The 57671-nt window shown below is 71.7% G+C and carries 47 protein-coding genes and 1 pseudogene (1 of these 48 only partly in view); 19 read left to right on the top strand and 29 right to left on the bottom strand.

The features are described 5' to 3' along the window. Positions 1-664: acyl-CoA carboxylase biotin carboxyl carrier protein subunit (locus tag ACZ6S8_RS10520; protein WP_469454366.1), on the top strand; the 664-nt coding region annotated here is incomplete at its 5' end. A gap of 97 nt (positions 665-761) precedes the next feature. On the opposite strand, the gene ACZ6S8_RS10525 is transcribed toward ACZ6S8_RS10520, so the two are convergent. Further along, the gene (locus ACZ6S8_RS10525; protein ID WP_469454367.1) at positions 762-5681 is read right to left on the bottom strand and encodes an FG-GAP-like repeat-containing protein; all 4920 of its coding nucleotides are present in this window, start codon (positions 5679-5681) and stop codon (positions 762-764) included. Between the two features lie 475 nt (positions 5682-6156). On the opposite strand from ACZ6S8_RS10525, the gene ACZ6S8_RS10530 reads away from it, so the two are divergent. Beyond that, positions 6157-13323 (top strand): RHS repeat-associated core domain-containing protein, encoded by a 7167-nt coding sequence (locus tag ACZ6S8_RS10530; RefSeq protein WP_469454369.1) that lies wholly within the window; start codon positions 6157-6159, stop codon positions 13321-13323. After that, entirely contained in the window at positions 13316-13978 is a 663-nt protein-coding gene (locus ACZ6S8_RS10535; RefSeq protein WP_469454371.1) for an SUKH-4 family immunity protein, read from the top strand. Before ACZ6S8_RS10530 ends, ACZ6S8_RS10535 begins: the two co-directional genes overlap by 8 nt. A 65-nt stretch (positions 13979-14043) precedes the next feature. Here ACZ6S8_RS10535 and ACZ6S8_RS10540 read toward each other — a convergent pair whose 3' ends face one another. Both ACZ6S8_RS10540 and ACZ6S8_RS10545 read right to left on the bottom strand, forming a co-directional pair. Continuing rightward, complete coding sequence (locus ACZ6S8_RS10540; RefSeq protein WP_469454894.1) at positions 14044-14964, bottom strand: DeoR/GlpR family DNA-binding transcription regulator; 921 nt, start codon at positions 14962-14964, stop codon at positions 14044-14046. A gap of 211 nt (positions 14965-15175) precedes the next feature. Further along, positions 15176-16615 carry an NAD(P)H-quinone dehydrogenase gene (locus ACZ6S8_RS10545; protein WP_469454372.1) on the bottom strand — a complete coding sequence of 480 codons (1440 nt, stop codon included), beginning with the start codon at positions 16613-16615 and terminating at the stop codon, positions 15176-15178. 173 nt (positions 16616-16788) lie between these two features. Here ACZ6S8_RS10545 and ACZ6S8_RS10550 point away from each other — a divergent pair, with 173 nt between their 5' ends. From ACZ6S8_RS10550 to ACZ6S8_RS10560, 3 genes are all read left to right on the top strand, one after another. After that, on the top strand, positions 16789-17226 hold the full coding sequence (locus ACZ6S8_RS10550) for a gamma-glutamylcyclotransferase family protein (RefSeq protein WP_469454373.1): 438 nt from the start codon (positions 16789-16791) through the stop codon (positions 17224-17226). 221 nt (positions 17227-17447) lie between these two features. Further along, positions 17448-18254, top strand: coding sequence for a purine-nucleoside phosphorylase (locus ACZ6S8_RS10555; protein ID WP_469454375.1), 807 nt, complete (start codon positions 17448-17450; stop codon positions 18252-18254). Positions 18255-18308: 54 nt separating this feature from the next. Continuing rightward, positions 18309-19964: a phospho-sugar mutase gene (locus ACZ6S8_RS10560; protein ID WP_469454376.1), complete on the top strand. Its 1656-nt coding sequence runs from the start codon at positions 18309-18311 to the stop codon at positions 19962-19964. A gap of 64 nt (positions 19965-20028) precedes the next feature. Here ACZ6S8_RS10560 and ACZ6S8_RS10565 read toward each other — a convergent pair whose 3' ends face one another. Genes ACZ6S8_RS10565 through afsQ1 form a run of 3 tightly spaced genes read right to left on the bottom strand, consistent with a single transcriptional unit; the run spans position 20029 to position 22851 of the window. Beyond that, complete coding sequence (locus ACZ6S8_RS10565) at positions 20029-20706, bottom strand: hypothetical protein (RefSeq protein WP_469454378.1); 678 nt, start codon at positions 20704-20706, stop codon at positions 20029-20031. Beyond that, the gene (locus ACZ6S8_RS10570; RefSeq protein ID WP_469454896.1) at positions 20693-22120 is read right to left on the bottom strand and encodes a sensor histidine kinase; all 1428 of its coding nucleotides are present in this window, start codon (positions 22118-22120) and stop codon (positions 20693-20695) included. Before ACZ6S8_RS10570 ends, ACZ6S8_RS10565 begins: the two co-directional genes overlap by 14 nt. Before the next feature lie 53 nt (positions 22121-22173). Further along, a complete protein-coding gene (gene afsQ1 / locus ACZ6S8_RS10575; protein WP_267723259.1) occupies positions 22174-22851 on the bottom strand; it encodes a two-component system response regulator AfsQ1 in 678 nt (225 codons plus the stop codon). 177 nt (positions 22852-23028) lie between these two features. Between afsQ1 and ACZ6S8_RS10580 the strand changes: the two genes are divergently transcribed. After that, positions 23029-23736 carry a SigE family RNA polymerase sigma factor gene (locus ACZ6S8_RS10580; RefSeq protein ID WP_469454379.1) on the top strand — a complete coding sequence of 236 codons (708 nt, stop codon included), beginning with the start codon at positions 23029-23031 and terminating at the stop codon, positions 23734-23736. A gap of 188 nt (positions 23737-23924) precedes the next feature. Here the strand turns inward: ACZ6S8_RS10580 and ACZ6S8_RS10585 are convergent, their stop codons facing one another. Further along, a complete protein-coding gene (locus tag ACZ6S8_RS10585) occupies positions 23925-24635 on the bottom strand; it encodes a uridine kinase family protein (protein WP_469454897.1) in 711 nt (236 codons plus the stop codon). A gap of 54 nt (positions 24636-24689) precedes the next feature. Here ACZ6S8_RS10585 and ACZ6S8_RS10590 point away from each other — a divergent pair, with 54 nt between their 5' ends. Continuing rightward, a complete protein-coding gene (locus ACZ6S8_RS10590) occupies positions 24690-25040 on the top strand; it encodes a hypothetical protein (RefSeq protein ID WP_469454380.1) in 351 nt (116 codons plus the stop codon). Between the two features lie 98 nt (positions 25041-25138). Here the strand turns inward: ACZ6S8_RS10590 and ACZ6S8_RS10595 are convergent, their stop codons facing one another. Genes ACZ6S8_RS10595 through deoC form a run of 3 tightly spaced genes read right to left on the bottom strand, consistent with a single transcriptional unit; the run spans position 25139 to position 28441 of the window. Continuing rightward, a complete protein-coding gene (locus ACZ6S8_RS10595; RefSeq protein WP_469454382.1) occupies positions 25139-26038 on the bottom strand; it encodes an aldehyde dehydrogenase family protein in 900 nt (299 codons plus the stop codon). Then, positions 26031-27467: an aldehyde dehydrogenase family protein gene (locus tag ACZ6S8_RS10600; RefSeq protein ID WP_469454384.1), complete on the bottom strand. Its 1437-nt coding sequence runs from the start codon at positions 27465-27467 to the stop codon at positions 26031-26033. The genes ACZ6S8_RS10595 and ACZ6S8_RS10600 overlap by 8 nt, the downstream gene beginning before the upstream one ends. Before the next feature lie 5 nt (positions 27468-27472). Then, the gene (gene deoC / locus ACZ6S8_RS10605) at positions 27473-28441 is read right to left on the bottom strand and encodes a deoxyribose-phosphate aldolase (protein WP_469454386.1); all 969 of its coding nucleotides are present in this window, start codon (positions 28439-28441) and stop codon (positions 27473-27475) included. 152 nt (positions 28442-28593) lie between these two features. On the opposite strand from deoC, the gene ACZ6S8_RS10610 reads away from it, so the two are divergent. The 3 genes from ACZ6S8_RS10610 (at position 28594) to ACZ6S8_RS10620 (ending at position 30128) form a co-directional block, all read left to right on the top strand. Next, positions 28594-29241 (top strand): PH domain-containing protein, encoded by a 648-nt coding sequence (locus ACZ6S8_RS10610; protein WP_469454388.1) that lies wholly within the window; start codon positions 28594-28596, stop codon positions 29239-29241. A gap of 76 nt (positions 29242-29317) precedes the next feature. After that, on the top strand, positions 29318-29890 hold the full coding sequence (locus tag ACZ6S8_RS10615; RefSeq protein WP_469454390.1) for a VanZ family protein: 573 nt from the start codon (positions 29318-29320) through the stop codon (positions 29888-29890). Positions 29891-29927: 37 nt separating this feature from the next. After that, positions 29928-30128: a PspC domain-containing protein gene (locus tag ACZ6S8_RS10620; protein WP_386533763.1), complete on the top strand. Its 201-nt coding sequence runs from the start codon at positions 29928-29930 to the stop codon at positions 30126-30128. Positions 30129-30181: 53 nt separating this feature from the next. Here the strand turns inward: ACZ6S8_RS10620 and ACZ6S8_RS10625 are convergent, their stop codons facing one another. The 3 genes from ACZ6S8_RS10625 to ACZ6S8_RS10635 all read right to left on the bottom strand — a co-directional run bounded on the left by ACZ6S8_RS10625 (position 30182) and on the right by ACZ6S8_RS10635 (position 32634). Beyond that, positions 30182-30946: a hypothetical protein gene (locus ACZ6S8_RS10625; protein ID WP_469454391.1), complete on the bottom strand. Its 765-nt coding sequence runs from the start codon at positions 30944-30946 to the stop codon at positions 30182-30184. Between the two features lie 133 nt (positions 30947-31079). Next, positions 31080-31346, bottom strand: a complete 267-nt coding sequence (locus tag ACZ6S8_RS10630) for a hypothetical protein (RefSeq protein WP_383924311.1) — start codon at positions 31344-31346, stop codon at positions 31080-31082. Positions 31347-31485: 139 nt separating this feature from the next. Next, the gene (locus ACZ6S8_RS10635; RefSeq protein WP_469454393.1) at positions 31486-32634 is read right to left on the bottom strand and encodes an adenosine deaminase; all 1149 of its coding nucleotides are present in this window, start codon (positions 32632-32634) and stop codon (positions 31486-31488) included. 113 nt (positions 32635-32747) lie between these two features. Here ACZ6S8_RS10635 and ACZ6S8_RS10640 point away from each other — a divergent pair, with 113 nt between their 5' ends. After that, entirely contained in the window at positions 32748-33473 is a 726-nt protein-coding gene (locus ACZ6S8_RS10640) for an alpha/beta hydrolase (RefSeq protein WP_469454394.1), read from the top strand. A gap of 124 nt (positions 33474-33597) precedes the next feature. Continuing rightward, entirely contained in the window at positions 33598-33969 is a 372-nt protein-coding gene (locus ACZ6S8_RS10645) for a cupin domain-containing protein (RefSeq protein ID WP_469454395.1), read from the top strand. Here the strand turns inward: ACZ6S8_RS10645 and ACZ6S8_RS10650 are convergent. Further along, a complete protein-coding gene (locus ACZ6S8_RS10650; protein WP_469454397.1) occupies positions 33945-35189 on the bottom strand; it encodes an ATP-grasp domain-containing protein in 1245 nt (414 codons plus the stop codon). The genes ACZ6S8_RS10645 and ACZ6S8_RS10650 overlap by 25 nt on opposite strands. A gap of 137 nt (positions 35190-35326) precedes the next feature. Here ACZ6S8_RS10650 and ACZ6S8_RS10655 point away from each other — a divergent pair, with 137 nt between their 5' ends. Continuing rightward, positions 35327-36358 (top strand): helix-turn-helix transcriptional regulator, encoded by a 1032-nt coding sequence (locus ACZ6S8_RS10655; protein WP_469454398.1) that lies wholly within the window; start codon positions 35327-35329, stop codon positions 36356-36358. A gap of 22 nt (positions 36359-36380) precedes the next feature. Here the strand turns inward: ACZ6S8_RS10655 and ACZ6S8_RS10660 are convergent, their stop codons facing one another. Then, on the bottom strand, positions 36381-37319 hold the full coding sequence (locus ACZ6S8_RS10660; protein WP_469454899.1) for a LysR family transcriptional regulator: 939 nt from the start codon (positions 37317-37319) through the stop codon (positions 36381-36383). Between the two features lie 98 nt (positions 37320-37417). On the opposite strand from ACZ6S8_RS10660, the gene ACZ6S8_RS10665 reads away from it, so the two are divergent. The 3 genes from ACZ6S8_RS10665 to ACZ6S8_RS10675 all read left to right on the top strand — a co-directional run bounded on the left by ACZ6S8_RS10665 (position 37418) and on the right by ACZ6S8_RS10675 (position 40689). Further along, positions 37418-38800, top strand: a complete 1383-nt coding sequence (locus ACZ6S8_RS10665) for an MFS transporter (RefSeq protein WP_469454399.1) — start codon at positions 37418-37420, stop codon at positions 38798-38800. Positions 38801-38906: 106 nt separating this feature from the next. Then, positions 38907-39614: a L,D-transpeptidase family protein gene (locus ACZ6S8_RS10670; protein WP_469454401.1), complete on the top strand. Its 708-nt coding sequence runs from the start codon at positions 38907-38909 to the stop codon at positions 39612-39614. 91 nt (positions 39615-39705) lie between these two features. Further along, a complete protein-coding gene (locus ACZ6S8_RS10675) occupies positions 39706-40689 on the top strand; it encodes a sigma-70 family RNA polymerase sigma factor (RefSeq protein ID WP_469454403.1) in 984 nt (327 codons plus the stop codon). Here ACZ6S8_RS10675 and ACZ6S8_RS10680 read toward each other — a convergent pair. The 13 genes and pseudogenes from ACZ6S8_RS10680 to ACZ6S8_RS10740 all read right to left on the bottom strand — a co-directional run bounded on the left by ACZ6S8_RS10680 (position 40603) and on the right by ACZ6S8_RS10740 (position 54938). Beyond that, positions 40603-40932, bottom strand: a complete 330-nt coding sequence (locus ACZ6S8_RS10680; RefSeq protein WP_469454404.1) for an STAS domain-containing protein — start codon at positions 40930-40932, stop codon at positions 40603-40605. The genes ACZ6S8_RS10675 and ACZ6S8_RS10680 overlap by 87 nt on opposite strands. 53 nt (positions 40933-40985) lie before the next feature. Next, the gene (locus tag ACZ6S8_RS10685; RefSeq protein WP_469454406.1) at positions 40986-41576 is read right to left on the bottom strand and encodes a Uma2 family endonuclease; all 591 of its coding nucleotides are present in this window, start codon (positions 41574-41576) and stop codon (positions 40986-40988) included. A gap of 96 nt (positions 41577-41672) precedes the next feature. Then, positions 41673-42950 (bottom strand): thymidine phosphorylase, encoded by a 1278-nt coding sequence (locus tag ACZ6S8_RS10690; RefSeq protein WP_469454407.1) that lies wholly within the window; start codon positions 42948-42950, stop codon positions 41673-41675. A gap of 103 nt (positions 42951-43053) precedes the next feature. Continuing rightward, a complete protein-coding gene (locus ACZ6S8_RS10695) occupies positions 43054-43461 on the bottom strand; it encodes a cytidine deaminase (RefSeq protein ID WP_383924342.1) in 408 nt (135 codons plus the stop codon). Then, positions 43458-44720 carry an ABC transporter permease gene (locus ACZ6S8_RS10700; protein ID WP_469454408.1) on the bottom strand — a complete coding sequence of 421 codons (1263 nt, stop codon included), beginning with the start codon at positions 44718-44720 and terminating at the stop codon, positions 43458-43460. Before ACZ6S8_RS10700 ends, ACZ6S8_RS10695 begins: the two co-directional genes overlap by 4 nt. Further along, positions 44717-45832 (bottom strand): ABC transporter permease, encoded by a 1116-nt coding sequence (locus ACZ6S8_RS10705; protein WP_469454410.1) that lies wholly within the window; start codon positions 45830-45832, stop codon positions 44717-44719. Before ACZ6S8_RS10705 ends, ACZ6S8_RS10700 begins: the two co-directional genes overlap by 4 nt. Then, positions 45829-47469 carry an ABC transporter ATP-binding protein gene (locus tag ACZ6S8_RS10710; RefSeq protein ID WP_469454411.1) on the bottom strand — a complete coding sequence of 547 codons (1641 nt, stop codon included), beginning with the start codon at positions 47467-47469 and terminating at the stop codon, positions 45829-45831. Before ACZ6S8_RS10710 ends, ACZ6S8_RS10705 begins: the two co-directional genes overlap by 4 nt. 284 nt (positions 47470-47753) lie before the next feature. After that, entirely contained in the window at positions 47754-48824 is a 1071-nt protein-coding gene (locus ACZ6S8_RS10715; RefSeq protein WP_469454412.1) for a BMP family lipoprotein, read from the bottom strand. 229 nt (positions 48825-49053) lie between these two features. Then, positions 49054-50298, bottom strand: coding sequence for an amidohydrolase (locus ACZ6S8_RS10720; RefSeq protein WP_469454901.1), 1245 nt, complete (start codon positions 50296-50298; stop codon positions 49054-49056). A gap of 137 nt (positions 50299-50435) precedes the next feature. Then, complete coding sequence (locus ACZ6S8_RS10725; RefSeq protein WP_469454903.1) at positions 50436-51665, bottom strand: hypothetical protein; 1230 nt, start codon at positions 51663-51665, stop codon at positions 50436-50438. A 73-nt stretch (positions 51666-51738) separates the two neighbouring features. Beyond that, positions 51739-52653 carry an N-acetylneuraminate synthase family protein gene (locus ACZ6S8_RS10730; RefSeq protein WP_469454905.1) on the bottom strand — a complete coding sequence of 305 codons (915 nt, stop codon included), beginning with the start codon at positions 52651-52653 and terminating at the stop codon, positions 51739-51741. A gap of 534 nt (positions 52654-53187) precedes the next feature. Beyond that, positions 53188-53589 (bottom strand): annotated as a pseudogene (locus ACZ6S8_RS10735) (acylneuraminate cytidylyltransferase family protein); the annotation flags it as partial. Next, positions 53586-54938 carry a DUF6716 putative glycosyltransferase gene (locus ACZ6S8_RS10740; RefSeq protein ID WP_469454414.1) on the bottom strand — a complete coding sequence of 451 codons (1353 nt, stop codon included), beginning with the start codon at positions 54936-54938 and terminating at the stop codon, positions 53586-53588. The gene ACZ6S8_RS10740 and the pseudogene ACZ6S8_RS10735, both read right to left, overlap by 4 nt. 176 nt (positions 54939-55114) lie before the next feature. Here ACZ6S8_RS10740 and ACZ6S8_RS10745 point away from each other — a divergent pair, with 176 nt between their 5' ends. Together ACZ6S8_RS10745 and ACZ6S8_RS10750 are read left to right on the top strand one after the other, a co-directional pair. Continuing rightward, entirely contained in the window at positions 55115-56110 is a 996-nt protein-coding gene (locus ACZ6S8_RS10745) for a glycosyltransferase family 2 protein (protein ID WP_469454416.1), read from the top strand. Next, the gene (locus ACZ6S8_RS10750) at positions 56110-57549 is read left to right on the top strand and encodes a polysialyltransferase family glycosyltransferase (protein WP_469454418.1); all 1440 of its coding nucleotides are present in this window, start codon (positions 56110-56112) and stop codon (positions 57547-57549) included. The genes ACZ6S8_RS10745 and ACZ6S8_RS10750 overlap by 1 nt, the downstream gene beginning before the upstream one ends. On the opposite strand, the gene leuE is transcribed toward ACZ6S8_RS10750, so the two are convergent. Next, positions 57542-57671 carry the end of a leucine efflux protein LeuE gene (gene leuE / locus ACZ6S8_RS10755; protein WP_469454419.1) on the bottom strand. It continues 521 nt past the right edge of the window, so 130 of the gene's 651 nt are visible here — the last part of the coding sequence; its start codon lies beyond the right edge, outside the window; it ends in the stop codon at positions 57542-57544. The two genes, ACZ6S8_RS10750 and leuE, sit on opposite strands and share 8 nt — an antisense overlap.

Consider the following 57671-nt stretch of genomic DNA (forward strand, 5'->3'; position numbering starts at 1 on the left):
CGCCGGCGTCGAATCCGGCTCCGTCATCGGACCCGCCTGGGACTCCCTCCTCGCCAAACTCATCGTCACCGGCGCCACCCGCGAACAGGCCCTCCAGCGCGCCGCCCGCGCCCTGGCCGAGTTCCAGATCGAAGGCATGGCCACCGCCGTCCCCTTCCACCGCGCCGTCGTCACCGACCCCGCCTTCAACCCCGCGGAAGGGCCTTTCACGGTCCACACCCGCTGGATCGAAACCGAGTTCACCAACAACATCCCCGCCTTCGTCGCTCCCGCCGTCGACGACACCGAGGACGAGCCCGGCCGCGAGACCGTCGTCGTCGAGGTCGGCGGCAAACGCCTCGAAGTGTCCCTGCCGTCCTCCCTGGGCATGACCCTCGCCCGCACCGCCGCCGCCGGCGGAGCCAAGCCCAAACGACGCGCCACGAAGAAGACCGGCCCCGCAGCCTCCGGCGACACCCTCGCCTCCCCCATGCAGGGCACCATCGTCAAGGTCGCCGTCGAAGAAGGCCAGAAAGTCGAGGAAGGCGAACTCATCGTCGTCCTCGAAGCCATGAAAATGGAGCAGCCCCTCAACGCCCACCGCTCCGGCACCATCACCGGCCTCACCGCCGAAATCGGCGCCTCCCTCACCTCCGGCGCCACCATCTGCGAAATCAAGGACTGATCCGCAGCACCCCATGAAGGAGCCCCCGCCCGGACGATCCGGGCGGGGGCTCCTTCGTGTGGTGCCGGCGCGATGCGGTACTACCGGACCGGCCGGACTAGAAGGTGCCGGCCGATGCCGCCCAGCTCTTCAGCGGGTTGGCGAACCCGCCGTTGACCAGCGCCTTGAAGGTCTGGGCGGAGGTCCCGCCGTCCCCTTCGGTGTACATGAGGCCGACGTCATCGCGGCCGTCGTTGTCGACGTCCCCGGACACCGGCGGACCGGCCTTCTCCGCGGACCAGCCGTTCTCCATGTTCCAGCTCATGAAGTCCTCGGCGACTCCGCCGTCGGGCTTCCCGAGCAGGGTGAACAGGGCGCTGCGTTCGGCGGAGTAGTCGAACATGATCGCGAGGTCGGCGCGGCCGTCCCCGTTGTAGTCACCGGACGTCGGCCTGCTCCTGTTGAAGTCCCACTGACCCGGGGAGCGGGTCCACGACGCCTTGGGTTCGGCGAAGCCGCCGTCGGCCTTGCCCAGCAGCGTGTAGGCGGTGACGGTGCCGTTGCCGAAGCCGTAGACGGCCAGGATGTCGTCGCGGCCGTCGCCGTTGAAGTCGCCGGCCACCTGCTTGGACTCGTTCCAGTACCAGCCGCCCTGGGCGGAGCGCCAGCTGCCGAAGGAGTAGTTGAAGGTGCCGTCCGCCTTCGACAGGAAGGTGTGGGCGCCGGTCGAGCCGCCGTGGTCGTAGAAGAACGCCACGTCGTCGCGCTTGTCGCCGTTGAAGTCGCCGGCGACGAGCTTGGCCTTCCGTGCGTCCCAGTTGCCCGGACCCGTGTGGGCGCTGCGCGACAGCGGCTTGAACGTGCCGTCCTTCCCGCCGAGGAAGGTGAACATCCCGTTCGAGCCGTCGTCGTAGCCGTACAGCGCGGCCAGGTCGTCGATCTTGTCGCCGTTGAAGTCGCCCGCCACCCACTGGGACTGGCTGTACCGCCAGTTGCCCCAGCCGCTGTTGAAGCCGAGCACGGGCGCGCCGAAGCCGCCGTCCTCCTTGCCGGGCATGGTGTAGAGCGCCGTGTCGTCCGAACCGAAGTCGTAGACGGTGGCCAGGTCGGCGCGACCGTCTCCGTTGAAGTCACCCGCCAGTTCGGTGCGCAGCTGGTCCGTGCGGTCGTCGGGCCGGTGCTCGACGCTGACGCCGGTCCAGTGGTTGTGCCGGATGTAACCGTTGTCGAAGTCCTCGCGCGGGCCGCCGTAGACGTCGTACTCGTCCGACCTCGGGTAGCCCAGGAAGCTCTTCTCCGCGCCGAGCGAGATCCACTTCTGGCGGACGGTGCCGCGCACCGACCAGGCGGCTGAGGTGTTCGGGTTCCAGTAGACGGAGGCCGTGTCCGAGGTTTGGCCTCGGTGCCGGAAGTGGTTGTAGCGGCCGCGGTTGTCGGGGGTCGCGGTCTCGTCGGTGGTCGGGTATCCGAGCCAGCCGCCGGGGCCGCCGGTCTCCAGGTACTTCTTGTAGATGGCGCCGTGGATGGACCAGGAGCCGAAGGCGGGTGCCCAGTAGATGGCGCCGTCACCGCCGGGTCCGGTGAAGGTCGAGAACCAGCCCTCCTGGTCGAAGGCCAGGTTCTCGTCGGAGGTCGGGTAGCCCAGGATGCCCTTCTCCGCGCCGAGGCTCATCCACTTCGTGCGGATGCCGTTCATGGTCAGCCAGGCACCGCTGCTCGGGTGCCAGTAGATCGAGGCGTTGTCGCTGGTGGACCCGTTCGTGCGCAGGTGCACGAACTTGCCGCCGTCGGCCGTATCCGTGACGTTGCCCGAGGGCTTGCCGAAGTGGACGGCGCCGCCCTTGGCACGGAACTTGGCCAGGATCGGACCGCAAAGCGAGTGGGTGCCCGAGACGGCCGAGGGAACACTCTCGCACTCGGTCCAGGACGTACCGCTGACCGCGACCTGGCGGGCTGCGCCGAAGGCCGAGCCGCCGGCCGGCTGGCGACCCGGGAACTCGTTGATCACGCCGTTGTTGTTGCGCGACCACAGGTCGGCGAAGCCGTCCTTCTCGAAGTCTCCGGAGGTGGTCAGGTGCGGGTATGCGGCGCCGGTGAATCCGGTACCGATGGAGCCGGACCGGACGGCGGGGTCGGCGTACACGGTCAGGTCGAGGGCCGCCGGCGCCGCGGTGTCGGCGGTCTTGCGGCTGGAGTACTGGTGGACCTGACCGGTGGTCTTGTTCCGGGCCCAGATCTCCGGCAGCGTGTCGCCGTTGAGGTCTCCGGGGGCGATCAGGGTCATGTCCTGCCAGTCGGCGTTGCCGAGCAGGATGGGCATGAGGCGCAGGGCGATGTTGCCCGAGGGAGTACCGAAGTACAGCCAGAGTTTGGCGTCCTCCTTGACCAGGAGGTCGGGGTAGTCGTCCTCGCCGATCTTGCCGTCCTTGTTGTCGTCGTTGACGCTGCCGATGGCGAGGGCCTGCTGGGCCTGCGCCCAGTGCCTGTTCTCGGCGGCCGCCCTCAGCTCGATCTGGGTGAGTTTCGGGTCCTCGAGGGTTCCGTCGCCCGAGCCGCGGTAGACGAACAGCTGCCTGTCGTTGGCGTTTTCAGCCGAGGGCCGCAGGACGACGAGGTCCTCGTAGTAGTCCCCGCTGTTCCAGCTTGCCGTCTGGCTCAGGGAGACGACGTTGCCGAAGGTGCCGTGCTGGACCTGCCGGGGTGTGGCGAAGGTGCCGTTGCCCTTGCCCGGTACCATCCACAGCTTGCCGGAGCCCTGGTCCGCGCTCCAGATGTCGATGATGCCGTCACCGTTGAGGTCACCGCGCTTGTCGCGCTCCGGCGGACGCTTGGCATAGAAGTGGTACGACTTCACGTCGGACCGGTTCCCCGCCGCGTCGAGGCTCCGGACATAGAGGGAGTGCGGACCGGCAGCCGTCGGGGTGTACTTGATCTGTGCGGTCTTGCCGTTGACGGTGCGGACGGTCGGGTCGTCGGCCGTGTACCACTGGTACTGGGTGACGTCGCCCACCCCGTTGTCACTCAGGACGAACGTGCCTTCGGTGCGTGCGTACGCGGTGTTGAGGTCGTCGTTCTCGGGGAACTGCGCCGATGTGATCTTGGGCAGCTCACCGGGCCGGCTGCGGTCGATGGAGAACACGCACTGACCGGCCCAGGGGCCGGCTCCCGCCCCGTCGAGACCGCGTACGTCCCACCGGTAGGTGGAGCCGGTGAGATCCGAGAGCGGAATCCTCAGGAGGGCGACACCGCCGTTGGCGACGGCGACCTTGGGCGCCTTCAGGGTGCCGTAGTCGTCCGCGTTCCAGTAGTGGAACTCGGCCTGCAGACCGTTGTCCTCGGCGTCACTGATGCGGGCCCGCAGCACGATCTGGTCCGTCGTGCCGATCACGCCGCCCTGGCAGGCCACGGAGGGGTCCATCTCGCGCTCGGCCGGCGGGTTCGGCAAGGTGTTGAAGTGGGTCGAGATCCGGGCGCTGTCCGGGTTCATCCTGCGCCAGGAGACGTCGACCGTGTCGTTGGAGGACTTCAGGCCCATGGTCCAGGCGGGCCAGTTCCAGCGGGCTGCGTCGGAGACCGCCGAGGTCACGTCCAGCTCCAGGAAGGAGCCGTCGCTGGAGCAGTTGCGACCGCCGTAGGACCGGCTGGAGGAGTCGACCAGTCGCTTCCAGGCGGGCTGGTTGTTCCAGCTGGTGCTGCCGTTGATGCCGTTGGTGTCCCAGATCTGGATGTCACCGGACTGGCAGTTCCAGGAGCCGGAATGCCGCTGCTGGATCCTGAAGGTGGCGTCGAGGATCTGCTTGCCGCCCAGGTCTCCCATCCCGATCTGGAAGAACGTCTTGGCGCAGACGACGGCGTTGCCGTAGGCCGGGTCCTTGGCGCAGCCGACGCGGGCGTCCTTGCTGAGGGTGCCGCCGTTCCAGTAGGACTGGCCCGCCGAGCCGGCGATGCCGTTGTGCTTGTAGGCGAGCGCCCAGGCCGACTTCCAGTCGTCCCGCCACACCGGGTCGATGACGACCGGGAACCTGGTGTCGGGCGCGGTGAGCAGCCCGCGGTCGGTGGTGAGGGTGAGTTTGTCACCCTTCAGTTCGACGCCGAGATCGGCTTGCCTGCTGCGCAGGGACATGCCGTCGACGGCCGGCACCCGTTCCGCGACCTGGTGCACGGCCGGGTCCGCCGCGGGGGTCCGGCCGGCTGCGGATTCGACGGCGGATTCGGCGAACGACTTGGCCGCGGCGACGGGCGGCGTGGCGGGCGCGGGCTGGTCGGCGCCGGAGTCCCACATCTGTGGCTTGGCCGAGGTGAACAGGGGCTGGCCCGCGGGGTCGAGGGCCTTCAGCTCGCCGTTCGGCTCCTTGCGCAGCGTGAGGCCGTTGCCCTTGAGGCCGAAGTCGAGGGAGGCGAGCGCCGGATCGGTCGCGGCCTCGCGGGTCTTGACGATGAGCTGGTGCGAGAAGCCCGTCGCGTCCGCGGCGACCCGCAGGTCCACGCCCTTGAGGACTTCGGCATAGGTGGCGCTGTTCCCCTCCACCTTCGGGGCGGGCAGCGGCTTGGGCCAGGTGAGGGTGACGTCCCGGCCGTTCTTGCGCATGGTGACCAGCGGGGCGCTGCCGCCGCCGGAGAAGGTCATCTCGGTGCGGATCGCCTTGGGGGCGATCCGCCCGTCCTTGAGCTTCTGAAGGCCGGTGTCCACCGGTACCAGCTTGCCGTCGCGGTAGACGCGCGTCGGCACGACGGACTGCTCGGAGGTGAAGGTGCCGTCCGGATTGGCCCAGATCTCTTCGCTCTCCGTGCGCTGCGCGGGGATCTCGACCCGCTTGCCGCTGCGCCGGGCCTCGGCGGTCGCCTTGGCAGTCGCCTCCGCCTCGGTGGGCGTCGCGCCCTTCGGGTTGTCGGCCGCGGGGGTGACCGCGGACGCGGCGACCGCCGCAGGTATCGCGCTGCCGAGCAGCGCGGCGACCAGAGCGGTCGCCAGGGTGACTACCGGCGCCCTGCGGGAGGGCGGGCCGGCGACGCGCGGGCGCGTCGGGAAGGGTCTCACTGACAGAGTCCTCGGGGTCGGTTTCAGCCACTCCGCGACAGGGGCGACCGAAAACAATCGATGCGGCCCCACGTGGGCCAAATTTTTGGCCCTTTCTTGACGGTGGGTCGCCGGTGTTCGATTGATTTGTAGCAGCCCGGCCACCGAAAGGACGAAGGGGAATCACCCTCGACGCCATTCCCGTGCGCGCTAATACCAGACATTCCTGCGGAATAACAAATTCCGAATGAATCATTCCACATACCCCACCCACCTGCAGAGATGCCCGACCCCTTGGCCATCTGGAGCCTCGGCAAATTTTCGGCGACCCACCCGTTCCGCTGTTAGGTTCAGCCCGATTGCCCATAGCGCAGGAACCTGTGGACCCGCGCTCCCAGACTGGAGTGTTCGAATTTTGAAGAGATCCCAGGCGCACGTCATGCGTGCGCCTTTGAGGCGTGTCTGGCGGTGGCCGATACCTGTTATCGCCCTCGCCATGCTCACCACGGGGCTGACCGCGATCGACGCGGCGGCCGCCGGGCCCGCGCTGCCCGGCAAGCAGAAGCTGACCAAGGTCACGGGCGAACCCGTCAAGGGCAAGCCCGCGCCGGGCCCCGCCGAGTCGCAGGCCAAGGCCTGGAAGGGTGCCCCGAAGATCGCGTGGCCCGCGGCGGGTTCCGCCGAGGTCACGCTGCCCAACACCCTCTCGGCTCCGGCCCCGGCGCTGAAGTCCTCCTCCGCCGGGGCGTTCGCCCTCCCGGCGCGCGAGGCGGGCGTGGCGGGTCGGGCGGTCAAGGCGGGCAAGCTCCCCGTCTCGGTGGCCTCCGCAGACCTCACGAAGTTGTCGGCCGTCGCCCAGCGTTCGGCAGCGGGGGCTCCGGCCGCCGATGCCCCGGCGGACGACGTCAAGGTGAAGGTCGCCCTGCACGACCAGGCCGCCGCCGAGCGCGCCGGCCTGACGAGCAGCCTGCTCCTCTCCGTCGAGCGCACCGACACGGGAAGCTCCGCCGCTCCCGTCTCGGTGGAGCTCGACTACGCCGCCTTCAAGAACGCCTACGGCGGCAGCTGGGGCTCCCGCCTCCGCTTCACCGCGATCCCGACCTGCGCGCTGACCACCCCGCAGAAGCCCGAATGCCAGGGCAGCACGCCGGTCACCACCAGGAACGACGCGGAGACCGGCAAGCTCGTCGCCACCTTCGACGCTCCGGCCAAGCCCGCCGCGGCACCGAAGCCCGCGGGCAAGGCGTTCCTGAACGCCCCGGCCGTCTCGGGCCTGGCCTCCGTGGCCGCCGCCCCCGCCTCCGGCGGGATGACCCTGGCCGCCTCACCGGGCGCCGACGGCGCGAACGGCACGTACAAGGCCACCTCACTGAACCCGTCCGGTTCCTGGCAGGCCGGCGGCTCGGCGGGTGACTTCTCCTGGTCCTACCCGCTGGAGATCCCCGCCTCCCTCGGCGGCCCGAGCCCGTCGCTGTCGCTGGGCTACTCCAGCTCCCAGATCGACGGCCGCACCAGCGCCGCGGCCCAGCAGACCTCGTGGGTCGGCGACGGCTGGGACCTGGCCTCGAACTACATCGAGCGGGGCTACGTCCCCTGCAGCCAGGACAAGCGCAAGGACTCCGGGTACAACAACCCGAAGGACGACACGGGCGACCTCTGTCACGGCGCCCCCATGGTCACGATGTCCCTGAACGGCGGCTCCACGCCGCTCGTCCTGGACGACGCCACCAAGATGTGGCGCCCGGCCAAGGACGACGGCTCGAAGATCGAGCTGCTCCAGGGCGCGCAGAACGGTGACAAGGAAGGCGACCACTGGCGGTTCACCAACCCCCAGGGCATCCAGTTCTACTTCGGTCTGAACAGGGTCCCGGGCTGGACCGCGGGCAAGCCCGTCACCAAGTCCGCCTGGAACGTGCCCGTTTACGGCAACCACCCGGGCGAGCCCTGCTACAAGACGACGTTCGCCGATGCGGTCTGCGACCAGACGTACCGCTGGAACCTCGACTACGTCGTGGACCCGCGCGGCAACGCGATGACGTACTGGTACGAGAAGGAGGTCAACCACTACGGCTCCAACTACAAGATCGCGGGTGGCTCGACCGCCCGTGCGTACGACCGCTCCGGCTGGCTGGACCACATCTCCTACGGCCTGCGCAGCGACAACCTGTTCGCCGGCGCCCCGGCGCAGGTGAACTTCAAGGTCGAAGAGCGCTGCATCAAGACGGACACCTTCGACTGCGCGGAAGCGAAGCTGAAGCCGGAGGTCGCCTGGGAGATCGCCAAGGAGTGGCCCGACACCCCGGGCGACCAGCTCTGCGCCAGCGGCGAGGAGTGCAAGGGCCGGTTCACCCCGACCTTCTTCTCCCGCAAGCGGCTGACCGAGGTCACCACCTCGGTCTGGAACGGAACGGCGCACAAGGCGGTCGACACCTGGACGCTGAAGCAGAGCTTCCCCGCGACCGGTGACGGCACCGACTACCCGCTGTGGCTCGCCGAGATCAAGCACTACGGCAAGAACGGCGCACCGCTCGACCTGCCCGCGGTCAAGTTCCGCGGCAAGCAGCTCGACAACCGCGTGGACGGCCTGGGCGACGGCAAGCCGCCCTACCGCCGCTACCGGATCGAGGCGATCGACACCGAGACCGGCTCGACGATCCTCGCCCACTACGCGGACACCCAGTGCCGGGCGGCCGACCCGCGCGTGATGCCGGCCTCTCCGGAGTCCAACACGCTGCGCTGCTACCCGGTGGTCTCCGAGCTGCCCGATCCCACCGATCCCGCGCACGAGCGGAAGATCTACTCCACCGACTGGTTCCACAAGCACGTCGTGGACTGGGTCCAGGAGGACGACCGCAACGGCAACTCGCCGTCTCGGCGCACCGCGTACGAGTTCGTCGGCAACCCTGCGTGGGCGTTCGACGACGAGACCGAGATGATGCGTCCCAAGACGCGCACCTGGTCCCAGTGGCGCGGCTACGAGCGGGTCAAGACCTTCATCGGCCAGGCCCCGGACAAGCGCTCCCAGACGGAGACGCTGTTCTTCCGCGGCCTCGACGGTGACCGGGCGACCCCCGCGGGCGCCAAGCGGTCCGTGAAGGTCAAGGACTCCGAGGGCAACGAGATCGCGGACCACCGGCTCTACGCCGGCCAGACCCGCGAGGTCCTGGCGTACAACGGCGAGGGCGGCGCCCTGGAGGCGGCGACCACGTACACCCCGTGGCTCCACGGACCCACCGCGACCCGGTTGCGCAAGGGCGAGACGGCGGCGGAGGACATCGAACCGCAGCAGTCGTTCGTCCAGCAGGCGACGGGCGTCAACTCCCGCATTCTGCTGTCGGACGGCCGCGGCTGGCGCCGTACGGCGATGACGACGAAGTACGACACCCGCGGCTTCGCCGAATGGGTCTCGAACCGCGGCGATGTCGCCGACCCGTCGGACGACAGCTGCACGCGCTACGAGTACGACGCGGACGAGACCCGCTGGATCATCGCCCGCCAGAAGCGGGTGGAGACGGTCGCGAAGGCGTGTGACGCCACTGGCGTCCAGCGCCCGGCTGACGTCACCTCCGACATCAAGATGTCGTACGACGCGCCGGGCAACGTGAAGTCGACGGAGTCCCTGACGGGCTACTCCGGCAGCACCCCCACCTACCAGGTGGACGGCAGCGCGACCTTCGACGCGTACGGCCGTCCGAAGACCAGCACGGACGTCTTCGGCAAGACCACGAAGCTGGACTACACGCCGGCGTCGGGCCAGATCGTCACCAAGGTCGTCACCACCAACTCCGAGGGCCACACCCAGACCACGGAGACCGACCAGGGGCGCGGGTCGATCCTGGCCAAGCAGGACACCAACGGCCGCCGGCAGGTGATGGAGTACGACTCCCTCGGCCGTCTGGCCAAGGTGTGGTCGCCGTCCCGCAACCCGCAGAACAAGTCGCCGAACGGCATGTTCTCGTACGACGTCCGCACCGACGGTCCGGTCGTCATCACGAACAAGGCCCTGCTGGACGACGGCACCTACCGCACCAGCTACGACATCTACGACAGCAGCCTGCGGATCCGCCAGACCCAGATGGAGGCACTGAGCGGTGGCCGGGTCATCTCGGACACCTTCTACAACAGCCTCGGCCAGGTCTGGAAGAGCAACGGCGCTTACTACACGGCCGGCACGGCCTCCGGGGTGCAGTTCGCCCCGAAGGACAACGAGGTCCCGTCCTCGACGATGACCCAGTACGACGGCTCCGGCCGCTCGGTCGCCCAGATCTCGCGCAAGTTCGGCGAGGAGACGTCGCGCACGACGACGGCGTACGGCGGCGACAACATCACCGTCGACCCCCCGAAGGGCGAAACCCCGACCCGGGCCTTCCTGGACGGCGCGGGCCGCAAGACGGAGCTGCGCTTCTTCAAGTCGGACTCCCCGACGGGCGCGTTCGACAAGACGACGTACGCGTACAACCAGCGCGGCGCACTGGAGTCGGTCGTCAGCCAGGCGGGCGACAAGTGGGGCTTCGAGTACGACATCCGCGGCCGCCAGACGAAGCAGACGGACCCCGACAAGGGCACGTCGACGATGACGTACGGCCAGGGTGACCGGCTGGCCACGCTGACGGACGCCCGTGGCAAGGTCACTGCCCCCGAATACGACGCTCTCGGCCGCACCGTCGCGACCCACGAGGGCTCGGTCACGGGTCCGAAGCTGACCTCGACCACGTACGACACCCTGCCGGGCGCCATCGGCCTGCCGGTGGCCTCGACGCGGTACGTGGACGGCAAGGCGTACACCCAGGAAGTCACCGGGTACGACACCGAATACCGCCCGACGGGCACGAAGATCACCATCCCCTCCTCGGAGGGCGCACTCGGCGGTACCTACGCGTTCACCACCGGGTACCGGGAGAACACCGGCCTGACCGAGTGGATGGAGCAGCCGGCCGTGGCCGGCCTGCCCATCGAACTCACCGAGATGAAGTACAACCACTTCGAGCTGCCCACGATGATGGGCATCGAGGGGCAGACGTTCGTCGACAAGGTCGACTACTCGCCGATGGGCGACGTACTCCGGACCTACACGGGAGCGGCCGGCTCCCAGGTCTACACGTCGAACTACTACGACGAGCAGACCCGCCGGCTGACCAGGAGCGTCAACAGCCAGGAGAAGTCTCCGGGCGCGATCAACGACACGACGTTCAAGTACGACGACGTCGGAAACATCCTCAAGATCACCGACAAGGAGGGCACCTCCCCTACTGCCGACGTGCAGTGCTTCGCGTACGACTACCTGCGCCGGATGAACGAGGCCTGGACGGCGACGGACGACTGCGCGGTCCAGCCGAACGCGTCCGGCCCGGGGTCCAAGCCCAAGGTCGGCGGCCCGAACCCGTACTGGAGCTCGTACAGCTTCGACGCGGCGGGCAACCGCACGAAGGACGTCCAGCACTCCCCCACTGGTGACCTCACCAAGGACGTCACCCGGGCCTACACCTACGGCACGCCGGGACAGGCCGCTGCCAACGGTCTGAAGAAGGTGGACACCACCGGACCGGGCGGTTCGCGCACCGAGTCGTACACCTACGACGCTGCGGGCAACACGAAGACGCGGACCATCCAGGGCGACACCCAGAACTGGGATTGGAACGCATCGGGCCAGCTGGCCAAGGTGACCAAGGGCACCGAGTCGACGGAGTTCGTCTACGACGCCGGCGGCAACCGCCTGATCAAGCGCGACAAGACCGGCACCACGCTGTACCTGCCGGGTACCGAGGTCAAGCTGACGGCAGCGGGCAAGCTGGAGGGCACGCGCTATTACGCCCACCCGGCCGGCCCGACGATGGTCAAGACGGTCAAGGACGGCGTGACCTCCACGTCGTACCTGATGGGCGACCAGAACGGTACGGCGACCACCGCGGTCGACACCAAGACCTCGGCGGTCACCCGTCGGAAGTTCACCCCGTACGGCGAGACCCGCGGCGCGGCTCCGTCCGTCTGGCCGGGCAAGAAGGGCTTCGTCGGCGGCGAGGTCGACGAGACCATCGGCACCGTCCACCTCGGCGCTCGCGAGTACGACCCGGCAACGGGCCGGTTCCTGTCGGTCGACCCGGTCATCGACTTCAACGAGCCCAAACAGCAGAACCCGTACGTCTACGCGAACAACTCGCCCATCACGTTCAGCGACCCGAGCGGCCTGTCGATCGCGCCTCCCACGATGCCGATCAAGGACTTCACGGACGCAGAGGCTGCCTGGGCGAACATGATCCAGGGCAAGAGCGCTCTGGACATCGCGCTCGAAATCGCGATGGGCATCCTGAAGGACGCCTCGGGCTACAACGACATCCGCGACTGCCTCGGCGGCTCGTGGGGTGCCTGCGCGGGCCTCGCCCTGGATGCGGCACTGCCTTTCGCGGGCCGCGCCAAACGCATCATCAAGGCGCTGGACCGGGCCTGGGAGGCCTTCAACAGCTGGTCGCAGAAGCTCAGCCTGGCTCGCGACATCCTCAGGCGGGTCGAGCGCTACCAGCAGGCGATGGCCAAGTACGCCGAGGACCTCGCCGAGTGGAAGCGCCAGATAGAAGAAGCAGCCGAACGAGCGAGAAAGCTCGAAGAGGAAGCAGCGGCGGCGAGAAGGGCGGCACAAGAGGCAGCCCAGGCAGCAGCGAAGAGGGCCGACGAGGCCAAGGCGACGGCGGCGAAGCAGGGCAGGTCCTCCGCGACCAAGGCCAAGAAGGCCGACGGCGGCGGCAAAGCATCGAAGTCATCGGAGACGAAGAAGGGCGACGCCCCGAAGAAGTCAGCCTCCAAGGACAACGACAGCGGCAGCGACACGCAGGCCACCAGCTGTAACACCAATAGCTTTGTGCCGGGCACACATGTCCTCATGGCAGACGGGTCATCCAAGCCTATCGAGGACATCGCGACCGGCGACGAGGTCTTGGCCGCCAACGCAGAATCCGGCACCAGCTCGGCTCAACCGGTCGTTGCCCAGATTATCGGCGACGGCCAGAAGAACCTCGTCAAGATCACGATCGACACCGATGGTGGTAAGGGCAACGCCACCGATTCGGTGACCGCAACCGACGGACACCCGTTCTGGGCTCCGGCTCTCGGGACATGGCTGAGGGCGACCGACCTCGCGGTCGGGCAATGGCTCCAGACCTCGTCCGGCACCTGGGTCCAGGTGGCCGGGATCGAGCGCTGGACCCAGCAGAAGCAGGTACGCAACCTCACAGTCTCCAGCGAGCACACGTACTTCGTGCTGGCGGGCAGTACACCGCTTCTCACCCACAACTGCGGAGTTGTAAAGTACGGGTCAACCGACCTGAGTCAGATCGCCATCAAATACCGCCAGCAGGCAGGTGTCGCGTCAGGCCAGAACGTGGCGGTTTACCAGATCCGGATGTCCAATGGCAGCGATGTCAACCTGGCGTTCCACAACACGCCGAAGAAAACACATTCGGAAGCTCACGCCGACAGCTTCCTGGAGGAGTTGGGAATCTCCCCGGATCAAGTGAGGGCTGTGTACTCAGAGCGGGCATTCTGCACAACAGCCTCACACGAGTGTGCCGGACGTATGGGAAAATTCGGCAACGCTTCATTCTCATGGAGTTTCGACAAGGGGGAGGGATACGCGCAGTCTACGATCCGAAGGATGGCATACGGTGGATAGCAAGAGGTTCTTGACTCGAGCAGAACATGTCCTGGACACCGATCTCACTGAACTCCTCGGGGGACGGTCGGCTGGCGTCATCCCCTCGTTCGATCCTTCGCTCTGGGATCTACCGGAGCGTGACCGGCAGGCACTCTGGACCCGTGGCTTGCCTTCCGAACTGAACGAGGACTACGTGGGCATCACCTGCGGCTATGAGCAGGCGCCCATGATGCGGAAACCACTGCCGGCAGAGGGCGCCGTCGCCTGCTATCGCCTCGGCGACGCAGGCGTCGGAACCATTGTCGCCACAGCAGGCACGGGTGAAGTGTGGTACCTGCCTCGCTTCACCGATCTTCCGCCACAACTCCGGGAAGTCCATCCGGAGGGCATCCAACCGGCGGTAGTGAATTCCAGCGTCGCCTGTCTCATCGAATGCGCATGGAGATGGCACTCCCTCATCCCGATCTTGGCAGAATGCGCCGAGGATGGTGCTGCGGCACTGGATGACGCATGGAAGATCGCCAGCGAGAAAGAGCGAGCAGAGCTTCCCGACATCCATCCCGGCTTCACGGAGCTCTTCGGGTTCGCTTCAACGGCATTTAAGGCCCTCGACCCAGAAGTGATGTCGGATAGACATTCGTTCTGGCGTCAGCTCCTGGACGACATGCAGTAGGTAAGCCCCCAGCCATACAGCACACGACAGGGCCCTCTGATCGCTCAGAGGGCCCTGTTTCGATGTCACCGCCGTCGCATGTCCGCCACCCTCGCCCGTTCCCGCTCGCGGTCCCCCGGGTCCGGGAGGGCCGACGCGCTGCGCAGTTGCGATGGCGGGGCCGACCGGCGCTGGACCGGGAGGGGGGAGTCGCGGCGGGGGCGGCGGCCCTGCATCGGGTCGCCCGCGGCGCCCGGGTGGGTCGAGCCCGCCACCGTGATCTGCACGCCCTGGTCGGCCAGCGCCTGGAGCTCCGTGCCCGCACGGTCGTCGTGCGGCGGCGGCTCGTCCGTGACCAGGCGGGTCATGACGTCGGTCGGCACCGTCTGGAACATGGTGTCCGTGCCCAGCTTCGTGTGGTCCGCCAGGACGACCACCTCCGCCGCCGCCTGGACGAGGGCCCGGTCCACGCTCGCGCTGAGCATGTTGGACGTGGACAGGCCCCGCTCGGCCGTGAGGCCGCTCCCGCTCAGGAAGGCCCGCGAGACGCGCAGCCCCTGGAGGGACTGCTCCGCACCGCTGCCCACGAGGGCGTAGTTGGACCCGCGCAGCGTGCCGCCGGTCATGACGACCTCCACCCGGTTGGCGTGGGCCAGCGCCTGGGCGACCAGGAGGGAGTTGGTCACCACGGTGAGGCCGGGCACCCGGGCGAGCCGGCGGGCCAGCTCCTGGGTCGTGGTTCCCGCGCCGACGACGATGGCCTCGCCCTCTTCCACGAGGGAGGCCGCGACGTCGGCGATGGCGGTCTTCTCCGCCGTCGCGAGATGGGACTTTTGCGGAAAGCCGGACTCCCGCGTGAAACCGCCCGGCAAGACCGCACCGCCGTGCCGGCGGTCGAGGAGTCCTTCTGCCTCCAGCGCCCGCACGTCCCGCCGTACGGTCACTTCGGAGGTCTGGACGACGCGGGCGAGCTCCCGGAGCGATACCGCTCCGTTGGCCCGCACCATTTCGAGGATCAATTGGCGACGTTCTGCAGCGAACACGAAACTGACAGTAACCCCAACGACCGTCTGCTTTCAGCTCCTTGCGCCGGAATACCGAAGTTGTCCGTATGGAAGGGCAACTAGTGGTATACGCGCTCCGAGGGTTGGGTGAACCTCCGGCCACAACCGCGCATACCGCCCCAACGCCGTTGCGGCGTGGGGCGGTTGGGGCAGATCAGGCCTTGCCGTCGACCTTGCGCGTGTGGAGCTGGCGGGCCACCTCGGCGATCGAACCGGACAGCGAGGGGTACACGGTGAACGCGTTTGCGATCTGCTCGACCGTCAGGTTGTTGTCGACCGCGATCGAGATCGGGTGGATGAGCTCGCTCGCGCGCGGGGAGACGACCACGCCGCCGACCACGATGCCCGTGCCCGGGCGGCAGAACATCTTCACGAAGCCGTCCCGGATGCCCTGCATCTTCGCGCGCGGGTTGCGCAGCAGCGGCAGCTTCACCACCCGCGCGTCGATCTTCCCGGAGTCCACGTCGGCCTGGGTGTAGCCCACGGTGGCGATCTCGGGGTCGGTGAACACGTTCGAGGAGACCGTCTTCAGGTCCAGCGGGGCCACCGCGTCGCCGAGGAAGTGGTACATCGCGATGCGGCCCTGCATGGCGGCGACCGAGGCGAGGGCGAAGATGCCGGTGACGTCGCCGGCCGCGTACACGCCGGGGGACGACGTGCGGGAGACCTTGTCGGTCCAGATGTGCCCGGAGTCCTTGAGGCGGACGCCCGACTCCTCCAGGTTCATGTTCCGGGTGTTCGGGATCGCGCCGACCGCCATCAGGCAGTGCGTGCCGGTCAGCACCCGGCCGTCCGACAGCGTGACCTCGACCCGGTCGCCGACCCGCTTCGCGGACTCCGCGCGCGAGCGCCCGACGACGTTCATGCCGCGGCGCCGGAAGACGTCCTCCAGTACGGCGGCGGCGTCCGGGTCCTCGCCCGGCAGCACCCGGTCGCGGGAGGAGACCAGCGTCACCCGGGAGCCGAGGGCCTGGTACGCGCCGGCGAACTCGGCGCCCGTCACGCCGGAGCCGACCACGATGAGCTCCTCGGGGAGCTCCTCCAGGTCGTAGACCTGGGTCCAGTTCAGGATGCGCTCGCCGTCGGGCATCGCGTCCGGGATCTCGCGGGGGTGCCCGCCGGTCGCGATCAGTACGGCGTCGGCCGTGAGGATCGTCTCCGAGCCGTCGGCGGCGGTGACGATGACGTCCCGCGTGCCGTCGATGCCCTGGGGGCCGCCGAGCTTGCCGCGGCCGCGCAGCACGCGGGCGCCGGCCCGGGTGACGGAGGCGGTGATGTCGTGGGACTGGGCGAGCGCCAGGCGCTTCACGCGCCGGTTCACCTTGCCGAGGTCGACGCCGACGACGCGCGCGGCCTGCTCGATGTGCGGGGTGTCGTCCGCGACGACGATGCCGAGCTCCTCGTACGACGAGTCGAAGGTCGTCATGACCTCGGCCGTCGCGATGAGCGTCTTCGAAGGGACGCAGTCGGTCAGGACCGACGCTCCGCCCAGACCGTCGCAGTCGACGACGGTCACCTCCGCGCCGAGCTGGGCCCCCACCAGGGCTGCCTCATACCCGCCGGGTCCACCGCCGATGATCACGATCCGGGTCACGAAAAGTCCGCCTCACGTCTACCCGGTCGGCTGCCGCCCCGGCCGGTGTTCCGGGGGGTCTCCCCGGGGGATGCATTCCGTGCCCCATTGTCCCGCACGCATCAAGGTGCTTCGCGCCCGGTCCCTCCATCCGGGAACGCGGCCACCGCCGCCCCTCCCGTACCCTCGACCACATGTCGCTCTACGCCGCGTACGCCGGCAACCTCGACCCGCGGCTGATGACGCGCCGCGCTCCCCATTCGCCGCTGCGCGGCACGGGCTGGATCAACGACTGGCGGCTGACCTTCGGCGGCGAGCAGATGGGCTGGGAGGGCGCGCTCGCGACGATCGTGGAGGCCCCGCGCCACCAGATCTTCGTCGCCCTCTACGACATCGCGCCGCTGGACGAGGACTCGATGGACCGCTGGGAGGGCGTCGGGCTCGACATCTACCGCCGCATGCGCGTGCGGGTGCACACCCTCGACGGCGAGGAGGCGGCCTGGGTGTACGTCCTGAACGGCTACGAGGGCGGGCTGCCCTCCGCGCGCTACCTGGGCGAGCTGGCCGACGCCGCCGAGTCCGCCGGGGCCCCGCACGACTACGTGATGGAACTGCGCAAGCGTCCCTGCTGAGCCCCGCGCCCCACGCCTCTCCACGCCCCGCCCCTCCGCGCCCCGCGCCCCTCCACGGCCCGGCGGCCGCCCCGCACCCCTCACTCCGGCCCCGCACCCCGGCCCCCGCACCGCCCACCCGCCCGACGGGGACGATTCGGCGGAAACGACAAGGCAACGATCCGAACACCGTGAGCTGCGCCATCTACGCGCGTAGGGATTGAGCGGTTACGCTCGTCCGCGTGAACGCATCTGTTACCGACCCCTTCGCCGCCGCCGACGCCGCGGCCGCCCGTCTGCGCGAGCTGACCGGCGCCGAGACCCACGATGTCGCCCTCGTGATGGGCTCCGGCTGGGCCCCCGCCGCAGAGGCGCTCGGTGCGCCCGAGGCCGAGTTCCCGGTCACCGACCTGCCCGGCTTCCCGCCCCCCGCCGTCGAGGGCCACGGCGGCAAGATCCGCTCGTACAAGATCGGCGACAAGCGCGCGCTGCTCTTCCTCGGCCGGACCCACTACTACGAGGGCCGCGGCGTCGCCGCCGTCGCCCACGGCGTGCGCACCGCGGTCGCCGCCGGCTGCAAGACCATCGTGCTGACCAACGGCTGCGGCGGTCTGCGCGAGGGCATGAAGCCCGGCCAGCCGGTCCTGATCAGCGACCACCTGAACCTCACGGCCACCTCGCCGATCGTCGGCGCGAACTTCGTGGACCTCACCGACCTCTACTCGCCGCGCCTGCGCGCGCTGTGCAAGGAGATCGACGAGACCCTCGAAGAGGGCGTCTACGTGCAGTTCCCCGGCCCGCACTACGAGACCCCGGCCGAGATCAACATGATCCGCGTGATGGGCGCCGACCTGGTCGGCATGTCCACCGTGCTGGAGGCCATCGCCGCCCGCGAGGCCGGCGCCGAGGTGCTGGGCATCTCCCTGGTCACCAACCTGGCGGCGGGCCTGTCGGGCGAGCCGCTGAACCACGAAGAGGTGCTCCAGGCCGGCCGCGACTCGGCTTCGCGCATGGGCACGCTGCTGACCCAGGTCCTCGCGCGCATCTGAGCGGGCACACGAGGGCCGCAGGGACCCAGAGGTACGAGAGGTAAGGCGGAAGCAGTGCAGGAACAGGACGACCTGACCACCCGGGCGCGGGCCTGGCTGGCGGAGGACCCGGACCCCGAGACGGCGGCCGAGCTCGCCGCGCTCCTCGACGCGGGCGACACCGCCGCGATCGCGGACCGCTTCTCCGGCATGCTCCAGTTCGGCACCGCCGGACTGCGCGGCGAGCTGGGCGCGGGCCCGATGCGGATGAACCGCGCCGTGGTCATTCGGGCGGCGGCGGGCCTCGCGGCCTACCTGAAGGCCGAGGGCCACGCCGGCGGCCTGGTCGTCGTCGGCTACGACGCCCGCTACAAGTCCGCGGACTTCGCCCGTGACACCGCCGCGGTCATGACGGGAGCCGGTCTGCGCGCGGCCGTCCTGCCCCGCCCGCTGCCGACTCCGGTCCTGGCGTACGCCATAAGGCACCTGGGCGCCGTCGCCGGCGTCGAGGTGACCGCGAGCCACAACCCGCCCCGGGACAACGGCTACAAGGTCTACCTCGGCGACGGCTCGCAGATCGTGTCCCCGGCGGACGCCGGGATCGCGGCGGAGATCGCCCGCGTGGACACCCTCGCCTCGGTCCCCCGCCCGGAGTCCGGCTGGGAGGACCTCGGCGACGAGGTCCTGGAGGCGTACCTGGCCCGTACGGACGCCGTGCTGAGCCCCGGGTCCGCCCGGGGCGTACGGACGGTCTACACGGCCATGCACGGCGTCGGCAAGGACGTCGTCCTGGCGGCCTTCGCCCGCGCCGGGTTCCCGGAGCCGGTCCTGGTCGCCGAGCAGGCCGAGCCCGACCCGGCCTTCCCGACGGTGGCGTTCCCGAACCCGGAGGAGCCGGGCGCGATGGACCTGTCCTTCGCGACGGCCGCCCGGGTGAACCCCGACATCGTGATCGCCAACGACCCGGACGCCGACCGCTGCGCGGTGGCCGTCCCGGACCCCGCGTCGGCCGCCGGCTGGCGGATGCTGCGCGGCGACGAGGTCGGCGCGCTGCTGGCGGCGCACCTGGTGCGCAAGGGAGCGCGGGGCGTGTTCGCCGAGTCGATCGTCTCGTCCAGCCTGCTGGGCCGGATCGCCGAGGCGGCGGGCGTCGGCTACGAGGAGACCCTGACGGGCTTCAAGTGGATCGCCCGCGTCGAGGGCCTGCGCTACGGCTACGAGGAGGCGCTCGGCTACTGCGTGGACCCCGAGGGCGTCCGCGACAAGGACGGCGTCACCGCCGCCCTGCTCGTGGCGGAGCTGGCCTCGGAGCTGAAGGAGCAGGGCCGCACCCTGACCGACCTGCTGGACGACCTGGCGCTGGCCCACGGCCTGCACGCCACCGACCAGCTGTCGGTCCGCGTCTCGGACCTGTCGGTGATCGCCTCGGCGATGGCCGCGCTGCGGGCCGAGCCCCCGGCGTCCCTCGCCGGTCTGCGGGTCGTCTCGGCGGAGGACCTGTCCGTCGGTACGGCGGCGCTGCCGCCCACGGACGGCCTGCGCTACCACCTGGACGGCGACTACAAGGCCCGGGTCATCGTGCGCCCCTCCGGCACCGAGCCGAAGCTGAAGTGCTACCTGGAGGTGGTGGTCCCGGTCGCCGGGGCCTCCGGCCTCGCCGCGGCCCGCACCCGCGGCCAGGAGATCCTCGACGCGGTCAAGAAGGACCTCGCGGCAGCCGCCGGGATCTGACCCTCCGCACGCCCCGTCGGCCCCCGAGCCCAGGCTCGGGGGCCGACGGCGTGCTCGGGACCCGTCAGGAAGGCGTCGCCGACGGGCGTACGAGCTCGCCCAGCGTCGGTACCGACTCGGGCCGCGAGCGCACCGCCTCCGTGCACTCCCACTCCCGCGGCGGGTCCGCGTCGGGACCGCCCAGGACCACCGGCCCCTCGCCCGCCGACACCGCCTCGTTGCCCGCCAGCGTGCAGACGATCTGCGACAGCGCCACCGGCGGCAGGTCCTCGGGCTTGCGGCTGAGGCGTACCGTGCCCGCCGGATCGCCCGGCCTCGGCGCCCCCGCGGTCAGCCCCGCGGGCACCCCGGTGCTGAAGCCGGCGTCGCGTTCCTGGGCCGAGGGCGACTTCTCCAGCGCCTCCAGCAGCGCCTGCGCGACCAGCGCCACGGGGTCGCGCACGACCCGCTTCTCGGGCACCGGGACGATCCGCTCCACACCCACCAGCTGCGACCCGCAGACCAGTTCCACCGATGCCCGGAAGCCCTGCACCCCGCCCTGGCCCGACGCCTGGTCCGGGGTGTCGCACGAGACCCGCGAGGGCGCCGGCCCCACGTCCACCGGCACGGTCGTCGCCCGGATCCCGCACCCGGAGACCAGGCCCGCCACGACCGCCAGGCACGGCAGGACCAGCGCCGCCGGCCTCCGCACCAGCGGTCCGCGCGCCGCCGGTCTCCGTACCGCCCGCCTACGCCTCGTCATCACCGCTCACCTTTCCCACGTCCACCGGCAGCCGCAGCGTGAACAGCGCACCGCCCCCGTCCGCGTTGGCCGCGGTGATGTCACCGCCGTGGATGTGCGCGTTCTCCATGGCGATGGACAGGCCGAGCCCGCTGCCGTCCGACTTCGGCCGGGACGCGCTCGCCTTGTAGAAGCGGTCGAAGACGTGCGGCAGCACCTCCTCGGGAATGCCCGGCCCGTTGTCGCGCACCGCGATCACCAGCCACTCCCCCTCGACGGCCAGCGACACCCGCACCGGCGAGCCGCCGTGCTTGAGCGCGTTGCCGATGAGGTTGGCGAGGATGACGTCGAGACGGCGCGGGTCGAGCCGCGCCACGATGCCCCGCTCCGCGTCGAGTTCGACCGCGTCCAGCCAGGCCCGGGCGTCGATGCAGGCGGTGACCTGGTCGGCGACGTTCACGTCGTCGAGCACCAGCCGGGCCGTTCCCGCGTCGAAGCGGGTGACCTCCATCAGGTTCTCCACCAGGTCGTTGAGGCGCCGCGTCTCGCTCACGACCAGCGCCACCGCCGGCGCGATCATCGGGTCGAGGTGGTCGACCTCCTCCTCCAGCACCTCCGCGACCGCCGTCAGGGCCGTCAGCGGGGTGCGCAGCTCGTGCGACATGTCCGCGACGAAGCGCCGGCTGGACTCCTCGCGCGCGCTCATGTCGGCGACCTTCTTCTCCAGCGCCTCGGCCGTCTTGTTGAAGGTGTGGGACAGGTCCGCGAGTTCGTCCGTGCCCGACACGGCCAGCCGGTGGTCGAGTTCGCCCTCGCCGAGCCGCCGCGCCGCGTCGCCGAGGCGCTGCACGGGCTTGAGGACGGTCCGCGCCGCGGCCTGCGCGAGCAGCGCCGAGCAGAGCAGGGCCAGTCCGGTCGCGATCGTCAGCGACCAGCCCAGCGCGTTCAGGTCGTCGCGCTCCTGGGCGAGGGACTTGTACATGTAGCCGGTCGGCCCGCCGCCCACGATCCGGGTCCCGCCGACCAGGTACGGATTGCCCTGCGGCTTCGTCCGCTGCCAGTACACGTGGTACTCGGAGTCGTTGGCCGAGGTCGTCTTCTGCCGGTCGTCGACCGCGTGCCGCAGGGACTGCGGTACGTCGTCCAGCCCGAAGGAATCGGGGCCGGCCGCGCCGAACACCTCGCGGCCGCCTGTGCCCTCGTGGACCAGGAGCACGCTGTAGCCGGGGCTGCTGCCCGCCATCAGCTCGGCGGTCCGCTGCATCTCCTCGGCCGTCGGCTCCGCGGGGAGCGCGGCGGCCCGGTTCTGCATCTCCTGCCGGAAGTCGCCGAGGGCGGCGTCCTGCGTACGGGTCAGGACCGCCTCGCGGTTGAGCCAGTAGGCGATCCCGGAGGCGGAGACGGCGGCGGTCAGCGCGACCAGCGCGAAGACCATCAGGAGCCGCAGCCGCAGGCTGGTCCAGCGCCGGCCCGCGAGCAGCGCCCGGATCACTGCGGGGAGTCCAGGCGGTAACCGACGCCGCGGACGGTACGGATCAGGGTCGGCGAGGACGGCACGTCCTCGACCTTGGCGCGCAGCCGCTGCACGCAGGCGTCGACGAGCCGCGAGTCGCCGAGGTAGTCGTGCTCCCAGACGAGGCGCAGCAGCTGCTGGCGGGAGAGCGCCTGACCGGGGCGGCGGCTGAGTTCGAGGAGCAGCCGCAGTTCGGTCGGGGTGAGCTGGAGGTCCTCGCCGTTCTTCGTGACGGTCATGGCGGCGCGGTCGATGACCAGCGAGCCGAAGCTCGCGGAGTCGGTGGACTCGCGCTCGCCGCGGCGCAGCACGGCCCGGATGCGGGCGTCGAGGACCCGGCCCTGGACGGGCTTGACCACGTAGTCGTCGGCGCCGGACTCCAGGCCGACGACCACGTCGATGTCGTCGCTGCGCGCGGTGAGCAGGATGATCGGAAGCTGGTCGGTGCGGCGGATGCGCCGGCACACCTCGAAGCCGTCGATCCCGGGCAGCATCACGTCCAGCACGATGAGATCGGGCCGCTGCTCGCGCAGCAGTTTCAGGCCGTCCTCGCCCGTCGCCGCGGTGGCCACTCGGTGGCCCTGGCGTGACAGGGAGAGTTCGAGGGCCGTGCGGATGGCGTCGTCGTCCTCGATCAGCAACAGGAAAGGCACGGGCTCATTCTGTCCCATCGGCCGTCGGGAGTTCGACCGTCGGGGGCGGCGGATCTCGACGGGGCCGCTGTGACAGGCCTGTGACAGTCGACGGACACCCCGGTTAAGTCGGCCGTGCAGGCTTCAGTCATCGAACGAAGCACGGACCGGAGCAGACTCCACGACGGGGGGCGCGAGATGAACACGCTGCACAGCATCAACACCAGCGCGATTGTCACGCGGCTGCACGATGTGAACCGCCGGGCGGGTGTCCGTACGGTCGCGGTCGCCCGCCCCCGGCAGTCGCACGTGGTGGCCATCGACGCGAACACGTACCAGCCGCCCGCCGCCGTCCCGGCGCCGGCGGCGCAGCCGTCCGCCGCGGCGGAGGCCGAGTTCACGGCGTACGTCCAGGAGCGCCGGTCCGCCCTCTACGCGACGGCCTTCCACCTCACCGGCGACCGGCACGAGGCCGAGGACCTGCTGCAGAGCGCGCTGTTCTCCACGTACCGGGCCTGGGACCGCATCAGCGACAAGGCCGCCGTCGGCGGGTACCTGCGCCGCACGATGACGAACCTGCACATCAGCGCCTGGCGCCGGCGCAAGCTGAACGAGTACCCGACGGAGGAGCTGCCGGAGACGGCGTCGGACACGGACGCGATGCGCGGCACGGAGCTGCGCGCGGTGCTGTGGCAGGCGCTGGCCCGGATCCCCGAGCCGCAGCGCACGATGCTGGTGCTGCGCTACTACGAGGGCCGCACCGACCCGGAGATCGCCGAGATCCTGGGCATCAGCGTCGGCACGGTCAAGTCGAGCATCTGGCGGTCGCTGCGGCGGCTGCGGGAGGACGAGGCGCTGAGCTTCGGCCACGACGAGGCGGAGTCCTTCGAGGAGCTGGTGGCGTAACGCGCCGCCGTACGGACCAACGGGCCGGGGGCCCGTCCCGCGGGGGTGGGACGGGGAACGGGGGGTGAAGGGGCGGGAACGAGCGGCCGGGGGTCCGTTCGTTCCCGCCCTTTCGCATGCCCGGAAGCCGCCGCGGGCGCGCGGCCTCTGCCTACGGGGGCTCCGCGGGCAGCGGGGGCTCCGCGCTCCTACACCGTGGTGGCGGGCGTGCGGTGGCGGCCCGCCGCGGCGGCGGCCAGCCGGCCGAGGGCCTCGTCCCGGGCGCAGGCGTGCGCGCCCAGGGCGGTGTGCCGGGCCACGATGCCCCGCTCGGCCCGCATCAGGCGCCAGCCCCTGCGCAGCAGGAACGGCACCGACTTGCGGCCCTCGCGCAGGTCGCGGGCCAGGCGCCGCCGGAAGGTCGTCGAGGGACGCCCGCGCAGGCACAGGGCGTCCGCCAGCAGGCCCATGTCCTGGCAGCGGCTCACGATGTCGGCGGCGAAGATGCCCTCCGCGATGAACAGCGGGGTCCGCGGGGAGCGGGCGATGTCCAGGGTCTCGGTGCCCGTGCGGGAGCTGGTCGCGATGTCGTAGACCGGGACCTCGGTGCGGCCCGTCGCGCAGAGCGCGGCGATCGCGGCGACCGCCGTGTCCGCGTCCCAGGAGCCCGGGGAGTCCCAGTCGATGTCGGAGCTGCCGGCGACCAGGGGGAGGGTGGGGTCGTCACCCTCCTTGTAGAAGTCGTCGAGGCGCAGCACGGGCAGCCCCGAGCGGGCGGCCAGCGAGGATTTACCGGAGCCCGACGGACCGGTCAGCAGGACGACTCGGGTCGGCGAAGGAGAGGAGGAGCTCACGGGACACCAGTCTGAACCATTCCCCCGGGTAGGGGATCCTCCCGGTGGCCGGTTGGTATCGAGGATCACACCTCAACTACGCTGCGTGCGCACGCGACTACGACCTCAGGCGGGATTCCCATGGCACGTCACGCAGCCCCCTCCACCCCGAACCGGCTCCGCGCCGCGGGCCTGACCGTCTCCATGGCGGGCGCGGCGCTCGCCATGGCCGCCGGGGGCGCCCAGGCCGGCGAGCTGTCCGTACCGGCGGCCCTGGCCGGGGTCGCCGATCCGATCTCGAACCTCAAGGTGAACCCGCTCGCGCACACGGGCGTGGACCCGCTCGACAACGGCGTGGCCACCAAGGTCGCGGACTTCCCGTCCGTCGGCACCGGCATGGTCACCGGCATCCTGACCCAGGGGCCGTCGGTCGGCGAGCTGCCCACCGCGGCCGTGACCTCGCTGCTCGGGCCGGCCCTCCCGAAGGCGTAGCGGTCCGCGGGCACGGGAAGGCCCCGGCAGCGCGGGGGACGCTGCCGGGGCCGGTTCGTGCGGGGCCTCCCCGTACGGGGACGGCCCGGGGGCGGCCGCTAGTACGAGGAGCCGCCCGCGCCCAGGGAGCCCGTGGGGTGCCAGACCGTCTTGGTCTCCAGGAACGGCGTCATGCGCGCGGTGCCCGGGTCGGCGGTCCAGTCGTCCACAGGCTGTGGACGCAGGACGCGCTTGAGGTTGTCGGCCGCGGCGATCTCCAGCTCCTTGGCGAGCTCCGCACCGGCACCGGCCAGGTCGATCGCGTTGACGTCCTGGTGGGAGGCCAGGTGCGGGCCCATCTCGGCGGCCTTGCCGGACAGGATGTTGACCACGCCGCCCGGCAGGTCGGAGGTGGCCAGCACCTCGCCCAGGGAGAGGGCCGGGAGCGGGGACTTCTCGCTGGCGATGACGACGGCCGTGTTGCCCGTCGCGATCACCGGGGCGATCACGGAGACCAGGCCCAGGAACGAGGAGTCCTGCGGGGCCACGACCGTGACCACGCCGGTCGGCTCCGGGGTGGAGAGGTTAAAGTACGGGCCCGCGACGGGGTTGGCGCCGCCGACGAGCTGGCCGATCTTGTCGGTCCAGCCCGCGTACCAGACCCAGCGGTCGATGGCCGCGTCCACGACGGCGGCCGCCTTGGACTTGGACAGGCCCTCGGCCTCGCCGACCTCGCGGACGAACTGCTCGCGGCGGCCCTCCAGCATCTCGGCGACGCGGTAGAGGATCTGCCCGCGGTTGTACGCGGTGGCGCCCGACCAGCCGCCGAAGGCCTTGCGGGCGGCGACGACCGCGTCACGGGCGTCCTTGCGGGAGGACAGCGGGGCGTTGGCCAGCCACTTGCCCTTGGAGTCGGTCACTTCGTACACCCGGCCGCTCTCGGAACGGGGGAACTTGCCCCCGACGTACAGCTTGTAGGTCTTGAAGACACTCAGACGCGTCGACGACGACTCAGACATCGAGGTACCCCTCCAGGCCGTGACGGCCGCCTTCGCGCCCGAAGCCCGACTCCTTGTAGCCGCCGAACGGCGAGGTCGGGTCGAACTTGTTGAACGTGTTGGCCCAGACGACGCCCGCGCGGAGCTTGTTCGCGACCGCGAGGATGCGCGAGCCCTTCTCCGTCCAGATGCCGGCGGACAGGCCGTACTGGCTGTTGTTGGCCTTCGCGACCGCCTCGTCGGGCGTGCGGAAGGTCAGCACGGACAGCACCGGGCCGAAGATCTCGTCGCGGGCGACGGTGTGCGCCTGGGTGACGTTCGTGAAGAGCGTCGGGGCGAACCAGTAGCCGGCGGACGGCAGCTCGCACTCCGGGGACCAGCGCTCGGCGCCCTCGGCCTCGCCGGTCTCGGCGAGCGCCGTGATCCGGGCGAGCTGCTCGGCGGAGTTGATCGCGCCGATGTCGGTGTTCTTGTCGAGCGGGTCGCCCAGGCGCAGCGAGGAGAGGCGGCGCTTGAGGGAGTCGAGCAGCTCGTCGTGGATCGACTCCTGGACCAGCAGGCGCGAACCCGCGCAGCAGACCTGGCCCTGGTTGAAGAAGATGCCGGTGACGATGCCCTCGACGGCCTGGTCGATCGGGGCGTCGTCGAAGACGATGTTGGCGCCCTTGCCGCCCAGCTCCAGGGTGACCTTCTTGTCGGTGCCGGCGACCGTGCGGGCGATGCGCTTGCCGACGGCCGTGGAGCCGGTGAAGGCGACCTTGTTGACGTCCGGGTGCTCGACGAGGGCCGCGCCGGCGTCGCCGTAGCCGGTCAGGATGTTGACGACGCCCTTGGGCAGGCCCGCCTGGCGGCAGATGTCCGCGAAGAACAGCGCCGACAGGGGCGTGGTCTCGGCGGGCTTGAGGACGACCGTGTTGCCGGTGGCGAGCGCCGGGGCGATCTTCCACGCGAGCATGAGGAGCGGGAAGTTCCACGGGATGACCTGGCCGGCCACGCCGAGCGGGCGGGGGTTGGCGCCGTAGCCCGCGTGGTCGAGCTTGTCGGCCCAGCCCGCGTAGTAGAAGAAGTGCGCGGCGACCAGCGGGAGGTCCGCGTCGCGGGTCTCCTTGATCGGCTTGCCGTTGTCCAGGGTCTCCAGGACGGCCAGCTCGCGGCTGCGCTCCTGGATGATCCGGGCGATGCGGTAGAGGTACTTGGCGCGCTCGGAGCCCGGCAGCGCGGACCACTTCTCGAAGGCCCGGCGGGCGGCCTTGACGGCGCGGTCCACGTCGGCGGCGCCCGCCTGCGCGACCTCGGCGAGGACTTCCTCGGACGACGGGGAGACCGTCTTGAAGACCTTGCCGTCGGCGGCCTCGGTGAACTCTCCGTCGATGAAGAGCCCGTAGGAGGGGGCGATGTCGACGACCGAGCGGGACTCGGGGGCCGGTGCGTACTCGAAGAGGGATGCCATGGTGATCAGTCCACCGTCACGTAGTCGGGACCGGAGTAACGCCCGGTGCTCAGCTTCTGGCGCTGCATCAACAGGTCGTTGAGCAGGCTGGAGGCGCCGAAGCGGAACCAGTGGTTGCTCAGCCAGTCCTCGCCCACGGTCTCGTTGACCAGGACCAGGAACTTGATCGCGTCCTTGGTGGTGCGGATGCCGCCGGCCGGCTTCACGCCGATCTGGATGCCGGTCTGCGCGCGGAAGTCGCGGACGGCTTCGAGCATCAGCAGGGTGTTGGCGGGGGTGGCGTTCACCCCGACCTTGCCGGTCGACGTCTTGATGAAGTCGGCGCCGGCCATCATGCCGATCCAGGAGGCGCGGCGGATGTTGTCGTACGTCGACAGCTCGCCGGTCTCGAAGATGACCTTGAGGCGGGCCGCGGTGCCGTCGGGGCGGACGCAGGCCTCCTTGACGGCCTTGATCAGCTCGTACGTGTCCAGGTAGCGGCCGGCGAGGAAGGCGCCACGGTCGATGACCATGTCGATCTCGTCGGCGCCGGCGGCCACGGCGTCCGCGGTGTCCGCCAGCTTGACGGGCAGGGCGGCCCGGCCGGCGGGGAACGCCGTGGCGACGGAGGCCACCTTGACGTCGGCGCCGTTCAGCGCCGCCTTGGCGGTGGCCACCATGTCGGGGTACACGCAGACGGCGGCCGTCGACGGGGTCGTGCGGTCGGTCGGATCGGGGATGACGGCCTTGGCGGAGAGCGCCCGGACCTTGCCCGGGGTGTCCGCGCCTTCCAGGGTCGTCAGGTCGATCATCGAGATGGCCAGGTCGATGGCGTACGCCTTGGCCGTCGTCTTGATCGAACGGGTGCCGAGGGCGGCCGCGCGGGCCTCCAGGCCGACAGCGTCGACGCCGGGCAGCCCGTGCAGGAAGCGGCGCAGCGCACTGTCGGACGTCGTCACGTCAGCGAATGCGGTGAGGGTGGTGGGCATGGTCACCACATGAGCATATCTACGCGCGTAGCGGCCTGTCACCCCCCTCCCCCGATTCCGGTGCGAAATCGACACCTCCGCTCGCCCCCGCCCGCCCGCCGGGGGCGGGAGCGGCGCCGATCTCGTCCGCCGGGACGGCGTGGGGCAGAATCGACCGCATGAGCAGCCAGCCGCAGCCGACCGACGAGCCCGTCTACGACGACCGGGTCTACCGCTCCTCCATGGCCGTCGTCACCGGGGTGCTGCTGCTCGGGCTGACCGCCTGGCTCTGCGGGGACGCCGTGGTGCGCGGCTCGGGGAACACCCCGTGGATCGCGCTGGCCCTGGCGCTGTGCGCGGTCCCGCTGATCGTGGCGTTCACCATCCGCCCGGCCGTCTTCGCCAACGACGACCGGATGCGCGTGCGCAACCCCTTCCGGGTCGTCGAGCTGCCCTGGGCGGCCGTGGACACCGTGCGCGCCGGGTACTCGGCCGAGGTACTGGCCGAGGGGTCCGCGTACCAGCTCTGGTCGGTGCCCGTCTCGCTGCGGGAGCGCAAGAAGGCGAACCGGCGCCAGCTCAGCCGCCGCGGCGGCCTGACCGGCCGCAGCCTGGCCGCCCCGGCGCAGGACGGCGCCGCCGCCGAGCCCGCCGGGCCCCAGCGGGCGGGGGCGGACCGGGTCGTGGACGAGCTGCGCGAGCTGGCCGAGCGCGGCGCCTCCCGGGCGGGCGCCCAGGGCAGCGTGCGCGTGCACTGGTCGTACGAGGTCATCGCCCCCGCCGTGGCCGGGGCTGTGCTGCTGATCGTGCTGCTCGCCGTCGGCTGACGGCCCGGCCGGCGTGGCCCGCGCCACACCCCCGCCGGTGCGGAACCGTCGCTACCGGTGACGCGTCCTCGCAGGTGTGCAGCGTCATGAGGACGGCGGAAACGCCGCCACCGCCATCCATCTCCGGCTCCGGCTCACGGCCGGCGCCCTGCTCGCCGCTCATCTCCTGGTCGTCGGCTGGCTCACCCTGCGGCCGCTGGACCTGCCCTGGGCGGCGGCCGCCAATCTGACCCCGCTGGAGGGGATCAGGGCGGACCTGGCACTGGGGCCGCTGGAGGCCGCCCGGCGCATCGGGGAGGGTCTGGCCCTACTGGCGCCGCTGGGGGTGCTGCTGCCGCTGGTCAGCGGCCGGCTCGCGCCCTCGCGGCTGTCCGCCTGGTCCTCGCTGACCCGGACCGCCGCCGCGGGCGCGCTGGTCTCGGTGTGCATCGAACTGCTCCAGACCGCCGTCCCGGGACGGGTCGTCGACGTGGACGCGGTGCTGCTGAACACGGTGGGCGTACTCCTCGCCCACGCGGCCGTCGTACCGGCGCTGCGGGCCCGGATGCGGCGTGCGCGAGCCGCGTGTCAGGGGGCGACCCCGAGAATTACCAGGGTCGGAGTCGGCCCCTGGACCGAGGTCGTATCGGCGGTGCAGCGGGAGTATTGAGGCATCGCAGAAGAGCGATCCCGACGAAGGAGAAACCATGAGCGCCCTGGCCCGCCCCCGTGACGGACGTTGGATCGGCGGCGTCTGCGCCGCGCTGGCGCGTCGCTTCGGAACGTCCGCGAACACGATGCGCGTCATCTTCGTCGTCTCGTGCCTGCTGCCCGGCCCGCAGTTCCTGGTCTACCTGGCGCTGTGGCTGCTGCTGCCGAACGACAAGACCGCCTCCACCGCCTGGTAGACCCCCCGGTGGACCGGTGGACCCCCCGGTGGACCGGTGGACCTCCCGGCGGATCAGCCGGCCAGCCGGACCTTCTCCAGCTGCTTGTCCGCCACTTCCTGCGGCACCAGCGCCTTCTGCTCGGCGGCCGCCACGTTGAGGGCCATCAGCCGTACGACGGTGTCGCCCTCGCGCACGACGACCAGGTGGACCTGGGCCGAGACGCCCTGGGCGGCCGCGGTCGTGGTCCAGCTGACGCTCTCGTCGCCGGACGTCGTGTACGCGGCGGCCCGCACGTCGCGGTAGCTGCCGGTCTGCTTCTCGACGGTGGCGGAGAAGCCCGTGGCGCAGGCGGCGACGGCGGCCTTGAGGCGGCTGATCAGGGCCTTGGCGTCGGCCTCCGGGTACGAGCTGACGGAGGCGGAGACGGCGAGGCCGATCTGCTTCTGGGAGCCGACGCCGCGGTTGACCGTCTCGCGGGCGGCCGGGTCCGGCTTGTCGCCCATGATGTCCGCCAGCGGCTGGCAGGCCTTGCGGTCGGCCTGCGGCTGGCCGTCGGGGGCGTTCGGGTTCTTGCCCTGGGCGGAGATCTGATAGCCCGGCAGGTCGCCCTGTTCCAGCGCGGCCCGCTCCGCCTTCGTGCCGCCGGTCTTCGGCGCGGCGGCCCCGGTGGGGGTGGACGCGGACGGGGCCGGAGCGCCGGGTGCGCCGGAGGCCGGGCGGGAGGAGCCCTTGGGATCCGGTACCTCGCCCTTGGCGGGAGTGTCCGTACTGCTGCATCCGACCGCTGCGACGAGCAGGGCGGGGACCAGCGCGACCAGGGTCGCTCGTGCCTTCATTCGCATGACCAAAGACCTCATACCGATTGCTTCGGCGGGCAGTTGGTGGTGATCGTGGCACACGGCACGGCGGGGCACACACCTCGTCGAAGAGGCGTGCGCCCACCGCGCGCGCGTTCGGGTCGCGGCAGCGTCAGCCGCCGAGGCCGTTCAGGGCGCCGGTGGCCGGGGCCAGCCCGCCGAGGAGGCCGGTGATCGGCGCGGCGGGGTCGGAGGACTCGCCCTGCTGACCTCCGACGCTCTGCTGGCTGGTGGCTCCCTGGAGCGCGCCGGTGGCGCTGGTCAGTGCGTCGGTGAGGCCGACGGCGGGGACGGCGGCGGAGGCGGTACCGGCGGCGACGACGGCGAAGGCGGCGCCGAGAGCGGCGACACCGAGGGTCTTGGCAGCTGACTTCTTCATCAAAGATCGTCCTTGCGACGGGGAATTGAGCGGCTCCGCAAACTAGTCACTTCAAACCCCCGCCCGCAAACATCCGTAAATACGAGAAAGCGCCCGGGAATTGCTCCTCCCGGGCGCTTTCAGTACGTCATGCCGTGGCCTAGGCCGAGACGGAACCCCTGGTGGAAGCGGTCTGCTGGAACAGCCACTCCGACTTCAGCTCCGCATATCCGGGCTTGATGACCTCGTTGATCATGGCGAGTCGTTCATCGAAAGGAATGAACGCGGACTTCATCGCATTGACGGTGAACCACTGCATGTCGTCCAGCGTGTAGCCGAAGGTGTCGACCAGGTGCTCGAACTCGCGGCTCATGCTGGTGCCGCTCATCAGCCGGTTGTCGGTGTTGACGGTCAGCCTGAAGTGCAGCTTCCGCAGCAGACCGATCGGGTGCTCGGCGTACGAGGCGGCCGCGGCCGTCTGCAGGTTCGAGGTCGGGCACATCTCCAGGGGGATGCGCTTGTCCCGTACGTACGAGGCCAGGCGGCCGAGCTTCACCGTGCCGTCGGCGGCGACCTCGATGTCGTCGATGATCTTCACACCGTGGCCGAGGCGGTCGGCGCCGCACCACTGCAGGGCCTGCCAGATCGACGGCAGGCCGAAGGCCTCGCCCGCGTGGATGGTGAAGTGGTTGTTCTCGCGCTTGAGGTACTCGAAGGCGTCGAGGTGGCGGGTGGGGGGGAACCCGGCCTCGGCGCCGGCGATGTCGAAGCCGACCACGCCGTTGTCGCGGTAGCGGTTCGCCAGCTCGGCGATCTCCAGGGCGCGGGCCGCGTGGCGCATCGCGGTCAGCAGGGCGCCGACGCGGATGCGGTGGCCGTTGGCCCTGGCGCGGCGCTCGCCCTCGCGGAAGCCGTCGTTCACTGCCTCGACGACCTCTTCGAGGGTCAGGCCGGCTTCCAGGTGCTGCTCGGGCGCGTACCGGATCTCGGCGTACACGACGCCGTCCTCGGCCAGGTCCTCGGCGCACTCGGCGGCGACCCGGAACAGGGCCCCCTTCGTCTGCATGACCGCGCAGGTGTGCGCGAACGTCTCGAGGTAGCGCGGGAGGGAGCCGGAGTCGGCGGCTTCCCGGAACCAGATGCCGAGCTTGTCGGCGTCGGTCTCGGGGAGGTTCTCGTAGCCGGCCTCGCGGGCCAGCTCGATGATGGTCCCGGGGCGCAGTCCACCGTCGAGGTGATCGTGCAGGAGCACCTTCGGGGAGCGGCGGATCTGATCCGGGGTCGGCAGGTTGAGGGTCTCGCTCGTCATCTGGGCACTCTAGCTCCTACGCGCGTAGAGCGTGCCCCGGCGACGGGGGTCGATATGTAACAGAGACCGCGCGGACGGATGGCGTACACCTCGGGGTCTGAGACTGTTCCGCCATGGCACAGCATGCGCCGCCGGCGCGCGGGGCCCGCTTGGGGCGGGCGGCCGGCGCGAACGGTTCGGTCACGACGGTCAACGGTGTGGTGCTCCTGCTTCCCGGAGCGTCCAGATTCTCCCCCGGCCCCCTGCGCCCGCTCGCGCGGGCGCTGGCCCGGGCGGGCGGAACGGAGGGGCTGGCCGCGCACGCCGTCCAGCACGGCGGGGACGCGCCCCGCGAGGAGCAGGCGCGGTGGGCGGTGGACGAGGTGGTGCGGCGCTACGGGGACGTGCCGGTGTGCCTGGCCGGCTACGGCGCGGGCGGCCTGGCCGCACTGCGGGCGGCGGGGCACGAGGCCGTCAACTCCGTGCTGGCGATGGCCCCGTGCCTTCCGGAGGCGGACGCCGCCGCGCGGTCGCCCGAGCCGGTGAAGCACCTGGCGGGGCGGCGGGTGCTGATCGTGCACGGCACGAACGACGCGCGCAGCGACCCGGAGGCCTCGTTCCTGCTGGCGGCGCGGGCGAAGAAGGCGAACCGGGCGACGTGCCGGTTCGAGGTGCATTCGGACGGGCACGGGCTGCGCGAGCACCAGGCGGAAGTCGTCGCGCTGGCGGTGGACTTCGCCCTCGGGTCGGTGTTCTCGGGCCGGTACTCGCGCCCGGTGACGGACGCCCTGGCGGCGCCCCCGCCGCTGGGCCTGCGGATGCCGCTCGCCTCCGGCTTCGGCCGGGCGTCGCGGCGCTGACGCACCGGGCCGGCCGCCGGCCGCCCTCGCGGAGCCCGCCCGGCCGGAGGCCCGGACCGGGCCGGGGGGCCGGGCGTACAGTGAGATCGAGGACTCGGGGACTTCTCCCCGGGAGGCGATGATCATGGCCGATCTGGTGTGCAGGAACTTCGACGCGGCCGACGAGACGCGGCCGTTCCTCGCCGGCAAGGGCCGGCTGGACCTGCTGGAGACGGACGGCGGACAGGTCGGGCGCGCGGTGTTCGAGCCGGGCTGGAAGTGGTCGGACCACATCAGGCCGCTGGCCGGCACCGAGAGCTGCGAGTCCGCGCACACCGGATACGTGGTGAGCGGCCGCATCAGGATCGTCATGGACTCCGGCGACGCGATCGAGGCCGGTCCGGGCGACTTCATCCAGGCGGCCGCCGGGCACGACGCCTGGGTCCTGGGCGACGAGCCCTGCGTGGTGCTGGACTGGACCGGGTACGGCGACTACGCCAGGCCGCCCTCCGGTTGAGGGACCAGGCGGGCGGGCGGTGCCTGGCCCAGCAGGCCCGTGGCGCGGTCCAGGGTGCGGGCCAGGGATCCGGGGGTCGCGGCGGTCGCCAGGACGTACGCGTGGTGCAGGGTCCCCGTCGGGGCGCGGCGGACGGTGGCGCCGGGCGGCACCTCCAGCTGGACCCGCACCACCCCCGGCACGGCGCGGGCCGCGGCGATACCCGGGCGCACCCCGTCGAGGCGGCGTCCGGGCGGGAAGTCCACGTACCGCAGCCCGGCGCAGGCGGCGCGGGGGCTGCGCACCGGGTCCGGCAGGCGCAGCCCGGAGGCGAGCGCGAGGCCGAGGACGTCGGTGCCGTGGGCGAGCCGGAGCAGCCGGGCGAACTCCTCGCCCCCGGGGCGGGCGTGGGCCTCGATCAGGCGGGGGCCGTGCCGGGTGAGGACGACCTCGGTGTGGGAGGGTCCCTCGGCGTGACCCGCGAGGTCGAGGACGCCGCGCACGAGGGCCCGTACGGCGTCGGCGGTGCCGGGGGCCAGGGGCACGGGCAGTTCGTGGCCGGTGGCGGTCAGGCCCGGACCCGTACGGCGGCGGGCCCAGCCGAGGACGCGGTGGCGGCCGTCCCGGGACAGGGCCTCGACGGCGAGTTCGGGACCGTCGAGGTACTCCTCGACGAGGAGGTCGGTGACCTCCGGGTAGGCGAGGGCGGCGGCCGACGCCTCGGCCGCGTCGCGGACCAGGCGGACGCCCTCGCCGTCGCTGCCGGCCCGCGGTTTCACCACGCACGGGTAGCCGATGAGGGTGGCGACGAAGGGGAGGGTCGCGGCGCGGCCGCAGCGGGCGAAGGAGACGGGCCGGGCGGGGTGCAGCACGTTGGAGCGGGCCCGCAGGACGGCCTTGTCCATGAGGGCGGTGACGGCGCCGGTGGGGGTGCCGGGCAGGCCCAGTTCCTCGTTGGCGCGCGCGGCCGCCAGGGCCGAGGCCGCGTCGAAGCCGAAGACGGCGGCGCGGCCGTCGCGGACCTCCTCCATGAGGCCGACGGCTCCGACGAGGCGGCGGTGGTCGCGCCAGTCCGCCCGTACCCGCCGCTCCGCCCCCTCACGGTCGGATGGCACCGATGGAACCGGCGCGACCACCACGGTGCGCGCCCCCGCACGGCGGGCGGCCGCCACCACGGCGGGTCGCGGGCTCAGCAGGACGGCAACGGGCTCCCGCCCCTCGATGGGTGTCCGCTGCCGCATACCGCGCTCCCCCCTCACGCCGTGTGACCACTGTGCCGCTTCGGCATATGCCGGAACGGGCCGGGCACGCGTCGTCTTGCCGCCTTGCGGGAACACGAGGGGTTTATAAACGGACACAGCCCGGGACGAATACGCATATGCCAGCCGACCCACCCGGAGAGCCCGAGGAGCTGAGCCCCGCGGCCCGGCGCCTCTACGCGTACGCCGTCGATCGGCACGCCTTCGGCGCCGCCGAGGCCACCGAGGCCCTCGGCGTGCGCGCGGCCGCGGCGATCACCGAGCTGGCCGCCGCGCACCTGCTCCAGCGGGCGCCCGGCGGCGCGCCCGACCGTTGGAGCGCGGTCGCGCCCCGGGCGGCCGCCGCCCGGGCGCTGGCGCCGCTGGCCCTGCTGGTACGGGAGACCCACGACGAGATGGACCGGCTGCGGGGGCGGCTGGAGACCCTGGTGCCGGCGTACGAGGCCGGGGCCGCGCACCGGGATCCGAGCGGGGGTTCGGGCCGGCTGGAGCTGGTCACCGACCTGGGCGCCGTACGGAGCCTGATCGCGGAGCTGGTCGCCTCCTGCGAGCGGGAGCTCCTGACCTCCCATCCGGGCGGCGGGCGGCCGCTGGAGACGCTGGAGGAGTCGATCGGCCGGGACGAGTCGCTGCTGGCGCGCGGGGTCCGGATGCGGACGATCTACCAGCACACGGCGCGCTACTCGCGGCCCACGGCGGCGTACGTGGAGCGGGTGACGGCGCTGGGCGCGCAGGTGCGCACGCTCGGCGACGGGCTGATGCGGATGCTGGTCTTCGACGCGCACACGGGCCTGATGGCGGTGCCGGACCGCAGCGGGGCGGCGCTGGTGGTGCGGGAGCCGGGCGTCGTGCACTTCATGACGGCGGCGTTCGAGCGGTCCTGGCTGGAGGCCCGGCCGTTCCCGGTGACGGTGAGCCCGGAGGCGGCCCGGTCGCTCTCCGACGAGCTGCGGCGGACGATCGTACGGCTGCTGTCGGAGGGGCTGGAGGACAAGGTGATCGCGCGGCGGCTGGGCATGTCCGAGCGGACGTGCCAGCGGCACATCGCGGAGATCATGCGGGCGGTGGGCGCCAAGTCCCGCTTCCAGGCGGGGTTCCTGCTGTCGGCGCACCCGGTGCAGGAGCCGGACCGGGCCCCGGACCGGGCCTGAGGACCGGGCCTGAGGACCGGGCCTAGGCAGGCGGCTCCAGCTCCGGGATCAGGCGGCCGCGGCGGGACAGCAGGAAGCGTTTGAACTCGGCCACCGGCGGGGTGTCCGGGTGGCCGTCGAGCCAGGCGACGCCGATCTCGCGGACCGCGCGCGGGGCGGTGACCGTCAGCTCCACGACCCCCGGGCGGGCCACGGCCGGGGGCGGCAGCAGGGCCACGCCGAGTCCGGCGGCGACCAGGCCGCGCAGGGTCTCGGCCTCCTCGCCCTCGAAGGCGACCCGGGGCGCGAAACCGGCCTCGGCGCACAGGTCGTCGGTGATGCGGCGCAGGCCGTAGCCGGGCTCCAGGGTGACGAAGGTTTCCTCGGCGGCCTCGGCGAGGCGGATGCGCTTGCGCCCGGCGAGGCGGTGGTCGTCGGGGACGACCAGCCGCAGCCGCTGCTCGTCGAGGCGGCGCGCGACGAGGTCGGGGGCGTCGGGGAGGGGCGAGGTCAGGCAGAGGTCGAGCTCGCCCGCGCGCAGCCGCTCCAGCATGGCCTCGCCGTAGTTCTGCACGAGGGAGAAGCGGATGCGGGGGTGGTCGGCGCGGAAGGCGCGGATCAGACCGGGCACGGTCTCGGAGCCCAGGGTGTGCAGGAAGCCGAAGGCCACCTTGCCGGCGGTGGGGTCGGCGTCCTGCTGGACGGACTCGGCGGCGCGGGCGATCCCGTCGAGGGCCCGCTCCGCGGAGGCGAGGAAGGTGTGGCCGGCGGTGGTGAGGGCGACGGTGCGGCCCTTGCGGGCGAACAGCGTGACGCCGAGGTCCTGTTCGAGCCGGACCATGGCCCGCGACAGGGTCGACTGGGGGACGCCGAGCTCGTGCGCGGCGCGGGTGACGTGCTCGTGCCGGGCCACGGCCGCGAAGTACGCGAGGCGCGGGGCCAGCAGGCGTGTCACCGCCATGTCTTCTTCGTAACGGTTCATCGACATGCGCCGCCCTGAGCTGTGCTGATGCGTGAGTGGAACGATTATCGCGAATCCGTGCATTGGACGCATGAAAAACACCGGCCTACCTTCGACGTATGCCTCCCGCTCATACCGGGGCACCCGTCATCCCGGGTGCCTCCACCTCGTCGTTCGCCGAACCCGCGCCGGAGCCGGCGCCCGCATCCGCGCCCGCGCCGAAGTCCGCGCCCGCAGCCGCACCGCGGTCGGCACCGCGGTCGGCGCCGCCCGCCGCAGCCCCCGAGGGCCGCGAGCCCGGCCGCCCCGGTTACCGCCGCATGAGCCTCGCGCTCTTCGCCGCCGGCCTCGCCACCTTCGCCCTCCTCTACTCCACGCAGGCGCTGCTGCCCGCGATCTCCGCGGGCTTCGGCGTGACGGCGGGTCAGGCCAGCTGGACGGTGTCCGCGGCCACCGGCGCGCTCGCGCTGTTCGTCCTGCCGCTGAGCGCGCTGTCCGAGCGGTTCGGGCGCACCCGGATGATGACCTGGTCGATGGTGGTGGCCGTGGCCGTGGGCCTGCTGGTGCCGTTCGCGCCGAACCTGGAGTGGCTGGTCGTCCTGCGCGCCGTCCAGGGCGCGGCGATCGCCGGGATCCCGGCCTCCGCGATGGCGTACCTCGCGGAGGAGGTGAAGCCGAAGGCCCTCGTCGGCGCGATCGGCCTGTTCGTCGCGGGCAACTCCATCGGCGGCATGAGCGGCCGCCTCGTCACGGGCTGGGGGGCGCAGCTGGGCGGCTGGCGGGTGGGCCTGCTGGCCGTGGGCCTGCTCTCGCTCGCCTGCGCCGCGGCCTTCCTGGTGCTGTTGCCCCGGGCCCGGTTCTTCCGCCCGGCGTCGCTGAACCCGCGCGCCGTGGGCCGTACGGTCTCCGGGCACCTGCGCGATCCGCTGCTCCTGCGGCTGTACGGGATCGGCGCGCTGTTCATGACCGTGTTCGGCGCCGTGTACACCGTGATCGGCTACCGCCTCGTCGACGAGCCGTTCTCGCTGGGACAGGGCGTGATCGGGTCGATCTTCCTGATCTACCTGGTCGGTACGGTCTCCTCGGCCGCCGCCGGCCGGCTCGTGGCCCGTGCGGGGCGGCGCGGCGCGCTGTACCTGGCGGTGACGACCACCGCGCTGGGGCTGCTGTTCTCCCTGGCCGACTCCCTGGCCCTGATCCTCGCCGGACTGGTACTGATCACGGCGGGCTTCTTCGCGGGCCACGCGGTGGCGTCCGCCGCCGTGAGCCGCACGGCGAAGACGGGCCGGGCGCAGGCCTCCGCGCTCTACCAGTCGGCGTACTACCTCGGCTCCAGCGCCGGCGGCACGCTGGGCGCGCTCGCCTACCACTCCGCCGGGTGGGCGGCGACGGTGGGCATCGCGCTGCTGGCCGTGCTGGGCGTCGTGTCGATCACGCTGTACGGGTCCCACTCGGCCCGCGCCGAGCGCCGGACGATGACGGCGGCCGCGGTCGCGCGCTGACGGCGGCGGTCGCACGCCGGCGAATCCACCCGCCCCGTCAGGTAACTCCCCCGCGTTTTCCGGGCATTGAACCCTCAGGACGACACGGCGACCAGGGGAGGACCTGATGGGGGCGAGGCGCGCGTACGCGAGGCGGCGGGCCGCGGTGGTGTGCGGGGCGGCGGCGGTGCTGGCCGTACCGGTGGTGGTGGCCGGGGGCGGCACGGCACAGGCCGCCGCCTGCAACGTCACGACCGGGCCGTACCAGCGGCAGGTGGAGCAGTTCCTGGGGCGGCCGGTGGACGGCCGGCAGTCGGCGGCCGACTGCGCGGCGGTCCGGTCGTTCCAGGCGGCCCACGGGATCACGCCCACGGTGGGGTACGCCGGGCCGCTGACCTGGCAGACGATGAGCACGATGCTGGAGCAGCGGGCCGCCGGGAGCACCCCGAACCGTGCGGGCTCCTGCCCGACGGACCGGGGGCGGATCGCCTGCGTCGACCTGACGCGGCAGCTCAGCTGGATCCAGGACGGCGCCGCCCTGCAGTACGGCCCCGTCCCGGTGCGCACCGGCAAGGACGGCACCGAGACGCGCACCGGACCGAAGAAGATCCACTACCGCTCCATCGACCACTGGTCGACGATCTACAACGTGGCGATGCCGTACTCCCAGTTCTTCGACGGAGGCATCGCCTTCCACTCCACGACGAAGAGCATGTGGAACCCGCCCGGCTCGGGCGGCTGCGTGAACATGCGGCCCGCCGACGCCAAGGCCTACTGGAACCTGCTGGGCAACGGGACCGCCGTCCACGTCTACGGCCGCAAGCCCGGCACGTAGCGGGGACACGGGCCCTGACCTGCTCCGGCTGCCGTTGTCGGACCCCTCCGGTAGTTTCCGGAGTATCGGATCTACCTGGGGGACGACGGCCATGAGTGACCTCGCGACGACGGCGCCATCCGACCTGGATGCCGCGATGGACCGGTACCGGGTCGAGCTGACCGGGTACTGCTACCGGATGCTCGGCTCGGCCTTCGACGCCGAGGACGCGGTGCAGGAGACGTACATCCGCGCCTGGCGCGCCCGGGAGAAGTTCGAGGGCCGCTCCTCGCTGCGCTCCTGGCTGTACCGGATCGCCACGAACGTGTGCCTGGACCTGCTGAAGGCCGGCAACAAGCGGGCCCGCCCGATGGACCTGAGCGCCCCGCAGCACCAGGCCTCCGCCGTGCTGAACGAGCGCTCGGAGGTGACCTGGCTGGAGCCGGTCCCGGACGGCCGGGTGCTGCCGCAGACCGCCGATCCCGCCGAGACGGCACTGGCCCGGGAGTCCGTACGGCTGGCGTTCGTCGCGGCGCTCCAGCACCTGCCGGCGAAGCAGCGGGCAGTGCTGATCCTGCGCGAGGTGCTGGCCTGGAAGGCGGACGAGGTCGCCACGCTCCTGGACACCACCGTGGCCTCGGTCAACAGCGCCCTCCAGCGGGCGCGGGCGACGCTCGCGGGCCACGCGCTGCGCGAGAGCGATCCGGCGGACCCGCTGGACGCGGAGCAGGCGAAGCTGCTGGAGCGCTACCTGGCGGCGTTCGAGGCGTACGACATCTCCCGGCTGACCGCGCTGCTCCACGAGGACGCGGTGCTGTCGATGCCGCCGTTCGACCTGTGGCTCCGGGGCCACGAGGACATCGCCGCCTGGCACCTGAACCAGGGCATCGGCTGCAAGGGCTCCCGACTGGTCCCTACGACGGCGAACGGCATGCCGGCCTTCGGGCAGTACCGGCCCGCGGCCTCCGGGAAGGGTCACGAGCCGTGGGCCCTCCAGGTGCTGGAGATCTCAGGCGGGAAGATCGTCGGGCTCAACGCCTTCCTGGACACCGCCCGGTGGTTCCCGCTGTTCGGCCTCCCCGAGCAGCTCCCCTAGCCCTACGAGCTCCAGCAGGCCGAGCAGACCGGGCGCGGCCCGCACCCGGAGGGGGACGCCGAGGCGCCGGGCGGTCAGTGCCGCCCGCGCGAGGGCCTGGACGGTCGCGAGCGTGGGCGCCGCGACCGCGCCCGCGTCGAGCACGATCCCGACGGGCCCGTCACGGCACAGTTCGTACACGCGCGCGCACAGCTCGGCCGTATCCGGCTCCGGTCCCTCGACCGCCAGCGTTCTGGTCTCCACACGAGGCAGACCCCCGGCCCCGCCCGAACTCATCGGCGGGGCGGGGCCTCCCTTCAGGGACAGGGGAAGAGGGCGGTGTCCAGCGTGAGGTCGAAGGGCTCGGGAAGCCGCACCGGGTCGCCGAACTTGCCCGCCGACAGCAGACGGTAGGTGCCGTTCTGCGGTTCGCCGTACAGGTAGACCGTAGGACTGCCGGACGTGTGCGGGTCGATGAGCAGGTACAGCGGGACGCCCGCGGCCGCGTAACCGGCGAGTTTGGCGATCCGGTCGTTGGAGGCGTTCCACCTCGAAGTGATCTCGACGACGAGCTCGGCGGCATCCGCAGGAACGGAGTTGCCCTTGCACTGCACCACATCGCGCGGTACGACCGCGAGGTCAGGGATGTAGAGGCCGATCCGGGACTGGACCGCGACGTTGAGCGTTTGATGGATCCCGCAGTCGGCGGGCTTCGCCGTGTACAGGGCTTCCTGGACCAGTTCAGCGATGTAGTTGTGGTGGTTGACGGGCGGTGGCGCCACGGTGACGATCCCCTCGATGATCTCCACCTTGCAGCCCTCGGGCGCGTTCGTCCCTTCCCAGAGACGGACGATGCCCTCCCAGCTGTCGCCGTTGACCGGCTCGTGCTGGACGGTGAGTGCGCTCACGGTGTGCTCCTCATTCGGTTCGTCACCGATCCCAGCATGCCGAACGGGACCGGTGGGCGTCCACCGGTCCCGTTCGCCCGAAAGGGAAGCCGCAGGTCAGGCGATGCGGTCCAGCACGATCGGCGTGGCGGAGAAGGACGTGCCCGCCGGGGCCACGTCGTAGGAGCCGTCCAGCGCGGAGAGGGCGTACTCGAACTTCTCCGGGGTGTCCGTGTGCAGCGTCATCAGCGGCTGGCCGGCCGTGACCGTGTCGCCCGGCTTGGCGTGCAGCTCGATGCCCGCGCCCGCCTGCACCGGGTCCTCCTTGCGCGCGCGGCCGGCGCCCAGGCGCCAGGCGCCGACGCCGACGCCGTACGCGTCGAGGCGGGTCAGGACGCCCGAGGAGGGGGCGGTGACGACGTGCTGCTCGCGGGCGACCGGGAGGGCCGCGTCCGGGTCGCCGCCCTGGGCCGCGATCATCCGGCGCCACACGTCCATCGCGGAGCCGTCGGCCAGCGCCTTCTCCGGGTCGGCGTTCTTGATGCCCGCCGCGTCGAGCATCTCGCGGGCCAGGGCCAGGGTCAGCTCCACGACGTCGGAGGGGCCGCCGCCGGCCAGGACCTCGACGGACTCGCGGATCTCCAGCGCGTTGCCGGCGGTGAGGCCGAGCGGCGTGGACATGTCGGTGAGCAGGGCGATCGTCTTGACGCCGCTGTCGGTGCCGAGGGCGACCATGGTCGAGGCGAGCTCGCGCGCGTCCTCGATGTTCTTCATGAAGGCGCCGGAGCCGACCTTCACGTCGAGGACGAGCGAGCCCGTGCCCTCGGCGATCTTCTTCGACATGATCGAGGAGGCGATCAGCGGGATGGCCTCGACGGTGCCGGTGACGTCGCGCAGGGCGTAGAGCTTCTTGTCGGCGGGGGCCAGGCCGTCGCCCGCCGCGCAGATGACGGCGCCGGTGGTGTCCAGGACGTGCAGCATCTCCTCGTTGGAGAGCAGCGCGCGCCAGCCCGGGATGGACTCCAGCTTGTCGAGCGTGCCGCCGGTGTGGCCGAGGCCGCGGCCGGACAGCTGCGGCACGGCCGCGCCGCAGGCGGCGACGAGCGGGGCCAGCGGGAGCGTGATCTTGTCGCCGACGCCGCCGGTGGAGTGCTTGTCGGCGGTCGGCCGCGAGAGGGAGTCGAAGTTCATGCGCTCGCCCGAGGCGATCATCGCGGCGGTCCAGCGGGCGATCTCGGTGCGGTTCATGCCGTTCAGCAGGATGGCCATCGCCAGCGCCGACATCTGCTCGTCGGCGACGACACCGCGCGTGTACGCGTCGATGACCCAGTCGATCTGCTCGGGGCTCAGCTCGCCGCGGTCCCGCTTGGTCCGGATGACGGAGATGACGTCCATGAGGTGACTTCCTTCTACGCGCATAGAGAGGGGGGTGTACGGAGGGGGAGGGAGGAAGACGACGGCCCTCCGCCCGGGAGGGGGCGGAGGGCCGTCGGTACGGCTATCTCAGGTGGTCGGGCCCGAAGGCCTGGGGCAGCATCGCGGACAGCGGCAGGATCCCGTCGGGGGTCTCCACCAGCAGTTCCGGACCGCCGAACTCGAACAGCAGCTGCCGGCAGCGGCCGCAGGGGACGAGGATCTCGCCCTTGCCGTCCACGCACGTGAAGTGCGTCAGCCTGCCGCCGCCGGTGGCCTGGAGCGAGGACACCAGTCCGCACTCGGCGCACAGGCCGAGTCCGTAGCTCGCGTTCTCGACGTTGCAGCCGGTCACGACCCGGCCGTCGTCGACGCGGGCGGCGACCCCGACCGGGAAGCCCGAGTAGGGCGCGTACGCGTGGGACATGGCGTCCCGGGCCGCGACGCGCAGGGCCTCCCAGTCGACGGCCGCGGCCGTTGCCGGGCTCGTCACTTGCCCTGGCCCTTGCGGTACGGCATGCCGTCCGCCTTCGGCATCCGCAGCCGCTGCGCGGAGAGCGCGAGGACCAGCAGGGTGGTGACGTACGGGGCCGCGTCCACGAACTGGCTCGGCACCGAGTCGGTCAGGGCGTACCAGACGAACAGCAGGACGGCGAAGAGCGCCGCGACGCCGGCCTGGACGTACTTCTTCTTGTACAGCTGCCAGGCGGTGACCAGGACCAGCAGGATCGCGATCAGCAGCAGCATGGCGTGGACGTTCTCGGCGCCGCCGCGCAGCTTGAGGCTGTCGATGAAGCCGAACAGGCCCGCGCCGAGCGCCGTGCCGCCGGGCATCCAGTTGCCGAAGATCATCGCGGCGAGACCGATGTAGCCGCGGCCGCCGGTCTGGCCCTCCTGGTAGATGCCGGTGGTGATGGCGAGGAAGGCGCCGCCGAAGCCGGCCAGCCCGCCCGAGACGATCACGGCGATGTACTTGTACTTGTAGACGTTGACGCCGAGGGACTCGGCCGCGATCGGGTTCTCGCCGCAGGAGCGCAGGCGCAGGCCGAAGGCGGTCCGCCACAGCACCCACCAGGTGCCGGGGATCAGGAGCAGGGCGATGAGGGTCAGCGGCGAGAGGTTGGTGACCACTCCGCCGATGACGCCCGCGAGGTCCGAGACGAAGAACCAGTGCTTGCCCTGGAGGTCCGACAGCGCGTCCGACAACCCGCCGAGATTGATCCGTGGGATGTCCTCGATGCGCGGGGACTGCTTGGAGGAGCCGCCCGGCGCCTCGGCGAACGTGAAGTTCGACAGGTACTGGGTGAAGCCCAGCGCCAGGATGTTGATGGCCACACCGGAGACGATGTGGTTCACGTTGAACGTGACCGTGATGATCGCGTGCAGCAGGCCGCCGAGGGCGCCGCCGAGGATGCCGACGAGGACGCCGGTCCACGGACCCCACTGGTAGCCGGCCCAGGCACCGAACCAGGTGCCGAGGATCAGCATGCCTTCGAGACCGATGTTGACGACGCCCGCGCGCTCGGCCCAGAGGCCGCCGAGGCCGGCGAGGCCGATCGGTACGGCGAGCTGGAGCGCGCCGGAGACCTGGCCGACGGAGGTCAGGTCGTTGGCCCCGCTGATCAGACGGACCAGCGAGACCAGCGCGAGGCCGCCCGCGATGATCAGCAGGATCCAGGGCAGGGTGAGCTTTCGGCGGCCGTCCGACTTCTTCGGGGCCGCGCTCGCCGCGGAGACGGTGCTGGTGCTCACGCCGCGACCTCCTTGTCGGTCTTGATGGCGCCGCCGGCGGCGAGTTCCTCGCCGACCTTCTGCTGCTGGCGGCGGATGCCGTAGCGGCCTACGAGCTCATAGGAGACGACGACCGCGATCACGATCAGACCCTTCATGATCGTGCCGATCTCCTTGGCGTACCCGGCAGTGTCGAGCGAGGCCGAGGCCTTGTCGATGAAGGCCATGAGGAACGCCGCGAAGAAGATGCCGACCGGGCTGTTGCGGCCGAGCAGGGCGATGGTGATGCCCGTGAAGCCGATGCCGACCGGGAAGGACAGGCTGTACGTGTGGCTCTCGCCGAGCAGCACGGGCATGCCCGCGAGGCCGGCGACGGCGCCGGAGATGAGCATCGAGGTGATGATCATCTTCTTGGCGTCCACACCGGAGGCCTGGGCCGCGGACTCGCTGGCGCCGGTGGCGCGCAGGTCGAAGCCGAAGCGGGTCCGGTTCAGGACGAACCAGTAGACGATGCCGAGGGCGAAGGCCACGAAGGTGAAGCCGTAGATCTCCAGGCCGTCACCGAGACCGACCGCCGGGAACCAGCCCGACTGGGCGATGTCGCCGGTGGTCAGGTCGTTGGAGCCCTCCGGCTGGACGCCGAGGTTCTTCGGGAGGATCAGGTAGGCGATCAGGCTGGTCGCGATCGCGTTCAGCATGATCGTGGAGACGACCTCACTGACGCCCCGCTTGGCCTTCAGGACGCCGGCGATGCCGGACCAGAAGGCGCCCACCATCATCGCGACGAGCACGATCAGCAGGATGTGCAGCGGGCCCGGCAGGGTGACGGCCGTGCCGACCACCGCGGACACCATCGCCGAGAGGCGGTACTGGCCGTCGACGCCGATGTTGAAGAGGTTCATGCGGAAGCCGATGGCCACGGCCAGGGCCGCCAGGTAGTACGTACCGGCCTGGTTCACGATGAGGACCTGGACGTCCTCGTAGCCCGCGTTCTCGACCATGATCCGCAGCGGGTCGATCGGGTCCACGCCCGTCGCCGCCAGCACGATCATGGTCAGCACGAAGGCGGTGACCAGAGCCAGCGCGGGCCCGGCGAAGGCGAGGAGCAGCCGGTCCTTGTCGAATTTCTTCATCGGGCCTCGTCCTCCGGGGAATCGGCACGGGCGTCGGTACCGGCGGAGTGGTTGTCGGTGGCTTCCAGGTGCCCGGAGGCGGCGCCCGTCATGGCGGTGCCGAGCTCTTCCGGGGTGACGGTCGCGGGGTCGGCGTCCGCGACCAGGCGGCCGCGGTAGATCACGCGCAGGGTGTCGGACAGGCCGATCAGCTCGTCCAGGTCGGCGGAGATCAGGAGCACGGCCAGGCCCTCGCGGCGGGCCTCGCGGATCGCGTCCCAGATCTGCGCCTGCGCGCCGACGTCCACACCACGGGTGGGGTGGGCGGCGATGAGGAACTTCGGGTTGTGGCTCATCTCGCGGCCGACGATCAGCTTCTGCTGGTTGCCGCCGGAGAGCGAGGCCGCGGTGACCTCGATGCCGGGCGTGCGGACGTCGTACTCGCGCACGATCCGCTCGGTGTCCTTGCGGGCCGCCTTCAGGTCGAGGATGCCGCGCTTGGAGTTGGGCGCCTCGGTGACGTGGCCCAGGATGCGGTTCTCCCACAGCGGGGATTCCAGCAGCAGGCCGTGGCGGTGGCGGTCCTCGGGGATGTACCCGATGCCGCCTTCGCGGCGCTTGCGCACCGGCGCCTTGGTGATGTCCTTGCCGTCGAGCGTGATCACGCCCGCGTCGGCGGAGCTCATGCCCATCAGGGCTTCGATCAGTTCGGTCTGGCCGTTGCCCTCGACGCCCGCGATGCCGAGGATCTCGCCCTTGTGGATCGTGAAGTTGACGTCGTCCAGCAGCAGACGGCCGCCCGCCGCCGGCTCGTGCACGAAGGTGTCGGAGGACTCCGGGGTCCGCGCGGTGTCCTCGGTGGCGACGGGGCCGAGGCCGCCTTCGGCGACGGTCAGTCCCGCCACCTGCAGCATCGGTACGTCCGTCACGGTGGACTCGCGGGTCTCCGGCGAGGGCAGCTCCGCGCCGACCATCAGCTCGGCGAGCTGCTTGGGCGTGGTGTTGCGCGGGTCGGCGGTGCCGACCGTGGTGCCGCGGCGGATGACGGTGATGTCGTCGGCGACCTTCAGGACCTCGCCCAGCTTGTGCGAGATGAAGATGACGGTCAGGCCCTCGGACTTGAGCTCGCGCAGGTTGTCGAAGAGGGCGTCCACCTCCTGCGGCACGAGCACTGCGGTCGGCTCGTCGAGGATGAGGATCTTGGCGCCGCGGTAGAGGACCTTGAGGATCTCCACGCGCTGGCGGTCGGCGACGCCGAGGTCCTCGACCAGGGCGTCGGGGCGCACGCCGAGGCCGTACGCGTCCGAGATCTCCCTGATCTTCTTGCGGGCCTTGGCGCCGATGCCGTACAGCTTCTCGCCGCCGAGAACCACGTTCTCCAGGACGGTGAGGTTGTCGGCCAGCATGAAGTGCTGGTGCACCATGCCGATGCCGCGGGCGATGGCGTCGCCGGGGCTGGTGAACGAGACCTGCTCCCCGTCGATGGCGATGGTGCCCTCGTCCGGCTTCTGCATGCCGTAGAGGATCTTCATCAGAGTCGACTTGCCGGCGCCGTTCTCACCGACGAGGGCATGGACCGTGCCCTTGCGGACGGTGATCGCGATGTCCTTGTTGGCTACGACGCCGGGGAAGCGCTTGGTGATGCCGTGCAGTTCCACGGCGGGGGGCGGGCTGGACGCGTTGATGACGCACTCTCCTTGGCGCGGAAGGAGCGGAGGCAGGGGGAGACAGGGCGGGACTCGGCCGGGCGGGTGGGCGGGAGCAGGACGGTACCGCGTCCACGATGCCTCTACGCGCGTAGCACTGTCGAAAGTGAAAACTTGCGGCCAAGTGGCCACAACCAATCACGGAGTGACGGTTCACAAGACGCGGCTCGGGGTCCGGGAGCGGCACTGACCGCTCCCCGGACCCCGGTGACCACGACTACATGTCGGACTCGGCCTTACGGCGCGGTCTTGACAGTGATCTTCTTGGCGATGATGTCGGCCTTGGCCTTCTCGACCGCGGCGATGACGTCGGCCATCTTCTTGTACTCGGGGTTGGAGTCGGAGAGGCCGACGCCGTCCTTGTCCAGGCCGTAGCGGATCTCACCGTTCTCCGGCTTGCCGTCCTTGACCGACTTGATCAGGTTGTAGACGGAGTCCGAGACGTCCTTGGTGACCGAGGTCAGGATCTTGTCCTTGTACTTGGACAGACCCGCCTGGTTGTACTGGTCGGAGTCGACGCCGATCGCCCACTTGCCGGCCGCGTGGGCCGCCTCGATGGCACCGGAGCCGGCCAGGCCCGCCGCGGCGTACACCACGTCGGCGCCGCCCGCGCTCAGCTGGCCCTGCGCGGCCGCCTTGCCGAGGTCGGGCTTGGCGAAACCGTCGAAGTTCGGCGGCTGCGTCAGGTAGGCGGAGAGCACCTTGGCGTTCGGGTTGGTGTCCTTGACGCCCTGAGTGAAGCCGGCCTCGAACTTCTTGATCAGCGGCACCTCGACGCCACCGATGAAGCCGACGGTGCCCGTCTTGGAGACCTTGGCGGCGGCGACGCCGGCCAGGTAGGAGCCCTGCTCCTCGTTGAAGACGAGGTTGGCGATGTTCGGGCCGGTCACCGAGGTGTCGTCGATGATGCCGAACGTGGTCTCCGGGAACTTCGGAGCGACCTTCTTGATGGCCGGGGCGTACGCGAAACCGACGCCGATGACCGGGTTGTTGCCCTTGCGGGCGAGCTCGGTGAGGCGCTGGACCTTGTCGGCCTCGCCCTCACCGTCGGTGGGCTCGGCCTCGGCACCCTTGATCTTGAGGTCCGTCTCGGCCTTCTGGAGGCCCGCGTAGGCGGCGTCGTTGAACGACTGGTCGCCGCGGCCACCGATGTCGTACGCGATGGCGGCGCTGGCCGCCTTCGCGTCGCCCGAGGCGGAGGACGAGGACGAGGGGTCCGACGAGTTCTTTCCGCCACAGGCGGTGGCCGAGAGGGCGAGCGCAGCGGACGCGAGGCCCACGGTGGCGATCCTGGTGATCCGGCGCAAGGGGAGGCTCCTTCAAAACCTGACCGAAGCGCCACGACCGGCGCTGGTTTCGCGGCGATCGTAACGCGCGTAGATGTCAGTTAAAGGCCCGTTCATGAGTCGTTATCGGATCGTCGCGAACCGGACAGTGACCGTTTGGTGACTGCAAACCTGTCCAACCCTTGTGTACCAAGGGTTGGACAGGTCCGCGGGAACAACGGTGAATGTTGTACGGAAGTTTGCCCGGGCCCTACTGCGGGGAACCGGACCGCAGGCCGTCCAGCAGGACGGCTGCCGTGAAGAACTCCACCCCGACCCCGATCGCGGACTCGTCGACGTCGAAGTCGCCCCGGTGCAGGTCCCTCTTGGCGGTGTCGCCGGGGGTGCGGACGCCGAGCCGGGCCATGGCGCCCGGGACGTGCTCCAGGTACCAGGAGAAGTCCTCCCCGCCCAGGCTCTGCTCGGTGTCCTCGACCGAATCGGCGCCGCGGCGCGCGCCCATCGCCTCGCGGAGCAGCTCGGTGACCGCCGGGTCGTTGACCACCGGCGGGACCCCGCGCACCTGGTTGATCTCGAACTTGGCCCCGTGCATCGTGGCGATCTCGTCGATCGCCGCGTGGATCATGTCGGGCGCCTCGTGCCAGGCGCCCAGGTCCAGGCAGCGCACGGTTCCGGAGAGCTCCGCGTGCATCGGGATGACGTTGCAGGCGTGGCCCGCCTCGATCCGGCCCCAGGTGACCGCCATGCCCGAGCGGGCGTCCATCCGGCGGGAGAGCACCGCGGGCAGGTCGATCGCCACCCGGGCGGCCGCCGTCACCAGGTCGGTGGTCAGGTGCGGCCGCGCGGTGTGCCCGCCGGGGCCGGAGAGGCTGACCTCCAGCCGGTCGCAGGCCGAGGTGATGGGACCGGACCGCAGCCCGATGCGGCCCGAGTCGACCCGGGGGTCGCAGTGCACGGCGATGATCTTGCCCACCCCGTCCAGGACCCCGGCCTCGATGGCGTCGGTGGCCCCGCCGGGGAGCACTTCCTCGGCCGGCTGGAAGAGCAGCCGCACCGGGCGGGGCAGCAGGCCCTGGCGGTCGAGCTCGGCGAGGACCAGGCCCGCGCCGAGGACGACGGTGGTGTGCACGTCGTGACCGCAGGCGTGGGCCCGGTCGGGGACCGTCGAGCGGTACGCGACGTGCGTCTTGGCGTCCGGAATGGGCAGGGCGTCGATGTCCGCGCGGAGCGCCAGCATGGGCCGTACGCCGTCCCAGGTGCCCACGTCACAGATCAGACCGGTGCCCGACTTCAGCACCCGTGGTCGCAGGCCGGCCTGTTCCAGCCGGGCCTTGATCGCTGCCGTGGTACGGAATTCCTGGTGCCCGAGCTCGGGATGCATGTGCAGGTCCCGGCGGAAGGCGATCAGTTCGGCACGCAGGTGGTCCGGAAGCTTGCCGGGCAGCTCGGGCCGGTCGGACGCGGCGGGCTGGGCGGTCTGGGATTCGCGGGACATCAACTGGTTCACCCGTTGAAGGGTAGGCGCACAGACCGGCCAACTGGCTGGAGATCACAAAAAGTTCATGCCGTTAGGGGAAAGAAACCCGGCCTCTGGACGCATGGCCGGATGCGCCCGGGGGTACACTCGCGCGCTCATCCGGCCGCCCCGGCCGTCTGGGCAGGGAGTCTGCGCACATCACGGGCGCTGTCGGTGACCCCCGCGAGGAAGCCGCGGGCGCGCGGCGACGCGGATCCGGTGAGCCAGGCGGGGTCGACATCGCATACGGCCACGGTGACACCGGTACCGCTCAGGGCGTACGGCAGGGTGTGGACGACCGTGGAGGGGAAGCTGACCACGGTGTGCCCCACCGGGCCGCGCCGGGCGATCAGCTCCAGCGGCAGGTCCGGCCGTACGATCTCCAGCCCGGTGGCCGTGCTGAGCGCCCGCAGCTTCTCGGGGGACTCGCGGCGGTGCGCGAAGTAGCGGGTCGCCCCGTGCTCCGCTGTCAGCGCGCGCACCGCGTCGAGGTAGCGGGCCGGGTCCACCACGCCGGTCTCCACGAGCGAGGTCCCGACCAGGTCGGTTCCCCTGGTCAGACGGGGCGGGCCGAAGCGGGCGCGGGTCCAGGCGAAGTCGTTGACCCGCAGGGTGGTGCCGCCGTGGACGGTGACCGGCATCGAGCTGAACAGCTCCACGGCGCGGGTCCCCGCGGGCGTGAACCGGCGCCGGGCGGTCGCCGAGACCGGCGCGTACGCCAGCTCGCGGACCCGTCCGGGCAGTCCCCCGGCGCCGACCCGGTGCCAGCGCACCAGGCGCTCGCCGCGGGCGGTCTGGGCGACGAACTCCATCGTGGCCGTTCCGTCGTCGACCACGACGAGCCGATCGGCGCGCACCAAGGTGAGCAGCAGCTGCACGTACCGGGAGAACGGGTCGCCCACGACGACGGTGCGGGCGGCCCGGACGTCGCCGACGAGCGCCGCGAGGGCCTTCAGCGGCGCGAGGCCGCCGCCGCGCGCCTCCTGCCAGCGGACGTCATGACCCTCGTCACGTGCCAGGGCCGCCATCCGGCGCAGCTGGCCGCGGGACATCGGGTCGGTGGGCGGCAGGACGACGATCCGCAGCGGCCCGCCGACGGGCGCCGTGGACGCGGGCGCGGGCGGCGGTACGGGGGCGGCGGCGTCGCGGCCCTGGCGCGGGATGCCGCCGAGCAGCGGGGCGGCGACCTCCGGGCCGGGGGCGGGGCCGGGACCGGCGGGGCCGGGGGCGGGGTCGGGACCGGCGGGGTCGGGACCGGCGTCGGGTCGGGCGTACGCCCACTCCAGGACGTTCAGGAGTTGGACCGGGCTCTCGACGAACGCCAGGGCGGAGGCGGAAGGGGACACCACGGACACCACGTACTCCTCGTCTAGGGCGGCACGCGGACGCGCCGGACCCGGGGTCGGACGGTCGGGACGGTCAGACGGCCACCGGCGTGCCCTGCACCCGGCGGAGCTTCTTCATGGGGCCGAGCTCGGAGGCGTAGACCCGCTTGACCCCGTCGCCGAGGGCGGTCTCGATGGTGCGGATGTCGCGGACGAGGCGGGTCAGGCCGCCCGGCTCGACGGAGGCGGCCTGGTCGGAGCCCCACATCGCGCGGTCGAGGGTGATGTGCCGCTCGACGAAGGCGGCGCCGAGGGCGACGGCGGCGAGGGTGGTCTGCAGGCCCGTCTCGTGGCCGGAGTAGCCGATGGGCACGTTGGGGTACTCCTCCCGGAGGGTGTTGATCACCCGCAGGTTGAGCTCCTCGGCCTTGGCCGGGTACGTCGAGGTCGCGTGGCAGAGCAGGATGTTGTCGCTGCCGAGGACCTCCACCGCGTGCCGGATCTGCTTCGGGGTGGACATGCCCGTGGAGAGGACGACGGTGCGACCGGTGGCGCGCAGGGCGCGCAGCAGCTCGTCGTCGGTGAGGGAGGCGGAGGCCACCTTGTGGGCGGGGACGTCGAACTTCTCCAGGAAGGCGACGGCCTCGGTGTCCCACGGGGAGGCGAACCAGTCGATGCCGCGCTGGGCGCAGTGGGTGTCGATGGCGCGGTACTCGTCCTCGCCGAACTCGACGCGGTGGCGGTAGTCGATGTACGTCATGCGGCCCCAGGGGGTGTCGCGCTCGATGTCCCACTGGTCGCGCGGGGTGCAGATCTCCGGGGTGCGCTTCTGGAACTTCACGGCGTCGCAGCCGGCTTCGGCGGCCGCGTCGATGAGGGCGAAGGCGGTGCCGAGGTCGCCGTTGTGGTTGATGCCGATCTCTCCGACGACGTAGACGGGGCGGCCGGGTCCGGCGGTGCGCGATCCGAAGGTGCGCAGGCGGGCGGCGGCGTGGGGGGTGGCGGTCATGGCGGGCGACGTCCTTCGCGTGGGTACGGGGTGTGCGGGGGCTGCTGGGTCTGCTGGGTGTACGGGGTCTGCGGGGTGCGGGGTGTTCGCGGGGGCTGCGGGGTGCGGGGTGTTCGCGGGGGCTGCGGGGTGCGGGGTGTTCGCGGGGGCTGCGGGGTGCTCGGGGTGCGCCGTGCGTACGGGGTCCGCGGGGTGCGGTGCGGGGGCCGTGAGCGCGGGGTGCGGGGTCAGGGGGTCGAGGAGGGGGGCGAGGAGGCGGGCCCGCGCCAGGTCGTGCGGGTCGTCGATCTCCAGCACGCGCGCCGGGTCGGTGGCGACGGGCAGGACGCGGCCGAAGAACCGGTGGCCGGCGGCGCGGAAGCCCGCGGCGTCCATGGCGTAGGCGGCGCCGGTCTCCAGCAGGTCCCGCGGGCGGTCCTGGCGCCTGGGGCGGTACGCCTCGTCGTGGTTGACCCCGGCCGCGGACCCGTCGGGCCGCTCCCGCCAGAGGAAGCCGTGGAACGGGGCCGCGGTCAGGGCCGAGTCGGCCTCCCCGGAGGCGACGGCGGCGGCGACGGACTCGACGTCGGAGGCGGTGAGGAACGGGCTCGTGCACTGGACCAGGAGGACCACGTCCACGGTGGCGCCGTGCAGCTCCTCGAAGGCGGCCAGCGCGTGCAGGACCGCGGCCTCGCTGCTCGCCGTGTCCCCGGAGATCGCCCGGGGGCGGGTGACCGGCTCGGCTCCGGCGTCGCGGGCGGCCGCGGCGATCGCGGCGGAGTCGGTGGAGACCACCACGTCGGTGACGGTCGGCGCGGCCAGGCAGGCCCGTACGGCGCGGGCGACGAGCGGCACCCCGGCCACCTCGGCGAGGTTCTTCCCGGGCACCCCCTTCGAGCCGCCCCGGGCGGGCACCACGGCCAGCACCCGGGGCGCCCCGGGCCGCGGCGCGGTCACAGCTCCCCCAGGCGGCGGATCACCGGGGCCACGCGCTGGACCCCGTGGCGGTACGCCCCGCGCGCGGCGGCGCGCAGGTGGGCGCGCAGGCGGCGGCGCAGCCGGGACTCCCCCGCGCCCGCGCGCACGGCGCCGGGCAGCGGGGTGCCGTCGGGGGCCAGGCGGTGGCGGGCCAGGATGCCGGGCAGGTAACCGGGGGCGGTGGTGAGCGTGTAGTACGGGTCCGGAGGCGGGAGCAGCTCCTCGGCGGCCAGCGCGGCGACCCGCTCCCGGGCGGCCGCGTAGGCGTCGCCGGGGGGCGCGCCCGCGGCATCGTCCCCGGCCGCCGGGCGGACCCCCTGGGCACGCAGCCACTCCGGGTCGCCCTGCGGGAGCAGCCCGGCGTCCAGCTGGTCCCAGGAGGCCAGGCACCCCGAGCCGAGGAAGTGGTGGTTCCCGAGGGCTTCGCGGATGCCGAGGTCGGTGAGGACCGCGGTCGGCACGGAGCGGTGCAGGGACTCCAGGGCGGCCGTGGACGAGACGGTGACCAGCAGGTCGGCGGTGTCCAGTACCTCGCCCATGTTCCCGTACACGAGGCGGCAGTTGGGCGGGAGTCCGCCCGGCAGCCGCTGTGCGAGCCGCTGGTAGGGGTGCTCCTCCAGGTGCGTGGTGTGCTCCCCGGGCCGGCTGCGGAGCTTGATCAGCACCTCCCGGCCGGGGTGCAGCCGCGCGTGCCGCGCGGCCCGCTCCAGCAGGTACGCCCGGTCCGCGCGGCCCTCGGGGACGGAGGGCTGCACGGCGAAGACCACCCGGTGCGCGGACCCGGCGGACCCGGCGGACCCGGCCGGCGGGGCGTACCGCGCGCCGCCCAGGAACGGCAGGGCCGTCTCGGTCACCGCGGCGCAGTCCGCGCCCACCCCCTCGTACACGGCGCGGAACCGCTCGGCGTCGTGGCGGGAGTTGGCGAGGACGAGGTCGGCCCCGTGCCGCAGCAGCAGCCCGTCGGCGAGCTTCTCGTAGACGACCCCCACGTAGCCCGTGACCAGGACGGGGCGCTCGGCCGGGGCGGGCCACAGGGCGCGGGCCCCGTGCAGGACGGCCTGTACGGCGCCGCCGACGAGCGCGAGGACGACCACGTCGTAGCGCTCGCGCCCGAGTCCGTCGAGGAACTCCGCGCAGGACACCTCGGTCAGCCGGTCGGCGCCGACCCCCACCTCGCCGAGCTGGCGGTCGGTGGGCGTGGCGCGGCCGCGCAGCAGGTATCCGGTGAGCTGGTGGTCGGGCACGAGACGGCGGGCGGTGAGGGCGCCCCATTTCCATCGCGTATCGGAATCGGCGAGCACGGCGACGCGCAGCTTGCTTTCTGGCACGCGGCAGAAACTATTCCGCGGCGCCGCCGACCGGCCCAACGACCGCACAACAGCGGGTTAACAACCCGTCGACGGCGTGCGAAAGCGCGCGGGTTTACGCGCCCGCCCCGCGCCGTTCACGCGGAATACGTACGGGGGCCACGGTGAATGCCGGGCGGTCCCCTACCGTCCGGTGGGTGCCCAAGCTCTCTGTTGTCGTGCCGTTCTACAACGTGCGGACGTACGCACCGGATGTCCTGAGGAGCCTCGAAGCCAACGCCCGGGACGATTTCGAATTCCTGCTCGTCGACGACTGCTCGACGGACGGGACGGGCGAACTGCTGGAGCGGGCGGCCCGCACGCTGCCCGGCGCGGTCCTCCTGCACCACGGGCGCAACGGCGGTCTGGCCACCGCACGGAACACCGGACTGGACGCCGCCCGCGGCGAGTACCTCGCGTTCCTGGACGGGGACGACTGGCTGGCCCCCGGCCACCTGGCCCGCACGCTGGCCGCCATCGAGGCCCTGGGCTGCGACTTCGTCCGCACCGACCACGTGCAGTGCACCGGCCGGACGCGGAGCGTGCAGCGCGTCCCGTACGGGCCGCAGTCGCTCGTCGCCGATCCGCGCTCCGCGATCCTGCCCGCGGACCGGACCACGTCGGTGGACTATCCGTACGCCTGGGCCGGCATGTACCACCGGCGGCTGCTGGACCGCGGGGTGCTGCGCTTCACCGACGGGCTGCGGACGGCGGAGGACCGGCCGTGGATCTGGCGGCTGCACCGGGAGGCGGAGTCGTTCGCGGCCGTCGGAATGCCCGGAATCTTCTACCGTCGCGGGATTTCCACCTCGCTGACGCACATCGGAGACGAACGGCAGCTCGATTTCATCCGCGCATTCGATCAAGTCCTCGCGGAAACAGCGGCGGACCGCGAATCGGACCGGCTGATGCCGAAAGCCGTCCGAACGTATTGCGCAATCATCGCCCACCATTTCGGATCCATCGAAAGGTACGAACCGGCCGTGGCCAGGAAACTCCGCTCGATGAGCGCGGCCGCGCTCGGCCGCATGCCCCGGGAGGTGCTGGACCGCGCCCTGGACTCGATGGACCCGGACCGCTCCGCCCTGCTGCGCCGCGTCCGCCGGGCCCACCGCCCGCTCGGCTTCCGCACCCCGCGGGGAGCGGCCGCCTGATGCCCACCCCGCCCACCCTGCCCACCCAGATCTTCCTGGCCTCGACCCTCTACGGCGCCGCCACCCTCGCGGCGGGCATCGACGCGGGCGTCTTCCCGCCCGCCGGCCGTCGCGTCCTGCTGACCAGCAACCACGCCGTGACCGCGGAGGTCACCCCCGGCCTCGCGGACATGCCGGGCTTCGCCGCGCTGCGCGGGCGCTTCGACGAGGTGCACGACTGGAACGCCGTCATCGCGCCGCAGCACCCGAGCACCTGGGCCCCGCGCCCGGAGGACGTCCCCCTGTGGGAGCGGCAGTTGCGCGCCCTGTGGGGTCTCGGCGACGACCGCGTCGAGCTGGTCGTGGAGTCGCTCCAGGTGCCTCCCGCCCAGACCCTGTGCCGGCTCTTCCCGGGCGCGGCCGTGGACGTCTACGCCGACGGACTGATGAGCTACGGGCCCACCCGCTTCCGCCTCGACCCCCAGCTCGGAACGCGGGTGCGGCGGGTGCTCCACCCCGACCTGGTGCCGGGCCTGGAGCCGCTGCTGCTGACGGAGTTCGGGGTACGGGCCGAGCCGCTGCCCGCGGAGCCCCTCCTGAAGGTCCTGGCGGAGCTCGCCGAACTCCCGGACCCCGCGGGCCTCGAAGGCCTCGAAGGCCTTGAAGACTTCGGACGCCTCGACGACCTCGCCCCCGGCTCCGCCCCCGCCGGCCGTCCGGCGCTCCTCCTCGGCCAGTACCTCTCCGCACTCGACCTGATGACCCCCGCCGAGGAGGAGCGGCTGCACGGGGACATGGTCCGCGGCGCGCACGCCCTCGGTCACCGCGAGCTGGTCTTCAAACCGCACCCCGGCGCCCCGGCCGCGTACGCCCGGGAAGCCGAGCGGGAGGCCGGCCGGCTCGGCGTCCGGCTGACCGTGGCCGCCGCCCCGGTGCTGGCCGAGACGCTCTACCAGCGGCTGCGCCCCGCGCTGGTCGTCGGCTGCTTCTCCACGGGCCTGCTGACCGCCGCCACCCTGTACGGGCTCCCCGTCGCCCGTACCGGAACGGGCGCGGTGCTGGACCGCCTGACCCCGTACGCGAACAGCAACCGCGTCCCGCTGGCCCTGGTCGACGCCCTGCTCCCCGACCTGGCCGACCCGGACGCGGTCCGCTCCTGGACGCCCCCCGGCCCCGAGCGGGTCCGGGCCGAGCTGGCCGGGCTCCTCACCGCGGTCGGGTTCACGATGCAGCCGCGGATCCTGGCGGCCCGCCGGGCGGAGGCGGAGGCCCACCTCGCCGGGCGGTCCGGTCCCGGCGCGCTGCGGTACGTCACCCGGCGCCGGCTGACCGTGCTGGGGCTGCCGGGCGGTGTTCCCGCCCCGCTCGCGTTCCTGCCGCGCAGCCCGGGGGTGCGCAGGGCCGTGCGCCGGCTCGCGCGGCTGCGGCGCACGGGCCGGCCGGGCCGCCCGCTCAGCTGACGGCGAGCTTGGCCGCGAAGCCCAGGAACAGCACGCCCGCCGCCGAAGTCGCCCACGCCGACAGCCGCTTGCGGCGGCGGAAGGCGGCCGACAGCCGGGTCCCCGTGAAGATCAGCGTCGAC

This window comes from Streptomyces sp. NPDC048461, assembly GCF_055587105.1.

What these genes read in the sequence shown, in the direction of transcription:
- ACZ6S8_RS10720 (WP_469454901.1), bottom strand. Translation starts at nt 50,298, where the DNA reads ATGTCCCGCGAATCCCAGACCGCCCAGCCCGCCGCGTCCGACCGGCCC.
- ACZ6S8_RS10690 (WP_469454407.1), bottom strand. Translation starts at nt 42,950, where the DNA reads ATGGACGTCATCTCCGTCATCCGGACCAAGCGGGACCGCGGCGAGCTG.
- ACZ6S8_RS10625 (WP_469454391.1), bottom strand. Translation starts at nt 30,946, where the DNA reads ATGAAGGCACGAGCGACCCTGGTCGCGCTGGTCCCCGCCCTGCTCGTC.
- ACZ6S8_RS10640 (WP_469454394.1), top strand. Translation starts at nt 32,748, where the DNA reads ATGGCACAGCATGCGCCGCCGGCGCGCGGGGCCCGCTTGGGGCGGGCG.
- ACZ6S8_RS10620 (WP_386533763.1), top strand. Translation starts at nt 29,928, where the DNA reads ATGAGCGCCCTGGCCCGCCCCCGTGACGGACGTTGGATCGGCGGCGTC.
- ACZ6S8_RS10565 (WP_469454378.1), bottom strand. Translation starts at nt 20,706, where the DNA reads ATGACGAGGCGTAGGCGGGCGGTACGGAGACCGGCGGCGCGCGGACCG.
- ACZ6S8_RS10730 (WP_469454905.1), bottom strand. Translation starts at nt 52,653, where the DNA reads ATGACCGCCACCCCCCACGCCGCCGCCCGCCTGCGCACCTTCGGATCG.
- ACZ6S8_RS10655 (WP_469454398.1), top strand. Translation starts at nt 35,327, where the DNA reads ATGCCAGCCGACCCACCCGGAGAGCCCGAGGAGCTGAGCCCCGCGGCC.
- ACZ6S8_RS10750 (WP_469454418.1), top strand. Translation starts at nt 56,110, where the DNA reads ATGCCCACCCCGCCCACCCTGCCCACCCAGATCTTCCTGGCCTCGACC.
- ACZ6S8_RS10635 (WP_469454393.1), bottom strand. Translation starts at nt 32,634, where the DNA reads ATGACGAGCGAGACCCTCAACCTGCCGACCCCGGATCAGATCCGCCGC.
- ACZ6S8_RS10660 (WP_469454899.1), bottom strand. Translation starts at nt 37,319, where the DNA reads ATGAACCGTTACGAAGAAGACATGGCGGTGACACGCCTGCTGGCCCCG.
- ACZ6S8_RS10610 (WP_469454388.1), top strand. Translation starts at nt 28,594, where the DNA reads ATGAGCAGCCAGCCGCAGCCGACCGACGAGCCCGTCTACGACGACCGG.
- ACZ6S8_RS10645 (WP_469454395.1), top strand. Translation starts at nt 33,598, where the DNA reads ATGGCCGATCTGGTGTGCAGGAACTTCGACGCGGCCGACGAGACGCGG.
- ACZ6S8_RS10665 (WP_469454399.1), top strand. Translation starts at nt 37,418, where the DNA reads ATGCCTCCCGCTCATACCGGGGCACCCGTCATCCCGGGTGCCTCCACC.
- ACZ6S8_RS10595 (WP_469454382.1), bottom strand. Translation starts at nt 26,038, where the DNA reads ATGTCTGAGTCGTCGTCGACGCGTCTGAGTGTCTTCAAGACCTACAAG.
- ACZ6S8_RS10550 (WP_469454373.1), top strand. Translation starts at nt 16,789, where the DNA reads ATGTCGCTCTACGCCGCGTACGCCGGCAACCTCGACCCGCGGCTGATG.
- ACZ6S8_RS10675 (WP_469454403.1), top strand. Translation starts at nt 39,706, where the DNA reads ATGAGTGACCTCGCGACGACGGCGCCATCCGACCTGGATGCCGCGATG.
- ACZ6S8_RS10570 (WP_469454896.1), bottom strand. Translation starts at nt 22,120, where the DNA reads ATGGTCTTCGCGCTGGTCGCGCTGACCGCCGCCGTCTCCGCCTCCGGG.
- ACZ6S8_RS10650 (WP_469454397.1), bottom strand. Translation starts at nt 35,189, where the DNA reads ATGCGGCAGCGGACACCCATCGAGGGGCGGGAGCCCGTTGCCGTCCTG.
- ACZ6S8_RS10530 (WP_469454369.1), top strand. Translation starts at nt 6,157, where the DNA reads ATGCTCACCACGGGGCTGACCGCGATCGACGCGGCGGCCGCCGGGCCC.
- ACZ6S8_RS10705 (WP_469454410.1), bottom strand. Translation starts at nt 45,832, where the DNA reads ATGAAGAAATTCGACAAGGACCGGCTGCTCCTCGCCTTCGCCGGGCCC.
- ACZ6S8_RS10670 (WP_469454401.1), top strand. Translation starts at nt 38,907, where the DNA reads ATGGGGGCGAGGCGCGCGTACGCGAGGCGGCGGGCCGCGGTGGTGTGC.
- ACZ6S8_RS10580 (WP_469454379.1), top strand. Translation starts at nt 23,029, where the DNA reads ATGAACACGCTGCACAGCATCAACACCAGCGCGATTGTCACGCGGCTG.
- ACZ6S8_RS10540 (WP_469454894.1), bottom strand. Translation starts at nt 14,964, where the DNA reads ATGGTGCGGGCCAACGGAGCGGTATCGCTCCGGGAGCTCGCCCGCGTC.
- ACZ6S8_RS10590 (WP_469454380.1), top strand. Translation starts at nt 24,690, where the DNA reads ATGGCACGTCACGCAGCCCCCTCCACCCCGAACCGGCTCCGCGCCGCG.
- ACZ6S8_RS10600 (WP_469454384.1), bottom strand. Translation starts at nt 27,467, where the DNA reads ATGGCATCCCTCTTCGAGTACGCACCGGCCCCCGAGTCCCGCTCGGTC.
- ACZ6S8_RS10630 (WP_383924311.1), bottom strand. Translation starts at nt 31,346, where the DNA reads ATGAAGAAGTCAGCTGCCAAGACCCTCGGTGTCGCCGCTCTCGGCGCC.